Source organism: Ferrimicrobium sp. (assembly GCF_027364955.1).
Classification (GTDB): domain Bacteria; phylum Actinomycetota; class Acidimicrobiia; order Acidimicrobiales; family Acidimicrobiaceae; genus Ferrimicrobium.
Genome location: NZ_DAHXOI010000021.1, coordinates 1 through 41,338 on the forward strand (window position 1 = coordinate 1; position 41,338 = coordinate 41,338).

The window sequence follows — 41,338 nt, forward strand, 5'->3', positions numbered from 1 at the left end:
TCTACTATGCTCGAAGGCAGTCAGGAAATTACCTGATTGACAACTAACCGAGTCTCTGTAAAACCCGGGGCGGTTCAGACGACCTCGCAACAGCTATCACCATTGCGTTGGAACGATATGGTTGGCCCGAAGCGGTTCGGGGTGTCAAGGAGTTCTGCATCGAGTTTGAAGCAGCTGATGATGAGTACAGAAAGCAGATGATCGCCCCTGAACCACACAGCACGGGCAATAAGGCATTTGACGCGATGCTGGCAGGCTTAGCCGAACATCTTGCTTTCCACCATGAGTTACGTATTCCCACATGGGCGCTGGACTCAAAGCGATCAGTAGAGGACGAGTGGTGGTTTGCCACCGACTCTCCCGGCTTGCGCCCGCTGTGTTTCATGGATACGCCAGCGGCATTTGCAAGCCGGGGAGTGTTTCTTCCCCGATCGGCGCTAGCGCATGTATGAAGAAATATATTTCGATCCAGAGGAAGTTTTAGAACTTCTTCACGCACTATCTGACGGACTTCAATCACGTGGCACTAAGGCCGAACTATTCTTCGTTGGCGGCTCCGCAATGAGTTTGTGTTATTCACCACGGCGTCTAACCCGTGACCTCGATGCTATTTTCGAACCAAAAACAGTCGTCTACGAGGTGGCGAGGGATATCGCCATAGCCAGAGGTATTCCAGAGTCATGGTTGAATGATGGCGTCAAAGGATTCCTGCCGGGCAATGATCAAGATGCTAAAGTGCTGTTTGAAACTGAATGGTTAACCGTTCGTGTTGCATCGCCTAGGTACATGTTTCTCCTGAAGGCGTTCGCCAGCAGGCTGGGAGCGGACGAGGATGACTTAAGGGTTCTATGGCCACTTACCGGATTTAAGGACGTTCCGGAGGCTCTCGAAGCACTTGAGAAGGCGTACCCCCATGTAGAGCTACCGCCACGTGCAAAGCTCCTACTATAGGAGTTATTCAGTCCTCCAAATCCTCGCTTCCCAGCACCATGATTGGTTTCCTGTCACTAGCACACTGAAAGTGCACTTCGTTCTAGTTTCATAGAGCACAGTGTTATAAGGGGCACTTTGCGGTTCAAAGCCCGATCGTAGCACCACCCTGTGCAGCCGCAGCGACGGCATAATAATTCTCGTAGACCCGCTGCGCTTGGAGTTGTGCCTCATCCGGATCGATCGGCCCCTCCGTGAAGCGTCCTGGCGACAGAGAGATTACATACGGGGAAGGATCCTCGCTCAGACTCTCCAGCACAAGATCAGCGATACCTGCTGAACCAGACACCCCATGCGCATTACACCCCGCAGCCATCACATAACCGTGTAGCCCTGGAACTCGACCGATCACAAAACGTCCGTCTGGCGTGAAGGCCGGAAAGCCACCGACCGTACTGCGTACACCGGCCTCACTCACCCCAGCAAACAGAGTCGTGAGTGAGCTAGCGAATTCACCCATCACCTCCCAATCCGCCTCGGGGTTCATCCGAGATCCCCCATCTACCCCGTTGGGGCTCATACTCAAAGCCTGGGCCTCCCAACCGCCACAGAGCAGCCCATCGAGTTCCGGACGAATATAGATCCGCTCGTCAGGAACCCTGAGAACCGGAACGCCAGCTTCATAACCTGTGGTCGAGCCGGTGATGAAGTACTCATGTCGTACAGGAACGATCGGCAGCTCGAGTCCGACCATACGCGCCACCCAACCCGCCCATGGGCCTGCCGCGTTGATGACCAGCTCAGTCGCGAACTCGCCATCCGGAGTGATGACTGAGCACACAGCTCCGTCACGCACGCCAAAACCCATGACCTCACAGTTGGTCACGAACCGGACACCGAGTTGGCGTGCACCCGCCACATAGCTCATCGCCAATGAATTCGGTTGCAGGTAGCCATCCGTTGGACACCACAGCGCGGCCAACACCACCTCGGGTTTTGCCAAGGGTATCATCTCCGAGACCTCGCCAACGCTTAGTCGGTGTACCTCTAAGCCAGCAACACTGGCCACCCGAGCCATCTGATCGAACTCTACGACCCTCTCGGGCGTCAGGGCGAGCCGTAGGCTGCCACTCTGCACCCAGTCCGGGGTCACTCCAGTCTTCTCCTCAAGACTCTGGAACATCGCCACCGACGCCATCGCGATCTTGGTACGTTCGACATTGGTTCTCACCTGTCCCACCAGGCCTGCAGCTCGACTCGAGGTCTCACCGCAGATCTGCGAACGCTCTAGCACCTGGATATCCCGGTATCCGGCTTGAGCAAAGGCGTAAGCAACGGCGCATCCGATGATCCCGCCACCGACAATAGTGAGGGCGCTATCCCTGGCCAGTTCCAACTCCTATTCCCCTTCTCCAAGAGATTCGACCGAGGAGGAAGTGATAGCCACACTCGCCGTCATCAACAGACCCGCCTAGTCAACCATCTCGCTGCTCGATTCGGCACGGTGATCGGCAACGATTCCATGGGCCTCGTACTTACGCTTTTGCACGGTCTGATAGTAGAGATAACCCAGGACCACGACGACACCGATGACGATGACTCCACCCCATGCATCGACACCAGGGCCGTAGATGGCGGTACGGGGCCAGATAAGGTTGATGCTCATCAGCACTCCATAGAAGAACGCTACCCCATTGACGACCGGGCCCCACTTACCCATCGAGAAGAGACCGTCCTTGTCCTTCTGGTTCATTCCGCGCTTGCCCCGTTTGAACAACAGTGAGCCGGTGACCATGAAGTAGGCGACGTAGACAAAGATAATAGCGACGCTCGTCACGATCGTAAAGATCTGTGGCTTGCCAATATTGACTATCAGAATCAGTGCTGCCACCACACCGGAAATAATGGAAGGCACGATTGGCGAGTTCACCTTCTTCGAGACCCTCGAGAGTACGTTGCCAAAGGGGAGATTATTGTCTCTGGCCATCGAGAAGGTGAGGCGGATGGTGGCCGTTTGGATAGCGAGGGTACAGACAAAGATCGCCACCGCCACGTCTGCCAGCATGATCTTGCCAAGGGTGGTGCCGAGAGCGGCCTCGATGATGTAGGGGAGGCCACCGATACCCAACTTGGCTGGGTTCAGCGTTGGAGAAGCCATGATTGCGAACAGAAGGAGAAGCGCTCCGCCCAGCCCCGAGGCGGCCAGGGCCGTCAGAATCGCCTTTGGACCCTTGCGACGAGGATCCTTTGTCTCCTCGGCTAACGTGCAGGCGGTATCAAATCCATACATGACATAGGCCGGCATGATCACCGCAAGCAGGAGGGCAACACTGCCTCCAAAGATTGAGTAGCCAGGGATGCCGGGGCCAGTCCCTTCTGCATGCAAGACGACGGCTGGGCCTCTCTGAAAGTGGAAAGCCAGAAGCACCACAAAGACCGCTACACCAACCAGTTCGGCGACGACGCCGATGTTGTTGACGATCGACATAATCTGGACACCGGACATATTCAACAGTGTGGTGATCACCAGAACGACAACCCCAAGAAACACGGCGTTCTGGGTCGTGTTCTTGAAGACCTCGAAGCCTGACCAGATCGATGGGAGGACGATCTGCTCGGCGATCGCCACCGCAGCGACCGTCACCACGTCGCCAACGAGCATCACCCAACCGGTCATCCAGGAGGCGATCGCCCCGTTGAGCTGCTTTGACCATTGATAGACCGAACCCGCGATGGGATAACGCGAGGCGAGTTCAGCAAAACAGAAGGCCACCGCCATCTGGCCCACCCAGACGAGCAGCCACATCCAGAACATCCTCGGACCACCGAACGCGTAGCCAAACCCGAACAGCTCGAACATACCGGTGAGAACGGAGATGTAGCTGTACCCTGCCGCAAAGGACGAGAACGTTCCCAGACTCCGGTGTAGATGCTGTTTATAGCCAAAGGACGCCAAATCGTGAGAATCGGCGATGTGTTGTTGATCGGTCATACGGATTATCCCCCTACTCCTACGAACACCTCTGAAGGACCAAGAAGGAAAGGTACCCCCGTTCACCTCACGCTGATCCCCTAGGTGTTGCTCGCTCCATACGCGATGCCACCGATCGTAGCACGAAAACTTATATGGTAAAGACCATTTATGTTAAATCTTTCTCACTTCAGGCTTCATTGTGTAAGTACTCCGACACTAGCTGCGAATTCTCTTCATCTGAGGGTCGACGAGAGGCGCCTCGACGATAAGCGCACCGATCCACTCGCCGAAGATGAAGACCTCGCAGGCCTTCCCTGGCTCCGCCAACTCGACTGGGACATAACCATAGGCGATCGACTTGCCGACGCTATAGCCTACTCCACCTGAGGTCACCCTCCCGATGATAGCTCCCGACATTCGAATCGGTTCATTGCCCAGTGCAACCGACCTCGAGTCCTCGAGCACCAGGCAGACAAGGCGCCGAGAGGACTCCCTCTTGGCGAGTCCCTCGGACCCAAAAAATCCCCCAGGTTTGTCGAGACGGAGGCAAAACTCGAGTCCAGCCTCGATTGGGTCATCATCAGGAGTCACGTCAGAGCCCCATACACGGTAGGCCTTTTCGAGGCGCAGCGAATCGATGGCGCGATAACCCCCCACCATCATTGCATGAGGCTCGCCCGCTTCGACAAGCGTCTCGAAGAGGCTCATCCCATACTCGCTAGTGCAGTACAGCTCCCAGCCCAGCTCACCAACGAAGGTAACCCGTAACGCAAGGACCGGCACATGACCAACGGTGATCTCCTGTGCTCGTAGGTAGGGAAATCCGGCATTCGAAAGGTCAGCATCAGTCAACGGTGCGAGGATCTCCCGCGACTTCGGACCCCAGAGCGCGTAACAGGCGTAGCTACCGGTGACGTCGGTGAGCCTGACACTGCCATCGTCTGGCAGATGGCTTCGCAACCAACTAAAGTCGTGATTCCCGAACGCCGTACCCGTGATCAGGAGAAAGCTTTCACTGGTGAGTTGGGTGATGGTCAGATCCGCCTCAATGCCTCCGTGGGAGTTGAGCAGCTGGGTGTAGGTGATGCGACCAGGCCCCCTGGCCACATCGTTATCGGCGAGGTAATTGAGATACCGCGCAGCACCAGGTCCATCGATGCGTAACTTCGAGAAGGAGGACTCGTCAAAGAGGGTCGCGCTCTCCCTCGTTCCAAGGTGTTCACGAGAGATCGCCGTCGACCAGTTCATGCCAGCCCAACCCTTCGGACGAAGATGCTCAAGGGCGGGATCCTCGTTCGTGGAGTAGTAGTTCACCCGCTCCCAACCAGACTTCTCGCCAAAGACCGCTCCATGCTCTCGATGCCATGAGTAGGCAGGCGAGCGCTTCAGACCCCTCGCTGAGGTGCGCTCGTGGTTGGGATAACGGATGTCATAGTAGGTTTCGTAGTTCTCCCTCGTTCTTGCCAGCGTGTAGTCATAGGATCGCCAGTGACGACCAAACCGTCGAATGTCCATCTCCCATAGGTCAAGACTCGGTTCGCCATCGACGATCCATTCCGCCATCACCTTCCCGATGCCTCCCGCACCGGCGATTCCATGGGCACAGAAGCCCGCCGCAACGAAGAATCCACCGACCTCGGTCTCGCCAAGACAGAACTCATTATCAGGGGTAAAGCCCTCTGGGCCGTTGATGAGCTTTCGAATCTGGAGCTCGGACATGATCGGGACACGCTTAGCTGAATTGGTGGTGATCTCCTCGAATCGATCCCAATCCTCGTCCAAGAGGCGGCCATTGAAGTCACCCGGGATCGAATCGCGCAGGTGCTCATCCAAGAAGGCGGCCCTGGAGTGGCGTTCGTAACCGCCCATGACCAGTCCTCTTGCATCCTCACGGAAATAGACCAGAAGATCGGGGTCTCGCAACGTGGGTAGTCTCACTCGATCATCCTCGGACCGGAATCCGGTCGTCACGAGATACTGGTGCGAGAACGGAATCACGGGTATCCTCACCCCCGCCATCCGCCCTATCTCCGCGGCATACATCCCCGCCGCGTTGACCACCTTGTCCGCCCGGATCACCCCACGATCCGTCTCGACCCCTCGCACCCTTCCCTCCTCGACCAACAGACCTGTTACTCGGGTCTTGGTGTGGATCTGGACTCCGTTCCCTCGTGCAACCCGTGCGAGGGACTGCGTCAACTGCGAAGGGTCAAGGTATCCATCCGTGGGAAGAAAGGTGGCTCCAATCACTCCGTCGCTCGACATGAGGGGAAAGAGCCGGTTCGCCTCAGCGACCGAGATCTCCTCGAGGGGGAGTCCAAAGGTCTGTGCCCAGCCCACCTGACGCTGGAGCTCCTCCTGTCGCTCCTTGGTACAGGCGAGTCGAATACCACCACTCTCGACCCAGCCGGGATCCGTCTCCGGGTCCTTGGCCAGTTCACGGTAGAGCTGGGCCGAGTACATCATCATTTTGGTCAATGTCACCGAGCCTCGTAGCTGACCTACCAACCCTGCCGAGTGAAAGGTCGACCCATTGGTCAGCTCATCACGATCGACGAGCACCACATCTGTCATGCCTAGCTGCGCAAGATGATAGGCGATGCTAGCACCACCAACACCGCCACCGATGATCACAACCCTCGCCGACTCAGGCAAATCCTGCATCTCTCTTCCCTTCTGACTCAGTCAAACACACTTCTCAAGATCATCGATGAGCCATCCTCCCGCCACGAGCGAGAGTTGGTCCATCGAGTGTTGGTAAAGGCCCCTTGCGGCCTCGACCTGATTCAGACCCACTTTGACGGTCCACATTCCGAGGGCCTGCGCAGCCGTGAGCCCCGCCACCGAGTCCTCAAAAACCACCACCCGGCTCGGATCGTCAACCCCGAGGGCGACCAAGGCGATCTCGAACCCCTCGGGATCAGGCTTGCCACGTACGACGTCGTCACCACAGACGACGGTGTGGAAAAGGTGTTCCAATCCCGCACCCATGAGGGCAGCATCAACCTCCTCGTGGACGGCCCCGCTGACAAGAACTATCGGCACCAACTCCCCGATTCGCTTGACAAAAGCGATCGCATCGGGAGTAATGCGAGGGGAGCGGCGAACCTCTTGGCAGTAGCGCTCTACCTTCGCCGCCAGAAGTGATTCGAAGGTCGCTTCCCTGTCGTCGATCACATTCGCCCGTTGCATCAATCGCTCGACAATCTCGGGGTCTGAGAGTCCAACAAGCTCCTCGAAGTACCAGTCTCGCGTGATCGACAGGCAAAGTTGCTCCTCGGCTAGAGCTACAAACAGATCTGCAAGGAGCGGTTCATCCTCTGAGAGTGTCCCGTTGAAATCAAAGACCACCGCCTCCACTGGAGCGCCTAGCAGCACCGAACCCCCCTTGGCATAATGTCTAGACCATTCTAGGCGATCTCTTGGAGGTTGTCAATCAACCTGCGCACCCGGGAGTCTCAACTGGTTCATGCGCGAGACACCCATTGGAGAAGTTTCGAGAACTCCTCCGATTCGAACTCCTCCACCACTCGCTCGTACTTCTCCAGGCCCCACTCGATGAAATCAAACTCTAGCTCCCCCGCACCGTCCTGGATGGAGGCCCAAAGCGTCCATCCATACTTGGCCGCCATTGCCCAGAGACGGGCACGGGCAACCTTGACCTCGTCCTCGACCATCCAGTAGGAGGAGCAGAGCTGAGCGAGCTGCGCCTCGGTGAGATCGGATTCGCTCGCGATATTACCCAGCTCAAAGCTCGCCTCGTTATTGCCGGAGTACTCGTAGTCGATGATACGGATTATCCCCCCTGACTCAATAAAGTTCTCCGCTAAAAGATCGTTGTTACACGGCACCAACGGCTCCGGTGCCACCAATAATGCCTCTTGCAACTTGGTAAAGGCGGGGGCATAACGCAGATAGCCCTTTGGCAACCAGTAGTGATGCTCTTTGACGATATGGAGATATCGGGCCTGGATATCGAACATGTTAAACCTCGACACAAAGGGTCGCGTGCAATGAAGACGGCGTAAACTCTGCGCGATACCCTCCAGGTAGACCCCGCTCTGGATGTCTGCTTTAGAGAGCGTCTTTCCCTCAAGATAGCCAATCACGAGGATGGAGGGCTCTTCACGATGGGCGAGGACTGGAGCACCAACACCAGCTTCAGCTGCGCAGATCGAGTTCGCTCGCTCATTCGCTCGATCGATGGCAAGCAATCCAGCGTTCTTGGCTCCAACGCGCACGACCACCTTGCCCTGCGTTCCGGCGACTAGATAGTTGACATTGGTGAGCCCACCGGAGAGAATCTCCAAACTCATGAACTGACCGACTGAGGCCTGGACCTCAGTCATGTCGAGAACTCGGCGAATCTCATCTGGTACTTCGTTGTTGCAATCTCGATCCATTTTCCCCCGAAATTTTGATAAGATGGATGCACATGGGAACGAACCTAACCGACTTTCCGACGCTCAAACAGGAGTCATCGGTTCCTCCCTACCAACAGATCGAACTCCTGCTCCTTGAGGCTATCTCGAGCGGACAGCTTAAGGGCGGCGACCGTCTGCCAGCCGAGCGAGAGCTCGCCCTGCACTTTGGTGTCTCTCGCATGACGCTCAGGCATGCTCTGGTTCGCCTTGAGAACAGAGGCCTGGTTGTCAAGGTAATCGGCAGGAGCGGAGGAACTTTTGTTCAGGGTCCAAAGATCGCCTGCGATCTGAGTAGAATCGCTGGCTTCACCGAGCAGCTGAAAAACAATGGCCTGCGCCCTGGAGCTCGGGTGCTCGCTGCGGTGGAGCAGCCAGCCGACGACGAACTTGCGAAAACCCTTGAGATCGCCCCTAATACGGGCTGCTACCGCATCGATCGACTCCGCCTTGCGGATGAAAAGCCGGTGGCGATCGAGCAGTCCTGGTTTCCAGCCGAGCGATTTCCGGGCCTTATCGAACACGACCTTCGCGGCTCGCTCTACCTTATTCTTGAAGAGACCTACGGTGAGCGGCCCACCCGTGCTCTCGAGACTCTTGAGTCGGTCCGCCTGAGCAGAGCCCAAGCGGAGCTGCTTGGACTGAGAGGTGCACAACCCGGGCTCCAGATCGAACGGATCGCCTATTCGCTCGGTGGACGGGTTGTCGAGTATGCGCGTGATATCTTTCGAGGAGATCGTACGAAGGTCACACTCTGGAGTGGCTTGGACTCCAACCTCTAAGCAAGTGACTGGCTCATCCAGAACTGGCTCTCTAGAGACTGGCTCTCTAGAGAGGAGTGACGTAGGCTGCATGGACTCCACCATCCACAATAAAGGCCGTAGCGGTGATAAAGGATGCCTCGTCTGAGGCGAGGAAACAGACGGCGTTGGCGATCTCCTCGGGTTCGGCGAAGCGACCTGTGGGAACGTGAATGAGACGACGAGCGGCGCGCTCTGGGTCTTTGGCAAAGAGTTCCTGGAGCAACGGTGTATTCACCGGTCCAGGACACAGCGAATTGACTCTGACTCCACTGCGAGCAAACTGTACACCCAGTTCTCTCGACATCGTGAGAACTCCACCCTTTGAGGCGGTATAGGAGATCTGGGAGGTCGCCGCACCGACAAGGGCCACGAAGGAGGCAGTGTTGATAACCGATCCTCCTCCATGCGCAAGCAGGGTCTCGATGCCATACTTCGAGCACAGGTAGACACTGGTGAGATTGACGTCCTGGACACGACGCCACGCTTGCAGATCCGTCTCAAGGATCGAGTCGTCCTCAGGAGGCGAGATCCCGGCGTTGTTAAAACATACATCCAACGTGCCAAAATGGGCGACCGTTGTCTCGTACATCGCCTTCACCTCCTCCTCAGAGGTAACGTCGGCGCGAATGAAGAGACCGCCGATCTCCGACGCGATCGCGGCGCCCTTTTCCTCATCCAAGTCAACCACCACGACTTTGGCACCCTCAACAGCAAACTTTCGAGCGCTCGCCGCTCCAATTCCACTCGCCGCTCCGGTGATCACCGCGACCTTGTTCTCCAAACGTAACATTCTCTCCCTATCCCCTCTCTTCCTCGATAGCTATGAAGACATTTTTTAGCTCAGTGAAGGCATCCAGTGCATCTGGACCGAGCTCCCTTCCGATCCCTGATCCCTTAAACCCACCAAAGGGCGTCGAGTACCGTACTGACGAATTGGAGTTCACGGAGAGGTTCCCGCTGTCGAGCTGGCGAACGACCCGAAACGCCCTTGACAGATCTCTCGTCCAGACGGATCCGGAGAGTCCATAGATCGAGTCGTTCGCGATTTGGAGCGCCTCAGCCTCACTGTCGAAGGGGACGATGGAGACGACCGGTCCAAAGATCTCCTCGCGACAAGAGGGTGCGGTGGTGTCAGCTCCCGAGAGAACGGTTGGAGCAAAGTAATAACCCTTCGCAGGGACGTTCGGCATCTGGTAAATAACCTCAGCATCGGCGACATACCCCTGCACGCGGGCGAGTTGCTCCGCCGAGATCAGCGGCCCCATCTGTGTGCGATCATCGAGCGGATCACCAACGACGATCGACGCGGTCGCCTCAAGAAAGATGGGCAGAAAATCGTCATAGATCGCTCGATCAACGAGCAATCTCGATCGCGCACAGCAATCCTGTCCGGCGTTGTCAAAGACGGCGAAGGGAGCCGCCTGGGCCGCAGCCTCCACGTCGGCGTCACCGAAGATGATATTGGCGCTTTTGCCGCCCAGTTCAAGCGTCACTCGCTTCATCTGATCGGCACAACCCGCCATGATCTGCTTGCCCACTCGCGTCGACCCCGTGAAGCAGACCTTCTTCACGAGCTCGTTGGTCACCAGCCGCCAACCTGCGCGATCCCCACGTCCCGGCGCTACCTGAAAAACACCTTCGGGGAATCCAACGGCTAGGGCCAGGCGCTCCAGGATGAGCGCGCTCAATGGAGTAGCCTCGGCCGGTTTGAGAACTACGGTATTGCCGGCGGCGAGTGCCGGGGCGAATCCCCACGAAGCGATCAGCATCGGGAAATTCCATGGCACGATCACGCCAACCACACCCAACGGCTCGCGAAACGTGACATCGATTCCTCCAGCGACCGGAATCTGGCGGCCAAAGTGTCGCTCTGGAAACCCAGCAAAATACTCGATCACATCCGCGACGCCGAGCGCCTCACCTCTGGCCGAGGTGATCGGGTGGCCAGCTGATCGCATCTCAGCCTCAGCCAGCTCCTCGCTGTGATCGCGAACCTCGCTCGCAAAAGCGAGCAGAAGCTGTCTCCGATCATGTGGTGTGATCGCCCGCCAGCTTGAATAACTATGGTGGGCTCGGTGGATGAGTTCATCAACCTCTTCGATATCAAGGAACTGCACCGTCGCGCAGACGCTCAAGTCGGCTGGGTTGATGATGTCCTGCGTGGTGCTCATAATCTCTCAAAACTCCTCTGTAACTCCCAATCGGTCACCGCACGCCCGAATGCGTCGAGTTCGACCTGGGCCATGTTGGTGTAGTGCTCAACAACCGCATCGGAGAACGCCGAACGAGCAATGGTTGATCGTGCAAAGAGCTCCATCGCCTCACCAAGACTGGTGGGCATTCGCTCCACATCCGCCACATAGGCGTTCCCTTGCATCGGCGGATCGAGTTCAAGCTCGTTGTCGATTCCATAGAGTACTCCCGCCACCATCGCGCCGATAGCCAGATACGAGTTGACGTCCCCACCTGGCACTCGATTCTCGACCCGCAGCGATTGACCATGACCAACGACACGGAGGGCGCAGGTCCGATTGTCCATTCCCCACGCGATCGCCGTTGGGGCGAAGGATCCCTCGACATAGCGCTTGTAGCTATTGATATTTGGTGCATAGAGCAGTGCAAAATCGCGCATCGTCGCCGACAAACCAGCGATGGCGTGTTCAAACAGAGCCGATGCCCCATGGATTCGTTTGCCATCATCACCTGCGAAGAGTGAACGACCCTCATCATCGGTGGCCGACAGATGGATGTGACACGAGTTGCCCTCACGCTCATTGAACTTGGCCATGAACGACAGACTCATCCCCTCCTGGGCAGCGATCTCCTTCGCACCCAACTTGTAGAGAGCATGTTCATCGGCTTTGGCAAGCGCCTCCGAATAACGGAAAGCGATCTCATGCTGGCCATAGTTGCACTCGCCCTTGACGGACTCCACCACCATGCCAGCAGCCTTCATCTGCCTCCGTATTCGACCAAGAATCGGTTCGACTCGTGATGTCCCGAGTATCGAGTAGTCCACGTTGTATTGGTTTGCCGGGGTAAGACCATGATAGGACTGCGAACGGGCATCCTCAAAACTCTCCTGAAACAGGAGAAACTCAAGCTCGGTACCCACCTGCAGCAACAGACCATGTTCCTGCGCACGAGCCAACTGGGCTTTTAGGATGTTACGAGGACCCTCAACAACGCTCGACCCATCGATCCAGGATAGATCTGCATGACAGAACACCGTCTTGTCGATCCAATGAGTGGGAACGAGTGTGGAGAGATCAGGAGTGAGGACAAAGTCGCCGTACCCCTTTTCCCAGGAGGTGATCTGGTAACCAGGTACGGTATTCATATCCACATCGACACCCAGCAAATAGCTACACCCTTCGGTACCAGCCCGTATGGTCTCATCGAGAAAGAAGTCTGCGTCCAAACGTTTCCCCTGGAGGCGACCCTGCATGTCGGTGATAGCGACGACTACCGTATCGATCTCGCCCAAATCGACGAGGCGTTTGAGATCCTCTAGGTGCATGTCCTCTCCCTTGTCACCATGACCACCTACTCGTTGGGTAGGGCGAAAGCGCTTGGAAGGAGCGAAACCCCCTTTTGTCCGTGAACGATGTACGCTTCGATGCTCACCGCCACCACCCCCTCTAAATGATCTAGACCATAGATTACCCTGTCACGCCTCTACTCGTCAAGCTGCAATATGAAATCATTGATACATTTGGGACCTGGATCATCACTTACTCAAGGCTCACCGTCAACCAGGGTCAAAAGAACGATCCTGACTCGATCGACCAACATTGCGGCAGCGTCAAACCAAATGATCGTTCGGCCAGACGGTACTGCGGTTCGCGCCCACCTTCAATAGCGAACGACTCGACGTGTCAACGCAACTTCTCCGTCGAGGAGGCGTTCTCCACCTTCGTCAGGGTCCAGCGAACCCACAGCTCCAGCGCAGCACGATCCCTCGTATCATTCGGACTCCTTTACTGCTCTTGTTACCATTTCCCAACAAAGACGGCTCAGCAGAGGAGCCTCAGCAAAGGGGAGCTGTTTTGGCTACCTGAAGGACGCAGATGGGAGTCGATGTCGATCACCATGGTAGGAACTCGTTCCTCGCTTGAGCATTGATGACGTTGACGAGCGGCCAACCCACCAAGACCGCTCTCCTTTCTCACCCAGCTTTGACGCTGCGCGCTGACTATATCGCCTCGTTGCATCCACCACCATCGGTGGGTCGACACGACCACACCAAACCCATACAGCTTCGAGCAGCCCGTGACGCCAAATGGTTAGCGCTCTAACCAGTGGGCAGCACCCGACGACTGACGAACAGAGAGTCCTGTGACTCCACAGCACCTTGCAAGAGTCCCGAGCGGGCGGCTTCGTGATCGCCACAATTTTTCAGAGATAGCGCGAACTCGAAACATTGAGACCCCTAGGAGTTTGACGACACAGCATAGAGTCATCGACTCGTGCGGTTAGCGCAAGCGAAGTCGGTCCCTTTCAGGACATCGACGCTACGATCTGGCTGCGCTACGCACAGCAGTGATTGATCTTGAAGTGCTCTATCAGCAGATTGACATCGTGGAAGTCTCCGACAGTTTGGTCAGGCGTGCCGGGGCCTTGGCCGAGATCCATTCCCTACGGGGTTGCGATGCTGTGCACTTAGGGCTGACGCAAAAACAACTTCCCGTTTTTGGGGATCTGGTCACCTGGGGCTAATGGTGTAGTTGCGGTTGGGCTGAGTGTCGTGAGGACGGAGCGATAGATCCTTCATCTCCTTGTCGCTGACCTTGACACCTGTTGGGTAGTTGATCTGGACAAGATGGGCGTCGACCCGGAGCCCGGTCTTGGTTCGGGTGGTGCTGATGTAGTTAAGGACGGTCTCGTAGTCGGTTAGCGGCCTACCCGCCCAGTTCTTGCTTATCTCACTGAATGCCCTATGTTCAATGGGGTTCCACCGCGAGGCGCCGCTCGGGTAGTGGCTAACAGTGACGGTGAGGCTATAGGGGTCGCAGACGCGGTGTTGAAGGCCATATTTCCAGGCTCTACATCGTGCACCGTTGCTGTGCCCCGGAGTCGGCCAATACGAGCAGCTCAGTGGCCTCCGGATAGCGACGGCGACCGTGGCAGACCCACCACCTGGCCAGGTTGTCGACAGCGAAGTCAGGAGTGTCGTGGGTTGCGCCAACCGAGACGCAGGCTTCATTCGCGTCGATGTCGTAGACACCGTAGGGCAGTGCGACGCCTGTGGCGTCAGAGAGAAAGTCGTGGTCGAGCACTGCTACGGGTTCCCTTACCCAGGTAGTCCCGGCGTTCTTGAACTCACCAACCAGTTCTCGGTGCTTGGCATCTATGCTCACAACTGGCAGTCCAGCTTGGCTAAAGTTCTCGCGCATGGCTGCGATGTAGGCGAACTGGACGTCGCGGCCAGGGTCCTTTTGGCGGTTGAGCTTCTTTGCGTTCACTCTGAGCCTATAGCCGAGTTCCTTCAAGAGCTTGGCGACGGTGTTGGGGCAGACCTCGATGCCACCAGAGGCGAGCTCGTCTGCGACCTTCTCGGTGGTACGCCTGGTCCACAAGATGCCACTCACCGGGTCGCCGGCGGTGTCATGTTTCATCAAAGTGTGGATCGCCTCGATTATCTCGGGGATGCTTTTTTTGCCGAAGGCCGCCCTCCACCGGCCCGTCGCACCCGCCCCGGAGAGATGTCACCAGAGAGCAGCTCTTGGCGACCCCGAGCTACGGCACCTGGGTCGATGCCCAGGAGTTCTGCGACCTGGGTGTCTCCACCATGTCCGACTTTCATAGCCTCAAGGCCAGCGTAAAGGCGCCGCTGTTGTTCGTCTAAGAGGCTAGAAAACCCTACGATCGCAGCTTTTAGCTCGTCTGGCACGACACGCAAGCCTGCACCGAGCCCAAGGGCTCCCGCCTTGGCATCGTAGATGGCCCGAGCCTGGAGCTGGGCCCTACGTGTGGGGACATCTGTGGATAGGTAGATAAAGCGCCCGGCGACCTTCTCCCGTGTGAGGCGTCCCTCTCGCACCAACAATACCAGGGCGTCCTTGGTGCCCACCTGCAGTACAGCCTCGGCCTCTGTGACGTCATAGCCGGCCTCTGCGGCCCCCACGAGCTCTTCGAGTGTAGCGACGAGCGTGCCGAAACGGCTAAAGAAGACCTGACGGAATGACCACAGTCCAAGTGCGTCGAAGTGAGCGAGCTCGTCCAGGGTGTAGTAGCGCCCGCGGTGCGAATAACTCGTATGGTATCCGAGTCCAGCCAGTTTTCGGAACACCGTGACATCGGCAGCTGACCCGAGAGCCTCCTTCAACTCGTCCATGGTGGCGATCTTGCGTTGTTGCAAAAGGCGTCTCAGGTCGTCGGCGTGGTACCGCTCTGGCCTCATTCTGATAGAGTTCCGCTTCGCATAGCTGAACCCTTTCATAACCTAACCATACTTGTCAATAACCACTCCAACATTACCCGCAAGAAACTCCCTGGTATACTGGGATTTCAATCATTTGCCGAGTTCAGCACCACTCCCAACGTTTCGATAATGATGATAGACATGCACTCAGTACCTGGAAGTTATTCTTGCGTCGACCCTTAGCTGCTGGGGAGATGCTCGGCGGACAAGACACGTTGTGTTCGTAGCTGGTGACGGGCAGTTGTACGAGGCAGCCAAGAGCCTCGGATTAGCCGCCGCCCGCACGTAAAGTCAACAACTACTCGAAGCGATATGGCCTGGTTCATGATACTCCATCCGTCGTAAGAGTGAGAGTCTCCAGTTAACCCGGAGTGATCCGGTCTTGTGACTCAGCATTCGCTTTACCAGGCAAAGTTTTCTGGTGCCTCGCGAGTTGTTCGTGCTTGCTGGCTTACAAACTAGAACCTCAGGACGGTTTGGGGTGTTAGGCATGTCTTAGATAGTCAACCTCAAACTCATGTAACAATTTGGCGGACCTTTTCGCCAAAAGCGCTGGCAGTGATGGGTGGCGCAGAATGCATACCTGGGTCACAGGTTCTCAAGCTCCAGACGCAGGGTCTCTACCGTCCACGTCGGAAGTCCGCATCCGAGAAAGTCACCGTTGCGAGTAAGGATGCCAGCATCCATGGTCATGGCTAGCGCCACAGGTGCCCAATCCTTTGGATCTTGTGGCACTCGCCGAAGTGCAAGTTCCTTTTTCTCCTCGTAGGCAGAAGAAGGAATGATTTCAATGGTGCGGCTGGTGAAGAGTTCATCAACGTCGCTTAACAGCAGGTCGACTTGTGCTTGGCTCAAATGACCATGCTCCACAATCTTCTTGGCCCGTTTCGGTAGTTCGTGTTGAGTCTCTTCCCATTGGTCTTGAGCGATGACGCTGCGTAACTCCGGATGGCGGAACAAATCGCGTCCTCGTTTGCGGAGCAGCTCCGCAGCGAGCACGCTCGTATCGACCACCACAATCATTCAGGCAACTGTCGCCGGAGGTCGAACAGCTGCGCCAGCTCCTCTTCGGACATACCCGTGTCTTCGAGGACCTTCTCTACTGTGACGCCCAACTTGGCAATAGCACGACGCACTTCGTCTTGATCACGTTCGAGCGGGATATAAAACCCAATCACCTGACCGTGCTTGTTCACGGCAACCGGATCGGAGCCGGAAAGGTAGGTGCTTGCATTGTTGCGAAATTCACGAACGCCGACGCTTTTGAGTTTGCCCATTGTGTCTCCTTTGTGTACACAGTATAGCGCTTTATGGGCTGACCGTCAATGGCCCGGTCTGATTCGATGTGCTGATGCCCAACTAAGTGGGATGGTACCGCATGACCGGCGCCGCCAAAGCTCTATCCCATAACGTTGGCCCGGCCGACATTGCCAGCCTCAGGCAGCTGTGGGGCTACTTTGGGAAGCGGTAGCCGGCTGTCGGTTCGAGGGCCGGCCGTTGGCGGCGGCGTGGTCGAGAGTGCCCCGCCTTGATAACCCGGTGGCGTCGGGCTAGCTGGCGACGACGGTGTTGCGTGAGCACCGCGGTGACGTTCATGTCCTAGCCGCGGTGGCCCCCGGGCTGTGAGGGCTCGATGCCACGCTCACCCTTGTGGCTACCGGGACCATCACCCGGGAGATCATACAGCCGAGGCACGGGTGGCGCGACGACGTTTGAGAACAATCGCGGCGCCGACTCCAGGCCAGAGGCATCCTCGATAGGCACGGTCGGCTCACCAAAGCGGGCGGCATGCTGCGCCATGAGATCGAGGACCTCACCGATCGTCTGGCGGCCGCACCAGTCGAAAGCCTCGGGGAGACCGGCGTGGAGCGCGCGATCGCCCTGTCCGAGAGCCTAAATGGCCTGTACAGGGCCGAGCTCATCAAGGCAGTAGGGGTTCAAGACGACGAGATCGCCGTCGAATGGGAGACCTATAAATGTGTGGAGTGGTACAACACCATCACACGGGCCTTGGGCTCATGACGCCCACTGATGTTCACGAAGGCTACGCCGAGGTGATCACCGAACGAAGAGCCGAGGTGTTACGTGACGCCTATGAAACCCACCCCGAGCGCTTTGTGAGAAAGATTCCAACCCCACCCACCCTCAATACCGAGGTCTGGATCAACCGGCCAACTCCAGGAGGAGATGAAAGAGGGTCCCTAGGCGGCCGGAAGTTAACGTTTTGCCTACTGAACTGATGAGTACCTCGTACATTTCTTAGAGACTTTCCGCAACTGGACAGGTTCTGGGAGTAAATCGGATTTTGCCAGATCTCGCCGCTCATCAAGGTCTCCTAACTCTGACCAGTCTTTGCTTATATGCGCTCGAATCGTTGAGAGGTCGGAAAGCTGACCGAGCTTGGACAGCGTCTGCTTGGTCTCAACCCTTGGAAATCGATACATCGGAAGGATTTGGGCAAAATCCGAATACCGCCGAAACCTATGAATGGTAACGAAACTTGGATCAGATAGATCTGTTGCTAGGAGCGCGCTCGTTAGCTGTGCTCGGCTGCAGGTCGCCCATGAATCGAGGGTCAGGTCCATTCCGAGCTGGTCTATTCTGGCACTCTTCAGGAAGTGTCGATGGGTACGTAGCGGATATTTTGCGCGAAAAGCCCTGAACTTGGTTGTCCGCCATGCGAGAGCCTGGTCAATTCGGGATTGCTCTACTGAGTTCTCCGCCATCCATCCCGTCACAATATCCAGATTACGCATATCCCCAAGAGCATGAACAACCTGCGAGACCCTCTTTATGTCTGGTCTTGTAGCACTCAGCCGAACGATGAGCGATAACCGTCGAAGCGATGCTCTCGCTTGGTGAACCGACTCAGGCCCGTCTCCTCTGTAGAGAGCGCTGATCTCATCCAGATAACTCTCCTTCAAAGCAGCCACAACTAGGCCGAGAGGCTGGGCGGCCGGCGAAGTTGTCATTGAGGCGTCGATCACCGCTGGTCCTTGAGTTCTTAGCCCACAACTAGCCAACAACGACTCGGCGAGCCCAGGTTTCGGCGCAACTACCACAAAGGAACTCGACGACATGGAATGTGTATGATCCTGACTAACCAATGAGTAGTCGTACCCATGTTGTCCAAAACTCATGTTTGTTAGCCACGACCCGTCTTATCCATGAGTCACCATCACGGTGGCTCCACGGGCTACAAAACGGAGAGGAAGGCGGCCCTGCAAAGCTTTGGTCAGGCGATCCTGACTCTACCTCCTAAGAGCTCTAAAGAGTACACCTGGCGAGAACCCGCCTTGGAGCTACATGGAACCGCATAGACCCGCTATTGGTACCAGCAGTGATCAAGACAACAGCGGTTCCACAACCAGCCGAGACGCTTGGCCTTTCGCAGATATTCCTGATAAACAGGCCTGAATTTTCCGTCCCGCGGGACAGCAAAATGACGACCAATCGACACGATCCCGACCTTCGAGGCACCGATCTTTTTCAGTCGTGCTGCCATACTCTGTGCATTTGCACCGGTCGTCCAGGTGTCATCGAGAACAAGGATCGATTCACCGCTCAGCCGGTGCCCCAGACTCCGAAAACGATCTATCCTCGGCATCCGACCCTGATTTGCAGTTGGGTCCATCTCTAGTAGGAGCATGAACCGGTCCCGTGTCAGTCCAATAAGCTCTTCAGCTAAATGTTGCCAAGGATGAATGCCAAGCCGCTCTCTCGTTGTTGGCACAATGGTCACAAGATCGAACCGTTCGACGCCTGCCTCCTCGGCAACGCAGCGCTCGTGTATCGTTAGCCAACGCCACATGAGTGCGGCCAGCCCAAGTGTCATACGCTCTCGCGAACGTGCCAAATTGGTTTTTATAGCCCGCAAGTTCATAAGCCAACTGCTCTCCCTTGACTGCCAACGCAATCGAAGCTACCACATTTGCACGCTCAGGTAGGTGTGCCTCTGCTTGGCGACATTGGAAACACTTTGAATAGTTCATTGCTACCGCGGTGTGACAGACCTCACAAACGCCAGATCCTCTCGGCAAGATCTGCACCAAAAAATTCTCGTACGGCCCACTCAGTTCGCGAACGGTAGCCATTACTCAGTCCCAGACAAGCTCATCATGGTCGGTACTCAGCTTTTCCAGTTCGGGCAAGAGGTCATCGATTCCAGCCACCACCGTCACCCCCGACCTTGTCGCATACTCCTGTGCCCAATCATGAACCAACAAACTGCGCAGAAGAAAAACAGGGCGACCGTGCTCAAGCGCCAGCCGCGCCTGCATGCGTGCACCACTCTTCCATGCCGCCTCGACAACCACCGTGGCCGCTGCGTAGCCACTCATGACCGCGTTGCGCATGGGAAAGGAGTACTTCGCAGGAGGTGCATCTGGTAGGAACTGAGAAAGAAGCAATCCTTCCCGAGCAATCCTCTCTTGCAACCCCGCGTTCTGGGCCGGATACGATCGGCACAAACCCGTCCCGATGACAGCGACCGTCCTGCCTGCGACGTCCAGCGAGCCCGTGAGTGCTTCGGTATCGATTCCAGCGGCGAGCCCGCTGATCACCGGGACTCCACAGCGAGCAAGTTCTCTACCAAGTTCGAATGCCCGCGCAGCCCCTTCACGCGAGGGATGGCGGGTTCCAACAACAGCAACCCCACGGGCATCATCAACGGAGAACACTCCGCGATACATCAACAACGGAGGTCGCTGGTGGATTTCGCGCAGTTGTTCAGGATAGTCTGCGTCGAGCAACGACACCAAGGAGAGTCCTTCACGGTCCCACTCCTCAACGGTCGCCAACGCCTCGTGCAATCTCTGCTCGTGCACTGTTTCGGAGGCAAACAGCGATGGTTGCTCAACTGAAGTACGCAGGACTTCGATAGCGCTCTGGGTAGCCTCAATGGCATCAGCGATGGCTCTCCAGTCGGCACGTGCGCTCGTCAACAGCGCCACCAGTGCCGCATGCTCCTGCATGAGTAATGATGGCATCACAGCATCGTCTACTAGCTCCGTCATGAACTGATCGCCATGACTCGTCATCCTACGCGCTCGCTCCGACAACACTAGACCTACAGCAGCGATCACTAGCCCCACCCATAGCGCATGGCGTCCTTTGCTTCCGGCTTCGAAGACTAACTCCACGCGAATGAGGGTGTGGCCCGCAATTAGGGGCATTGCAATGACGAGTATTGCGCAGTTACGAGGCCCTCGTGAAACCAAGTGACAGGACCATAACCCGAGATCTCACGTGGCAACCGACACCTCCGATGTGGAGAGACTAGGTCGTATCTGGCAACGAAAGTTCGATGAGCGCCCAAACCGCGCCACCTTCAGGCTTTCTCGCTTTGGGCCGCCTTGCCCGCAGCGGCGAACTGGGACTTGGAGATTATCCGAGGACTGCCTTGAACAAGCTGGTCGTATAGCTCTCCTCACGGATACCTGACCCAACCTAGCTAAAGCCAGTAGCGACTACAGCTCCCGCGCGCCATCCATAGTCGACACAAATCCTGGAGATCTAAGCGAGATCGACCAACGAGTTCTAAGCTCGACCCATGCACCTTGAACAGATCCGACCATTCTCGACCGACCGGCTGCGCCTTCGCGGTCTGACTCCCCAAGACCAGGAGGCGCTTTATGCGTATCGCTTGCTCGCCTCGGTCTGCCTCTTCGTCCCCTTCGAGCCGATGACCAGGGCTGAGATCGCTGAACGCCTCGTCACACGATGGGCTAACCAATCCCTCAAACACGATGGCGATGGCGTCTTGATCGGCATTGAAGAGATCGCCTCGGGAGCACTCATCGGTGATATCAGCTTGCAGATCACCAGCCTTCACGACGGCAACGGCGAGATCGGTTGGGTCCTCAATCCAGCGTTTGGAGGCAAAGGTCTCGCCACCGAGGCCGCCCATTCCGTTCTCCATCTCGCCTTTGGCGAGATGGGTATCCGCCGGGTGATCGCCAGAGTCGATACGAGAAACACGGCTTCCATCCGTCTCTGCGAGACGCTCGGGATGCGCCAGGAGGCTCATCTCGTCGAGAACGAACTCTTCAAGGGCGTCTACACCGATGAACTCAACTTCGCGATCCTCGACCGTGAGTTCGCTAGAACCCACGAACCTAATCCTATCAACAGTTGTGGCTCCCACTCGGGGTGATCCCATGGCTCATAATGGGCAACCAAGCCATCGCTCATTAAGAGCACGGGCCCCCTTACGCAGCCAAGCTGAGGCACAGTACCGTTGTCGTACGGAGGAGACTTCCTAAGACGCGAGGTCGCTTAGCCCTCTTCGTCAGCACCGATTCCGATAACCAGACCATCAGCCTTCATCGCCGGAGAGGAGGTCAAAAAGACCGCCACACCCTCGACTGGGCTCTGGATCTCCTCGACGACCTCACCGAAGAGATCGCTGACCGTACCAATCACCTGGCCCGCATGGAGATCCTCCCCGACAGCGACTGTCGGCGCCCACCATCCCTCGTGCTTGGATCGCAGCCAGACAAACCGGTGAAAATGACGAACCTCGAGGTCTGGTTCGATCGCCTCGGTGGGCTCGTACATGCCAAGGTAGGCGACGGTGCGCGCCAAACCCCGCAGGTGATGCTCGATCGCCTCGCTCTCGACCAGACCTCGCCCACCGGATTCGGCGATGATCGAGGGGATTCCGAGACCGCCAGCGATCTGTGAAGTCGCTCCAGTCACCGCTGGGTCGAGCATCGGCTGATGAATAGAGAAGGGAAACCCATAGGCCTCTGCGAGGAGTCGGGATGCATCTTGTACCGGCGAGTCATCGTAGATGGTGAAGCGAAAGAGATCCTCGACCATATCCCCCGCGTGGAGATCGATGAAGAAATCCGATCCCTTGATCAGCTCCTCCGTCACGAAGTAGGCCAACGCATCCGAATAGGTGCCCTCAGGATCACCAGGGAAGCAACGATTCAGGTTCTTCTGATCCCGCGGTGAGACAAAGGGACTCCGGTCATAGAAGGCATCGAGGTTCAGGGTTGGTACCGCTCGAATCCGACCGCCAAGACGGGATGGCTCAAGCGTACGCAGGAAGGTCCGAACCGCCTGTTGGGAGGTGTACTCACAGCCATGGACACCAGCCACCAGCGTCAACGTCGGTCCATCGTTGGCACCATGAATCTCAAAATAGGGGATCTGCAGATGAGAGATCGGGGCGAGATCGCTATGGAGAAAGCGCTGTTGCACGCGCTATCTTCCCTGTGCCTGACGGGTGAGATAACACACACCGACAAAGGAACGGTAGAGCGCGAGTGGATCGGAACCGGTGATCGTGCAGGATCGCAGATCAGCCCGCTCAACGCCGGTGATCCAACTAGCTAACTCCGCCTGGTCAGAGGTCTGGAAGGACATCGTGATCGTCGCGGGGAGGTCAATCGCGGGAAGGTCAATCGACTTGGCGGCCTCCACCGCTCGCTCTGCGGCCTCACTGAGGCGCTTGTGCGCAAGATGGGGATGCAGATTCGATGCAGCATACCTGGTGATCGACTCCTTCACCTGCACCATGATCGCCTGTTTCATGAGTGGCTCGGCCTGGAGGGCAGTCGCTCGATCACCGCTGATCAGGCCGATGGGAACACGTTGGCCGAGTGCGACGAGCGCGTTGACGCCACTCTCACCGACCTCGATATCGTTGACCCGAAGCTCCGTAAAGACTGACGGGCTATAGCTATGGGACATGACCGAAGGAACACCGGAGATGCTGCCGTGGTAGCCGATGAAGAAAATGACGTCGAACTCACTGGTGAGACCCTCCATCATGTACCCCGGCTTGTGGGCTCCCGAGATGTAGGTCGCATCGCCATGGAGCAACCTGGGGTCGAGATTTTGCATCCGGTAATGGGCGTCGTTGACGACAAACTCCGTTGCTCCCGCCATGAGCGCTCCGTCGATCGCCGCATTGATCTCGGCAAGGGTGAGCTCTTGACCCATCGCAACGGCGGGGCCATTGCCAGTGCACTGATCCCAATCGACGATCCCCGAGATCCCCTCCATGTCAAAGCTGATATAGACCTTCATCGTTGGTGCTCCTTTGTTACTCTCTTGCTTGGCTTCTCTCTCATTCGAACGGGCCCCCATTGGTCACAAGATGGCGACGTGCTGGGTTCGTAATCGGCGGTTAACGCCAGCGTACGGCGCACCTATCCCTCCATGGGAACATAGGTGCGCGGCACAAGTTTGGTACTATCCCAATCAGCCTCTCGAATCGCATACATCGCCTCCGCCTTGGTCGAGACCGCAGCGTGACGTCCATCCGCAGCGAGGATAACGATGTGCATGATGAAATTGTTCGACGAGTCGACGAGGCTGTCGAGGTCACGGATAGCCGTGATCCCTGCCTCCTCAGGGCTCATGCCCTCCCCAAGATAGCGAACGACCATGCGGGCAGTCGACGCTCGAAGTGAGAGTTCCCCAAATCCGGTACAGGCGGCTGCCCCGTAGCGCGAATCACAGTAGTTACCTGCTCCGATCACTGGGGAATCCCCAGCCCGACCAGGCCACTTCCACGCCCAACCACTGGTCGAGACGGCCGAGGCCATCGAACCATCATCGGCGAGGTACAGAAAGTTCACCGTGCCAGCTGCCTTCTCCGGATCGGTGGTCAGTGCCATCACCCGCGTCAGCGGATCCGCTGCTTGGCCAGGATCCAGTTGATCGACCGCATGCTGCCAGGTCGCGCGTGCCGAGTCGGTGAGCAGTTGGGCACCCTCAGCACCGACCTCGTGGGCAAACTTCGCCGCACCCTCCCCGACCAGCAGGACATGGGGGGAACGCTCCATCACCGCTCGGGCGACGGAGATGGGATGTCGATATCCCATCAACCCTGCGACACAGCCAGCTCGCCGAGTGTTGCCGTCCATGATCGAAGCATCGAGCTCGACGACCCCTTCTAGGTTAGGGAGTCCGCCGGTGCCAACGCTATGGTCATCGAGGTTGTCCTCCACGAACCATGCCGCTCGCTCCACCGCAGTGACCGGGTCGAGTCCACCCTCAAGGTCAGCCCAAACGCCATCAATCCCGATAGCGCCGTTGGCGCTCGCAATCATCAACACTGATTCTTCGATCCTTTCGCTACAACCAGACGCCTCTAGGCCACGATGACCCAGAGGCGTCGAGTCACTTACTCACCTCAAACTTTACCCAACCCTACTTCGTAAAGTACCAATCCTCTGGAGTGATGTACTCGTAGGGGCTCTGGGGTGTCGCACCGTGGAGGTTTGATGCGATCTCCGAGAGTTGGACGTCAGTATCTGGCTGGTAGATCACCGGCAACTGCTTGGCCATGTAGTTCTGATAGGCATCAAGGGCCGCCTGGGCCTGGGTCCCGGAGGAGGTCAGTGTGGCCGCAATCAGGGTGTTCGCTTCGTTAGAGCTATAACTCCCATCGTTGGAACTCGCCCCGGCAGCAAACAGCGTCTCGCCCGATGGGTAATAGTCAGGTGAATAGCTCCAACCACCTCCCCAGTTGGCCATCTCCCACGAACATGCCGCTTGGCTCGGGGTACAGGCCGCCGAGTAACTGATCACACCGGCAAAGGGAGCCTCGCTGAGGTTGATCTTGACTCCGGCTTGTAGCGCTGCAGACTGGAAGGCGGTCATCTCCTCGGTGGCTGAATTCAGGCCCGAGATGTACTTGAGGTTAAAGTTCATCGTCTGTCCACTCTTGATGCCGGTGCCGCACTCGTTCGCTCCACTCCCTGAGGTGACGCACGTCATGACGCCGTTCACCATCTTCCAGCCGTGCGAAGTCAACAGCTTCTTCGCATTGGTCGGAGAGTAAGGATACTGGACCGTCGTTGAGACAGCGTCATCAAAGGGATTCGGTGGTACCGTTGGCACTGGCGAGTAGGACGGTGTCCCATAACCCTTCAAGAAGGTCGTCACCCACTGTGATTGATCGACAAGTTCCTGGAGCGCCTGGCGCACGTAGAGCTGTTTGAAGATCGGTCCAACCGTGGGGTTGTTGTAGTTGATCGGCATGTAGTTGAAGCCAAAGATCTGCCATGGGGCAAAGCTATAGCCCTCGCTAGCAACTCGCGACTTCTGCGGAAGGTCAGACACCGGCAGGTAGCCGTAGCTGATGCTTTTACCCGAGCTCAACACGTTAAACTCCGACGAGTCAGAGGTGAAGGGCAACTCAACAAACTCCGACAGGGTCGGCTTCGGTGATCCCGAATACTTCGTGTTAGGGACAAAGACTGCCTTGCCCTCAGTCGTAAAACTCGTCAACCTCCACGGACCATCGACCACTTGCCAAAGCGGATTGGTCGCATACGTCGACAAAGAAGTCGACGCTGTGTTTAAGAACTTGTAGACCGCCTGTGCCCCAGCGGTGGTCAAGTCTGGTGCATTGGGGTCGGTGGCACTTGGTGTTGGTGCCGAGGCCGAGGTCTTGTCCCAGGCCAGCGGTAACGGGACGAGCTGGGAGAGTTCATTGTAGGTAAACCAGCTCGGGCTGTAGGCCTTGTTGAGCTGCATGACAAAGGTGAGCGGTCCGGTCGCCTTATACGAGACGACGTTATCTGGAAAATAGCCAGGGACGTAGTCGAACCATTGGGTCTTGTTGGCCTCCAACAAGTTCATCCAAAACACGAGGTCGCGCGCGTCGACAGTCTCTCCGTTGGACCACTTCCAGCCCTTCAGTTGAATAGTGACCGTCTTATCGCCGTTCGAGTAGACCGGTGCATCGGCAAGCGACTGCGAGTAGTTGATCTCAGCTTTGCCGTTCTTACCGAAGAAGTACAAGTTCCTAAACATCAGATTATCGAACTCATAGAGGTTCACGTTCGACTCATTCGCCCCATTCATGAGCGGAAAGATATACGTCGGTGGTGACAGCGGCTGTTCAGCGAAGTAGGCGACCCCACCTTGAACCTTGGTGGTCGATGACGAGGTCGATGACGACGAAGACGATGCGGTCGAGCCACAGGCAGCGAGCAGCATGACGCTCGCTGCAGAGATTGCCGCAAACTTGATCCAACTAGAACGCATTACCCGGTTCCCCCTTTTGCTAGGCACCCCGCCCAGTGTTTCCAATACTAGCGGCATCTGGGCGATGTTGTAATCATCTTTACATTTTGAATTGACAAATTTACTTTCCTTTCATAAACTGGAAACAGGAATCTCACACCTTTGGGAGTCAAGACCGTTCAGTAAAGACCGGTCGAAGAATCGACATGACAAGTTAACGCTTGCCGCCAGGTACCTGTGTCTACCCGCCAAGGAAGCACTCGTGCCTTTGTGCAGCTGTTTGCGGGTAAGCGATGGCTACCCAAAAGTCCAGAATCCAGAGAGGAGCAGGTCCATGCAGATGACGATTGTGGGAGCTGGAGCCATCGGAGGAATGATCGGGGCACATATGGCCGCCGCCGGTCATGACATCACCCTGTGCGATGTTGATCATGCGCACATCGATGCCATCCGATCGCACGGACTCACCATCGAGGGTCCCATCGCGAGCTTCACCGTCCATCCCAAGGCGATCTATGCCGAAGAGCTCGATGGTCTCCATGACTGCATCGCCCTGGCCGTCAAGAGCCACCACACCGCAACCGCTAGCGCACTCGTCGCCGAGCACCTCAGCCCAGATGGAGTCCTCCTGACCGTGCAGAATGGTCTGACCCTCGATACGGTTGCCCAATGTGTCGACCGCTCACAGATCGTCACCGCCTTCATCAACATTGGTGCAGATGTCATGGAACCAGGGCTCATCCGACAGGGCAACATCGCCGCCTTCTACGTCGGAGAGCCCTTTACCAACGAGGTGACCGATCGTGTACGTCGTCTCGTCGAGGCACTCCCGTATGCAAAAAGTACCGACAACATCATGGGTTACCTCTGGGGGAAAGAGGCCTATGGGGCGATGCTCTGGGCGGGTGCCGTCTCCGATCTCTCCATCGCCCAGTCGCTCTCCGATCCTCGTTACCACGACCTCATGATCGCCATCGCGCGTGAGGTGCTTGATCAGGCACCGGTCAAGCCAGAGGGTTTTGATGGCTTTGAACCCATGGATCTCGAGGGTTCCCTCGTACGGCTCGCCGCATTCAACGCCAAGAGCGCCAAGTCACACAGCGGCATCTATCGCGATCTCATGGTGCGTCGACGACCAACCGAGGTAACCGAGTTGCTGAACGACCTTACGGGACCACTCACCACCCACGTCGGCCGAATCATCCAGGCCATCGAGCGTGGCGAGCGAACGTGCGAGGTGGCCAACCTCGACCTCGTCAACGCCTACTATCGAGCTCATCGTTTCGCCGAACCTCTCCACGCGATTGTCCACTACCTTGATGCCCCACGACGGGCGGAGTCAGGACCTCTCCACGGCTACCAGATCGGCGTCAAGGATCTCATCGCTGTCGCTGGCACTCCTCTTGGCAATGGAAATCCTATCGATATGAGCGGCCCCCCCTCCAAGGTGGAGGCACCGGTGATCACCAAGCTTCGCGAGGCCGGTGCCGATATCTTCGCTACCACCTCCCTCCTCGAATATGCCTTAGGCTCTCCCCATCCGGATCTGCCAGACGCTCGCAATCCGGTTGCCCCCGCGCTCACCGCTGGAGGTTCAAGCGGCGGCTCCGCGGTCATCGTCGCGGTCGGAGCTGCCCAAATCGCGCTCGGTACCGATAGCGGTGGCTCGGTACGGATTCCCGCCCATTACTGCGGCGTGGTCGGCTTCAAGCCAACCTATCAGCGTCTCTCGCTACGTGGCGTTACTCCGCTGTCACCGACCCTTGACCACCTTGGCATCCTCACCCGAGACGTCGCCACCGCCAGCCGGTGTTATCAGATCCTCACCGACGCCAACGAGGCAACGTCAGCATACCCACGACCTCGTCTTGGCTTTGTCGCTGGACAGCTCGATGACGATCTTCTCGATGAAACCGTGGCGAACGCATTACATCGCGTACTCGCTCTGCTGGGTGAGGCCGGGTACGAGCTCGACGAAGTGAACCCTGAGCCCTTCGAAGAACTCGATCGCTGTTTCGAGACCATCATCTCCTACGAGGCGTATCAGATTCATGCCCCCCAGCTCCTGGCCGATCACGCACACTTTGGGAAAGAGACCGCGAGGGTACTCGCCCTCGGAGGTGACATCACACCAGCACACTACGAGCATGCGCTTCAAGAGCGAACAGCGGGAATCGAAGCACTCATTGCCGCCTCGAACGGTATCGACATGCTGATCGGCCCGACCGCCCCAATGGTGGCCCCAGGCCAGAACCCGTCGATCGACACTCCAGAGGGATACCTTGAGGGAGTGATGACCCGTGCGTATAACCTGACTGGGCAACCAGCCATCTCGATCCCGATACCAGGTTCACGCCTTCCTGTCGGCCTACAACTCGGTACTGCCTTCGGGGAGGATCTTGCACTGCTTCACTGGGCAGCCGAAATCGAAGAACTCCTCCAACGAGCGTAACCGAGAGCCTCTTGCACGGCTTTGCCCGCAAAGAGTGCAACAGCTCTTCACCTGCAACGAGAGGCAGGCGTCATCTGCGACGCTGTATCTCATGGTCTGCGACGCTGGGTCTCATGGTCTACGAAGGTCTGAGGTGCTGTGCACCCATGCTTCTACCACTGAGGCTGCCACACCGAGTGGAATCGCTCCTTGGCCGAGTATCACACCGTGGAAGTCCCGAATATCAAAGTCACTACGCAACCGTCGCTCGGCCTCCTTTCGAAGGCGTCCGATCTCTCGACGTCCCACCAAGTACGCGGTGGCCTGCCCTGGCCAGCCGATATAGCGATCGATCTCATTGGTGATGTTGGCCATATTGGTGGCGCTATTTTCCCACATGAACTCGATAGCTCGTTGCCTGGACCATCCATAATAGTGCATACCGGTGTCGACGACACACCGACTGGCACGCAACGCCTCAAAAGACAACATGCCAAGACGGGCGAGATCACCACTGTAGAGCCCCATCTCGTCGGCGAGGCGCTCGGCGTAGAGCCCCCATCCTTCGACAAAGGCGCTCACCTCTGCGTCAAGGTAACGCCGAAACGCCGGCAACTCAGTGAGCGTCTGCGCGGTAGCGATCTGGAGATGATGCCCCGGCACACTCTCATGGAAGGCCAAGGCTTCGTACTCATAACGGAAACGTTCAGTAGGAACCGTCGTCAAGACACAGTGAGCGCCGGGGCGAGTACCGTCGTCTGAGGGACCTCGATAATACGCAAGGGCGGCGTTCTCTGCCTCGGCCGTCGAGATCTCTTCCACGACGCAGCGAGCAATCGGCCGGTCTGGGAACCATTGCGACTGCGCTTGTTCGGCCGTCGCCAAGGCCCTCGTCACCACCTCGATGATCTGGGAACTATTCTCAAACCGTAGGCTCTGGTCTCCTCGCAACCGATCGAAAAGACTTCGTCGATCGCTGATGCCAAAGACACGGTTGCCCACCTCGGCCCACTCCTCATCAAGTCGGGCAAGCGTCTCAAGCCCCAAACGATGAATCTCTTCGGGGGTCATTGCCGTCGTGGTATGGCGAAGGAGCGCCCGGGTATAGAGTTCCTGCCCGTCACCGAGCACACAAAGACCTACCTCCTCATCGCCGCGGGCATGCGCCGTCGGATCGCCAGCAAGATAGTCACGAACCGCAGCAATCGCCGGCCGGATTTCTCGATGGACGAGGTCGCGAATCCGTTCGCGTTCACCCTCAAAGCCAGCGGGTAGCGCTACATTGATGAACAAGTCATGGGCATCATCGAGCCCAAGATGGCCGTCGAGCTGGGCTATCGCTTGGTGGACACCGGCTGCAGTGGAGAAGTGTCGTTGCCTATCCGCCTCCTGGTAGCGGTCACGGATCGTCAAAAAAAGTGCCGGCAGTTGGCGCAGTCGCTCGAGATAGCTTTCGACCCCCGATGCGTCAGCGAGCACAGCAGTTGGGACGGTCTGAAAGATCCTCGCCTGTGGGGATACGTACCCGCCAGCCGAGATATTCCGGGCCCAGAGCTCGTCTTCGAGTTCCGTGACGGCGCCATAAGCAAGAGCGTCCATCACCTCGAGGTTGATTCGTTCTGTGAAGGCCAGCCCTTCGCCGCTGGTCTCGGCGTCACCGAGGAGTGTCTCGATGCGGCTCTGGATGGCACGATATCCTTGAGCCGTCGCGTGCTCACCCTCGGGTGTCAGATCGGGTAGCTCACCATCGAAGGCATGGAGGCCGAGTTCCGTCGCCGTTAGCGGGTCACGGCTGTGCTTGTGCGCAAAGAAGTCATCGTTCAAGCTGACGAGCTCTTGGTGGATGTTGTCGGTCATGGATCCTCCTCGATGCTCACCCTAGGCGACAAATGAAGATCAACCACCAGGAAACATCATTTCTGTATTATTACGTTCAACAAACAACCGCTCTCGCAAGTCAATCGGTTGCACCCTTGCCCAGGTACGTTGCCATCTACCGTAGCACCAGCCGTGCCAGCGACCTCCACACCGGTAATGCACAAGGGCCCGGAGGCATCAGCGACGACTCCCAAGCTAGCCATGGCATCGCAAGATCCCAGGTAAGCCGTCCTTCAAAACAGTGCACTCCCACCATCGATCGAAAGGGTTTGACCCGTGATCCAGCTGGCGTGTTCAGACACGAAGAAGGAGACGCCATGGGCGATATCCGTTGCTTGACCCAATCGTCGGAGCGCAATACCCTCGACCAATCGCCGCTGACCCTCCTCCCCGTAGGACTCCCACTGCGCGATCGTGGTGGGGTTGGAGAGGACAAAACCCGGTGCAATAGCGTTGACCGTGATGGAGTAGGGACCGAGTTCATGGGCCATCTGCCGGGTGAAGCTGATCTGGGCGGCCTTGGAACTAGCGTAGGCTTGAATTCCCGTCAGCGAGACACTCCTCCCTGCCCCCGAGGAGATCGTGACGATCCTTCCCCAGCCGCGATGCTTCATTCCCCCAACGACCGCACGTACACAGTGGAAGGTGCCAGTCAAGTTGACGTCGATGATCGCCTGCCAATCGGCGTCAGTCACCGCCTCAAGCGGCTGGTGGACCTGACCAAGTACACCGCCGGCACTGTTGACCAGGATGTCGATGGGAGGAGCGGCGGCGACAAATCGCTCGACAGACGCTGCGTCCGTGACATCCATCTCATCACGATCCGTTCTCAGCACCTCAAGTCCATCTGCCTCCAGTTGGTCCGCAATCGCACGCCCGATTCCCTGGGCGGTGCCGGTCACTAGAGCGACCGGCTTTGCTGGTCGAGACATCTACTCCTCCTTCACTTCCATCAATTAACCCCCGTAGCTAGCACCCTAGCCACGGTTTGGATGGCCGACAGTCGTCTCGGCCGGTTGCGATCGCCCCCAGCGCCAGCGGCGAGAACAGTAGGTACCTCGAGGGGGTGCGCGATGACCCCACACATGCGTGCTACTCGACCGTCTTCGCTGCACCTTATCCTGCCGTCGGAGGCCCCACGAGCACCCTTTGCCTGCCACGCGTCCGGTACGAGGTATCGCCGAGGCGTTCGAGCACCTACGACGTCAACTACGCGCGGTAGACCGCACTTCGATCAAGGTACCCACGGTCGATAGCGACGACGACCGCCTGCGTCCTTGTGCTCACACCGAGTTTTGTAAAGATACGGGAAAAATAGGTCTTCACCGTTGGCTCGCCGATACCCAACGCACCCCCGATGACGGTGTTGGTGGCGCCGGAGGCAGCCAGTCGAAGTACCTCCAACTCGCGCTGGGTCAGGAGTGCGTCATGGTGTAAGTCACGAGAGATTCGCATGCTGAGCGCAGTGGCATAGTAGGTCTGTCCGCGTGCGACGCGACGGATAGCGTCAAAGAGGATCGACTCCTCCACGTCCTTCAAGAGATAGCCCTTGGCACCCGCCGCCAACGCCGAACGGACAAGTGCTGGCTCATCATAGGTAGTCAGCACCAGCGCGTTCGCTTGGGTCCGATCACGCACCCAAGCGACAAGGCTCGAACCGTCTCCGTCCTGGAGTTTGAGATCACAACACACGACATCGGGTTGCGTTGCAGTGACCACCTGTTTGGCCTGGCTCACGCCTGAGGCTTCGCCGACGATCGAGCAGTCTGGCGCCTTGGCCAAGATACCGAGCAATCCACGGCGAACGATCGTGTGGTCATCCACGATGACGACTTTGATCATCGTGGCAACCTGACCTTAATACGGGTCCCCGCCTCGGGGCGACTCTCGAGAGAGAAGTCACCAAAGACTTGCTCCACTCTGCGACGCATCAGCTCTAGTCCAAAGTGCTCATCACAGTCGGTACGCGCGGTATCGAAACCAACCCCATCATCCTCGACCACCACGATCAGCGAACCCTCCTCCTCAATAAAATCGAGATGCGCAGTCCGTGCTCGCGAATGACGAATGATGTTGTTGCCCACTTCACGAAGGATCAGTGTCATGCATTCGGTCGTCGTCGAGTCAAGCAAGAACTCAGTCGACGGAAAGTGCTCAACGATCAAGGTCACCCCGCTGGACTGGAGCTTGTCCTTCAAGAGCTCGACCTCGTCAGCGACCGAGGCGAGGGTGGTCGCCGGCAGCTGCCCCTCACGAATCACCGCACGCGCTGCTTCGAGCGCGGTTTGTGCCGCCTCCGCAATGAGTTCAGCGTCGATGGCACCATCCTTGGCCCCTCGCGCGAGCAACAGAATGCCAATGAGTTGTTGGGCAATCGTCTCATGGATGCGTGCCGCCAACCGCTCACGCTCATTGTTCTCGCCGATCTGGCGGTAGAGCTCGGAGAGCCTACTCTGAGTGATCCGCAACTCGTCCAGACTTTGCGATAGATTGGCCTGTTGGTCCAATAGTCGAGAGATGAAGACGGCGACGAAGGAGCCAGCAAGGAAGGTCGGCACGAACCAGTCGGCGATCACCACATAGGGGACCGAAGGTTGGGCCAAGAAGTGAGAGAGGACGCCCACCATCGCCTCGATCGCCGCAACGCTCGGTAGCGAGAGCTGCAGAGGTAGCGCAGCATAGACAAGTGCCGAGACCGGCATCAGCAGATAGCCAGCGTTGGGATTGAGCGACGAGCCAATGGCGAGCAGAAGAACCTGTGAACCAATGAGGACACCGAGCCGACCCTTTGAACGGTGCAGCTGATCAAACACGGGTCGACCGATCGCAAACCAGCCAACGGCCGTCACCAACTCCACGATCACCGCACCAACCTCGCGGAGTGAAGAGGCCGAGGGGTAGACCAAAGTCATGGCAACTGCTGCGAGCAACGAGCCCAAGAACAACAGGCTCCAAACCTGTAAACCGCCGCCGAGAATCGTGCGTCGCTGTTCATTGCGATCGAAGCGTGCCATACCTGACTTGATGCTAGTTGTTTTCGACAGATTAACTACAGTCGGCGATAGAGCGCAACGACAACACCGCCCGGGCTCGAGCTCATCCCTGCACGAGAACGCGATTTTCAGAACGCAACGGCGCACCTTTTACCGACAGCATACTCACCGACAGCGTACGTCGAGGCAGTCCATCAGATGGCCCGCATCGCATCCACTCCCTCGACCAATGATTATCCGTTGGGTAGCGCTCCCGTCGACAGGAGCTTAGCAAAGCTCTGGAAAAGATCGGTGGTGGCCTCGCGGACCGCTGGGACAATATCGCCAAGGGAGAGAAAACCATGGACGAGCGTCTCGTAGTCGCGCACGCTGACCCGAACACCTCCCGCGCGAAGATGCTCGCCATACTGGACACCAAAGTCCCGAAGTGGATCGAATCCTGCGAGTGCAATGATGGCAGGTCCAACACCAGTGGGGTCTTCAAGGACCGGTCGAGCACGCCAGTCCTCGAGCGCATGCGCATCCTGATAGTACTGTTCGCCGAACCAGATGACCTCCTGTCGCTCCAGAAAGTAACCCGTCGCAAACCTATGCATCGACGGCGTCTCCGCGTTGATATCAGTGGCAGGATAGGCAAGCAACTGTCCCGCAAGGTCGATCTTGCGGTTCCGCGCCTCAAGCGCGACGACCGCCGCCAGATTACCTCCGGCCGAATCACCGGCGACAGCCAGGCGGTGAACATCCAAATCGAGGCCGTCGCTCAGCACCTCTTGCGCCCACGCCAACGCGTTCAACGCGTCCTCAGCTGCGGCCGGGAACGGGTGTTCTGGGGCGAGGCGATAACCAACTGAGGCAACGACGCTTTTGGTCAATGTGGCAAATCGTCGCACAAGCCGATCGTAGGAGGCAATACTTCCAAGAACGAACCCCCCTCCATGGAAGAACAACGTCAGCACCTCCCCAGCCTCAGGAGGGACATAGATGCGGATCGGCAGCTGACCAACCGTGACATCGCGAACGCTCTTCATCTCGTCGGCGATCGTGAAGGCCAAGGGGGCCATCGCCTCTCCGAGCGCCCGAGCCTCTCCGAGCTCCATCTCGTAGGTCGGTTTCGAGCCACCGTCACGCAGACTCTGCAGTAGTTGTCCCAGTATTGGATCTAGCGCCATCATCTATTCCTCACTGTGTGTTCAGGGTTGCTGGTATCTGTTCTTCGATGCTCTACTTCTCAAAGCAGAACCGGCCTCGACTGGGAGCGGAACCCAGCGGGGCCACTCCACGCCACCGTGTCCCACATCGTGGGTAGTTGCAAACTATCTCTCTTATCGTTATTATCGAGCTGGCTCATCATCACATGGGACTCGGTAGTGCCATCTTGTCAAGGTTTACCAAGGCTTGTCAAGGCTTGCCGCGGTATAGACAACCTGCCGGGGTTGGGTAACGGTCTCGACAGAGGCTCACGTACACCCCGATACATTAACGTGCTCGGCCAGTGCATCACGAGTAGAACCGGTGGTAGGCCCCCGACCCGACTAGAAGTCAGTGAGCGGCAACACCATCTGGGGCTTTGCGATGATATGATCCTCCCTCAATGGGCGAACGGCGGTCCCGATCGAGAAGAACTCGGTCGTATGCCCACCCCACTGATGCGGGAGTGAGAGCAACTTAACCCCGACGATGCCCTCAGCGTGCACCGCCTCCGCCTCCGCCTGCATACGGCTCATCGCGAGCTCGCGGGCGTCGTAGAGCGCTTCGGTATAGACCGGAATCTCTGTGTTCTGACCAAAATTACCCATCGACTTCAGCATGCCTTGATGCGCGATGTGATAGACACAGGTACCCATGACCATGCCCAGCGGTGCATATCCAGACTGGAGCAGCGTCCAGAAATCCTGACCGCTCAGATCAGAGGTGAAGGGACGACCATTACTCTGCCAATTGATGGAGGTGTCATCGGCCTTCACCGCGGTACCAACTGCAATGAATTCAGCGATGTCGTTGCCGAACTCTTTGAACTCGACGTCCAATCGCACACCGACGATGCCATCGGCACCCAGAACTTCGGCCTCGGACTGCATGCGCTCCATGGCAAGCTCGCGAGCATGGTACATCGCTGAGGTCAGCTTGTCGAGCTCTTGATTGCTGCTCCAACGACCCACCTGGATACCCACATGGTAAATGGATGAACCAAAGACCAGGCCCAAGGGTCGAAACCCAGCTTCACGCACGAGCAGGAACTCGTTCACGGACAGATCTGAGGTAAACAGAGAAGTAGCCTGACCCGGCCTCATCTCCTGCAAACGTCGAATTGCGTCCTCTGGTACGCCTAGCTGTTGTGGATCGAGGGTCTCTTCAGCCATGTCGTTATGCTCCTGTCTTTCTTGACTTCAGATAGATAATAGGAAGTGGCTCCATGCGCGTCTCTGATCTCCCCGATTGTGCAATCGTGGTTCCCACGACCCGCACCTCGCTGAGATGGTCCGAGTGTCCCTGACCGAGTTCGTTGCGGAAAATATTCGAGTCGAGTGAGTCGATGATCACACCAACCTCAGCGTTTGGTTTGAGGTGGCGCCGAAGACTTTGTCGTGCAGAGGAGCGAGCCGAGTTCGCCAAGTCGCTAAAACCAGTCAACTCCGCATTGGGCGCGAACATCGAACCTTGGTTCAAGGTGTTGTAATCGTCGTGACGCACCGCCACCGTGACCTCAACGATCAGCCGGACCGGCATCCAACCATGATGGAGCAACTTGGAGACATCCTGGCCATCGAGATGGGTCGTAAAGATGTCGCGACCATGATGATCTTTGACCACCGTCGACCGGACCGCAGTACCCATCGCCATAAATTCGATCGCACCACCCTCGAAGCGCCGCTGGGTCAGTTGCACTCCGACAACACCGTGCGCGTGCACCGCGCTGGATTCGGTGAGCATCCGGTTCATCGCGACCGTCCATCCACGGTTTATCACATCGACATAGGGCTCATAGCCCCCGTAGAACTGTTGACCTCCACCCATGCGGACACCCGACATGCCGGAGTTCATCCCGAACGGTGCTCCATATCCTTGGTTATAGACCCCACATGATGGCATCACCGCTCCGTAGGTGCTCAAAACCACGCTACCCATGACCTCACTCACCGGGCGATAACCAACGGATTCGATTCCGGTGTTTGACGTTATCGACAGGAGCGAGGATCGCAGTGATGAGGCAGCCGCTGACTCGACACGGCGCTGCGCGGCTGGCGGTAAACCCTTGCCATCCCAATCTGCCACGTTGTTCGGACCTCCCCTACTCTAGGGTTACCTTATCACACAACGCAGGCGTAGAACCAACGATGTTTCAGCAAACGGTCAGGTTCACCATCACCCGCTGCCGTCACCCCCCGTTGACCCGGAGTCTCTGAGCAGATAGGTTGCGATCGAGTAGCCTCGACTCGCGAGCGGACCGTGCGTCGCAAGCCGGGTGGAGTGGAGGCGCCAACCAAGACGCTCATACCAAGAGGCCACGTCTCGGGACTCTGGCAGCAGCACCCGTAGCATTGGGAGTAGTCCATGCGCATGTGACCGTGCGACCCCTAGAGCCAACAACGAGCGCCCAATGCCCGTTCCTTGCGCATCCGGAACGACAAAGAGACGAAAGATCTCACCGACTGAGCTACCGTCATCGAGCAGCGAGCGCTTGAGTCCGATGTGGCCTTGCACCACTGTCTCGTCGGTGGCCACCCAAGCTCCGAGGAAACCCTCTCCCGTCAGCCACTCCGAGGGATCGGTTGGCCAGACGACAGGATAACCAACGGCCGCGTGCACCACCGACAGCGCCTCGACGCACTGCGGTAGGTGATCTTGGCTACGAGGAACGATCAGGCGTGTCATCAACAATCATGTTAACCGCACATCGTGCCGGCTCCAGAGAGCTTCGATGGCCCGACGTCCCATCGAGGTCTACCCACGGCACGGCGAGGGCGCCGGAGCCAGAATCTTCCCCCTCCGTTGTGCCACAGAGTCAGGCCCCAGAGGAACGACAGCAGCGACATCGGGCTATCGACCCGAGCCACTAGCTTGCGCCATCATCGATCGCCTAACCCAGCATCGATCTCCTAACCCAGCGACCTCGTCACTCATGGACCTTTAGCGTCCCCTGGCACACTAGAATATCGGCGTGCTATCCTCGCCTCAAACGGGCAAAAGACTCTGGCGCTTCTTCGCCCAACTCACCCCCCTCGAACAGGACTCGTTGCTCTATCTGGCCTCTGCAATTTTTGCCGTCGGTCAACTCCTCATCTCTACGCATGCTGATTATCGACAGTGGGCGGCGTTAGCCGTCATTCCCTATGCCCTCGTCGGACTCATCGCGCTTCTCTTATCCCGCCACAAGAGAGCACAAGAGAGTCGGTTCACTCGTCGCGGTCTCGTCGTCTCACTCTTTCTCCTCTGTCTCGTAGTGCCGTTGAGTATCTCGATCGCGCAACGCGTCAACAATGTGCCAGGGATTCACGCACAGGACGAGGTGGCGGTCATCGAACGCTGCGGCGACCGCGTTGTCCACAACCAGAACTGCTACCTGAACGCGCCAAACACGGTCGGCACCGGCGCACAAAACCTCTCCAAGAAGACCGACGCTACCGCCTTTGTACCGTATTTGCCTGGGATGATTATCTTTGGTGTTCCCAATGGACTCACGATTCCCAAAGCCTTGCGCGATGCCAGGGTGAGCCTTACACTCTTTACCTTGGTGATTACCGTCGTCGCACTCGCGCTGAGCCGGCTCTCAGCTGATGATCGCGTTCGCCTCTTCCAGTTCGTCATCATCCTCCCGACGGGTGCACTGCCACTTGTCACCGGCGGTGACGATCTACCGATTGTCGCTCTCTTGCTCCTCGCCCTCGTTCTGAGCTACCGCCGACAACCGGTACTCGCAGGCATAGCCAGCGCGGTCGCAGCTGCGATCAAACTCACGGCATGGCCGCTCGCTTTCGCTTTGATCTTCGTCCAACCGCCCAACAGCAATCGACACGTGCGCTTTCGTTACGGGGGGGCACTGGTCGCGATTCTGGCACCCATCATCGCCATCGCAAGCCTCATCAACCCAAGGGCCTTTTTCGTCAACGAGATTCTCTTCCCGCTTGGACTGACCAAGATCAAATCACCAGCAGAGTCGCCGCTCATCGGCCAGAAACTGGTCGGTATCTTCGGCAGTCAGCTCCACACTCTCGTCATCCTCGCCCTCGTCCTGGTCGGCGGCGAACTGGCGCTTTTACTGTATCGACGTCTTCGTCCACGATCACCCTCGGCGATGACCGCCTACGTCGCACTCGTCTTCTTTATCGCCATCATGCTCGCACCTGCTACCCGTTTTGGTTATCTCCTCTACCCCGCCAATATGGTGGTGTGGGCGATCATCTTCCACAAGTTCGATCTCCGTCTCAGGGCCCGTAACTCGCAGGTCGAGACGCTCGACGCGGGCCTCGCCAGCCCCACAACTTAACAGAATTTCGGTTGATAGACCGGCTCGAGTAATCCACTACGCAAACTCATGACCTCCGAGGCGGTCAGCCCATGCGAACGTAACAGTTCTTCAACCGAACCGTAATACTCTCGGATTCCGGCCAAGAGCTGCAGCATGGTATCAACTTGGCTACGGCGCTCGGCTGATACCTCCACCTCGCGCATCGCCGCTCCCACGTGATGAAGAAAGTTGGTGAATGCCTCTTGGGTCAACGCATAGTCACTCGCGATCCACGCATCCGGAACCCCAAGTAACGAGAGTAGGAGAGCGATCACCACACCGGTGCGATCCTTACCTGCATGGCAATGAATGAAGACCGGATGATGTCTTGGGTCAGCGACGAAGGAGATGACCTCAACCAGCTCCTCCGTGTTGTAGCTCACATAGTGACGATAGAGCGCGACCAGATCATCGGTGTCAAGAGGGTCCATTAAACGCGAGGCTTGTCGCAACGGTACGTGCAGGATCACCTGCACTAAATCAGCCAACGGGCCAGATCCAAAGTGTGCGACCTCTTCCGGTCGACGAAGGTCAACGATGCTGTGAATATTGAGTGGAGCGAGTATCGCCAGATCGTCAGCGGTTAAACGGTGCGGAGAGTCCCCGCGTAGCAGCACGCCGCTTCGCAGCACGCTCCCGAGTTTCGAGGGATACCCACCGAGATCGCGAACATTCCACGCTCCCTCCAGTGGTAGCCACCGAACTCGCGCGATCAAGGGAGCGTCACCAGGTACGCTCTCGTCTGGGTGACTCTCTTCCACCACCACAGCATGCCGGGGTTGGGTGAACACCAGTGAAACCCCACACAGCCACCCGGTTAATTCTTCGGATATGGATCGCCCTGATACCGATGCGCTAGCGATCCCTACCGCTGTCTCCAGTACGTTTCGGGCGCACCCTCGTGTCACACAGCGTAGGAGAAGTGCATACTCGTGGTCGCTTTCGAATCATCCAAGGTCCAGCCATTCCCTTGGAGTGGTCTGCCTCAGGTGTCTGGTGCCGTGCGCTCCTACGGCACTACTGTCATATTTGTACTACCGCCATCCATTTGCGATGGGCAAAGAGAGGAGTTTTGTGACAGTCCAGCGTCGAGGGATCATCACACATTGGGGCGCTACCGTTTCGTTCCACCTAGAGCGCCGACGAGATCGTCACTTCGCTGCGCAACCACTTAGAACCGATTGTTCTAGAAAGCAATGCTGACCCGGGTCACTGGCACTGGATAGTCGAGTTGATGCTTGATCGGTACGGTCGGAACCTGCGGAATGCAACGGCCCATCCATTGCTAGGATCTCGAACTGGTGCACCAGTCACGACAACCGTTGCCGCTGTCTACCAAGATCCAAGGAGAAAATCGTGATGTCAACCACATCAACTGCCAGGTTCCATCGAATGACCATCGAGTCACCGCTCGGACCCATCACCCTTGTTGGAGATGAGGAGCACCTCCACGCCATCCATCTCATCGAACCAACCTCCTTAGAGGCCCTCTCGGCAAGCCCTTCGCGACCACTTTCACAGGCTGTTGAGCAGCTCGGTGCCTACTTCTCCGGGGCCTCAACAGACTTTGATCTCGACCTCCTGGCTCGAGGCACGAGCTTCCAACACCAAGTGTGGGATGCGTTAGGCACGATCCCCTTTGGGACAACGACAAACTATGGATCGATCGCAGCCACGATCGGTCGTCCGCGTGCGGTTCGGGCGGTTGGGCTCGCCATCGGTGCGAATCCCTTACCGATCGTGGTGCCGTGCCATCGCGTGATCGGAGCCGACGGATCGCTCACCGGTTATGCCAGTGGGCTGGCGCACAAACGCTTTCTGCTCGACCATGAACAGCGGGTCCTGCACGACCACCGATCACCCCTTGAGCGACCAGCACACTGACAGTTAGCGATTTCATGGTAGTCCGTTCCATCGCCTCGCAAGACCACTAAGCGGCTTGCTCCGGGGCACCTGCAATGCCCGGAACCGCTCCGTCTATCGGCA

38 protein-coding genes are annotated in these 41,338 nt (G+C 57.5%); 9 read left to right on the forward strand and 29 right to left on the reverse strand.

The window, feature by feature from the left end; translation table 11 throughout:
• Window positions 1-107 precede the first annotated feature (107 nt).
• On the forward strand, window positions 108-452 hold the full coding sequence (locus M7Q83_RS11210; protein WP_298338665.1) for a hypothetical protein: 345 nt from the start codon (window positions 108-110) through the stop codon (window positions 450-452).
• A complete protein-coding gene (locus M7Q83_RS11215) occupies window positions 445-951 on the forward strand; it encodes a DUF6036 family nucleotidyltransferase (RefSeq protein WP_298338668.1) in 507 nt (168 codons plus the stop codon). The genes M7Q83_RS11210 and M7Q83_RS11215 overlap by 8 nt, the downstream gene beginning before the upstream one ends.
• A 124-nt stretch (window positions 952-1,075) precedes the next feature.
• On the opposite strand, the gene M7Q83_RS11220 is transcribed toward M7Q83_RS11215, so the two are convergent.
• From M7Q83_RS11220 to M7Q83_RS11240, 5 genes are all read right to left on the reverse strand, one after another.
• Window positions 1,076-2,326, reverse strand: a complete 1,251-nt coding sequence (locus tag M7Q83_RS11220; RefSeq protein ID WP_298338673.1) for an FAD-dependent oxidoreductase — start codon at window positions 2,324-2,326, stop codon at window positions 1,076-1,078.
• A gap of 75 nt (window positions 2,327-2,401) precedes the next feature.
• Window positions 2,402-3,922 carry an amino acid permease gene (locus tag M7Q83_RS11225; RefSeq protein ID WP_298338676.1) on the reverse strand — a complete coding sequence of 507 codons (1,521 nt, stop codon included), beginning with the start codon at window positions 3,920-3,922 and terminating at the stop codon, window positions 2,402-2,404.
• A gap of 198 nt (window positions 3,923-4,120) precedes the next feature.
• Window positions 4,121-6,568 carry an FAD-dependent oxidoreductase gene (locus M7Q83_RS11230; RefSeq protein ID WP_298338679.1) on the reverse strand — a complete coding sequence of 816 codons (2,448 nt, stop codon included), beginning with the start codon at window positions 6,566-6,568 and terminating at the stop codon, window positions 4,121-4,123.
• 21 nt (window positions 6,569-6,589) lie between these two features.
• Window positions 6,590-7,282 (reverse strand): HAD family phosphatase, encoded by a 693-nt coding sequence (locus M7Q83_RS11235; protein ID WP_298338681.1) that lies wholly within the window; start codon window positions 7,280-7,282, stop codon window positions 6,590-6,592.
• Window positions 7,283-7,371: 89 nt separating this feature from the next.
• The gene (locus tag M7Q83_RS11240; protein WP_298338684.1) at window positions 7,372-8,307 is read right to left on the reverse strand and encodes a choline kinase family protein; all 936 of its coding nucleotides are present in this window, start codon (window positions 8,305-8,307) and stop codon (window positions 7,372-7,374) included.
• Between the two features lie 32 nt (window positions 8,308-8,339).
• On the opposite strand from M7Q83_RS11240, the gene M7Q83_RS11245 reads away from it, so the two are divergent.
• Window positions 8,340-9,107, forward strand: coding sequence for a GntR family transcriptional regulator (locus M7Q83_RS11245; protein WP_298338687.1), 768 nt, complete (start codon window positions 8,340-8,342; stop codon window positions 9,105-9,107).
• Between the two features lie 46 nt (window positions 9,108-9,153).
• Here the strand turns inward: M7Q83_RS11245 and M7Q83_RS11250 are convergent, their stop codons facing one another.
• From M7Q83_RS11250 to M7Q83_RS11260, 3 genes are read right to left on the reverse strand one after another with little or no spacing between them, the layout of a single operon-like run.
• Complete coding sequence (locus M7Q83_RS11250) at window positions 9,154-9,918, reverse strand: 3-oxoacyl-ACP reductase (RefSeq protein WP_298338690.1); 765 nt, start codon at window positions 9,916-9,918, stop codon at window positions 9,154-9,156.
• Between the two features lie 7 nt (window positions 9,919-9,925).
• On the reverse strand, window positions 9,926-11,299 hold the full coding sequence (locus M7Q83_RS11255; RefSeq protein ID WP_298338693.1) for an aldehyde dehydrogenase family protein: 1,374 nt from the start codon (window positions 11,297-11,299) through the stop codon (window positions 9,926-9,928).
• The gene (locus M7Q83_RS11260; protein WP_298338696.1) at window positions 11,296-12,648 is read right to left on the reverse strand and encodes a glutamine synthetase family protein; all 1,353 of its coding nucleotides are present in this window, start codon (window positions 12,646-12,648) and stop codon (window positions 11,296-11,298) included. The genes M7Q83_RS11255 and M7Q83_RS11260 overlap by 4 nt, the downstream gene beginning before the upstream one ends.
• A 1,022-nt stretch (window positions 12,649-13,670) precedes the next feature.
• Here M7Q83_RS11260 and M7Q83_RS11265 point away from each other — a divergent pair.
• Window positions 13,671-13,847, forward strand: a complete 177-nt coding sequence (locus M7Q83_RS11265) for a hypothetical protein (RefSeq protein ID WP_298338699.1) — start codon at window positions 13,671-13,673, stop codon at window positions 13,845-13,847.
• On the opposite strand, the gene M7Q83_RS14325 is transcribed toward M7Q83_RS11265, so the two are convergent.
• From M7Q83_RS14325 to M7Q83_RS11285, 5 genes are all read right to left on the reverse strand, one after another.
• Window positions 13,834-14,286 (reverse strand): hypothetical protein, encoded by a 453-nt coding sequence (locus M7Q83_RS14325; protein WP_366526407.1) that lies wholly within the window; start codon window positions 14,284-14,286, stop codon window positions 13,834-13,836. The two genes, M7Q83_RS11265 and M7Q83_RS14325, sit on opposite strands and share 14 nt — an antisense overlap.
• Window positions 14,174-14,746, reverse strand: coding sequence for an ISAzo13 family transposase (locus tag M7Q83_RS11270; RefSeq protein ID WP_298338702.1), 573 nt, complete (start codon window positions 14,744-14,746; stop codon window positions 14,174-14,176). The genes M7Q83_RS14325 and M7Q83_RS11270 overlap by 113 nt, the downstream gene beginning before the upstream one ends.
• A 20-nt stretch (window positions 14,747-14,766) precedes the next feature.
• Complete coding sequence (locus tag M7Q83_RS11275) at window positions 14,767-15,531, reverse strand: hypothetical protein (RefSeq protein ID WP_298338705.1); 765 nt, start codon at window positions 15,529-15,531, stop codon at window positions 14,767-14,769.
• A gap of 609 nt (window positions 15,532-16,140) precedes the next feature.
• Window positions 16,141-16,575, reverse strand: coding sequence for a PIN domain-containing protein (locus M7Q83_RS11280; RefSeq protein ID WP_298338708.1), 435 nt, complete (start codon window positions 16,573-16,575; stop codon window positions 16,141-16,143).
• Entirely contained in the window at window positions 16,572-16,829 is a 258-nt protein-coding gene (locus M7Q83_RS11285) for a hypothetical protein (RefSeq protein ID WP_035391934.1), read from the reverse strand. Before M7Q83_RS11285 ends, M7Q83_RS11280 begins: the two co-directional genes overlap by 4 nt.
• 511 nt (window positions 16,830-17,340) lie before the next feature.
• Here M7Q83_RS11285 and M7Q83_RS11290 point away from each other — a divergent pair.
• Window positions 17,341-17,574 (forward strand): hypothetical protein, encoded by a 234-nt coding sequence (locus tag M7Q83_RS11290; RefSeq protein ID WP_298338723.1) that lies wholly within the window; start codon window positions 17,341-17,343, stop codon window positions 17,572-17,574.
• 206 nt (window positions 17,575-17,780) lie between these two features.
• Here M7Q83_RS11290 and M7Q83_RS14330 read toward each other — a convergent pair whose 3' ends face one another.
• From M7Q83_RS14330 to M7Q83_RS11300, 3 genes are all read right to left on the reverse strand, one after another.
• Window positions 17,781-18,692, reverse strand: a complete 912-nt coding sequence (locus tag M7Q83_RS14330) for a CHAD domain-containing protein (protein WP_366526406.1) — start codon at window positions 18,690-18,692, stop codon at window positions 17,781-17,783.
• A 185-nt stretch (window positions 18,693-18,877) separates the two neighbouring features.
• Window positions 18,878-19,435: a phosphoribosyltransferase gene (locus tag M7Q83_RS11295; protein ID WP_298338726.1), complete on the reverse strand. Its 558-nt coding sequence runs from the start codon at window positions 19,433-19,435 to the stop codon at window positions 18,878-18,880.
• Between the two features lie 214 nt (window positions 19,436-19,649).
• Window positions 19,650-20,567 carry a DNA-processing protein DprA gene (locus M7Q83_RS11300; protein ID WP_298338729.1) on the reverse strand — a complete coding sequence of 306 codons (918 nt, stop codon included), beginning with the start codon at window positions 20,565-20,567 and terminating at the stop codon, window positions 19,650-19,652.
• Window positions 20,568-21,103: 536 nt separating this feature from the next.
• Between M7Q83_RS11300 and M7Q83_RS11305 the strand changes: the two genes are divergently transcribed.
• The gene (locus M7Q83_RS11305) at window positions 21,104-21,706 is read left to right on the forward strand and encodes a GNAT family protein (RefSeq protein WP_298338732.1); all 603 of its coding nucleotides are present in this window, start codon (window positions 21,104-21,106) and stop codon (window positions 21,704-21,706) included.
• Window positions 21,707-21,828: 122 nt separating this feature from the next.
• Here M7Q83_RS11305 and M7Q83_RS11310 read toward each other — a convergent pair whose 3' ends face one another.
• The 4 genes from M7Q83_RS11310 to M7Q83_RS11325 form a co-directional block, all read right to left on the reverse strand.
• Window positions 21,829-22,761: a succinylglutamate desuccinylase/aspartoacylase family protein gene (locus M7Q83_RS11310; protein WP_298338735.1), complete on the reverse strand. Its 933-nt coding sequence runs from the start codon at window positions 22,759-22,761 to the stop codon at window positions 21,829-21,831.
• Window positions 22,762-22,764: 3 nt separating this feature from the next.
• Window positions 22,765-23,592, reverse strand: a complete 828-nt coding sequence (locus M7Q83_RS11315) for a M55 family metallopeptidase (RefSeq protein WP_298338738.1) — start codon at window positions 23,590-23,592, stop codon at window positions 22,765-22,767.
• A 122-nt stretch (window positions 23,593-23,714) separates the two neighbouring features.
• Window positions 23,715-24,620 carry an isoaspartyl peptidase/L-asparaginase gene (locus M7Q83_RS11320; protein ID WP_298338741.1) on the reverse strand — a complete coding sequence of 302 codons (906 nt, stop codon included), beginning with the start codon at window positions 24,618-24,620 and terminating at the stop codon, window positions 23,715-23,717.
• A gap of 100 nt (window positions 24,621-24,720) precedes the next feature.
• A complete protein-coding gene (locus M7Q83_RS11325; protein WP_298338744.1) occupies window positions 24,721-26,565 on the reverse strand; it encodes an ABC transporter substrate-binding protein in 1,845 nt (614 codons plus the stop codon).
• A gap of 313 nt (window positions 26,566-26,878) precedes the next feature.
• On the opposite strand from M7Q83_RS11325, the gene M7Q83_RS11330 reads away from it, so the two are divergent.
• A complete protein-coding gene (locus tag M7Q83_RS11330) occupies window positions 26,879-28,996 on the forward strand; it encodes an amidase family protein (RefSeq protein WP_298338747.1) in 2,118 nt (705 codons plus the stop codon).
• A gap of 111 nt (window positions 28,997-29,107) precedes the next feature.
• Here M7Q83_RS11330 and M7Q83_RS11335 read toward each other — a convergent pair whose 3' ends face one another.
• From M7Q83_RS11335 to M7Q83_RS11370, 8 genes are all read right to left on the reverse strand, one after another.
• Complete coding sequence (locus M7Q83_RS11335) at window positions 29,108-30,832, reverse strand: DUF885 family protein (RefSeq protein WP_298338750.1); 1,725 nt, start codon at window positions 30,830-30,832, stop codon at window positions 29,108-29,110.
• A gap of 254 nt (window positions 30,833-31,086) precedes the next feature.
• Window positions 31,087-31,785, reverse strand: a complete 699-nt coding sequence (locus M7Q83_RS11340; protein ID WP_298338754.1) for an SDR family NAD(P)-dependent oxidoreductase — start codon at window positions 31,783-31,785, stop codon at window positions 31,087-31,089.
• A gap of 277 nt (window positions 31,786-32,062) precedes the next feature.
• Entirely contained in the window at window positions 32,063-32,695 is a 633-nt protein-coding gene (locus M7Q83_RS11345; RefSeq protein ID WP_298338757.1) for a response regulator transcription factor, read from the reverse strand.
• Complete coding sequence (locus tag M7Q83_RS11350; protein ID WP_298338760.1) at window positions 32,692-33,867, reverse strand: ATP-binding protein; 1,176 nt, start codon at window positions 33,865-33,867, stop codon at window positions 32,692-32,694. Before M7Q83_RS11350 ends, M7Q83_RS11345 begins: the two co-directional genes overlap by 4 nt.
• A gap of 212 nt (window positions 33,868-34,079) precedes the next feature.
• Window positions 34,080-35,015 (reverse strand): alpha/beta hydrolase, encoded by a 936-nt coding sequence (locus tag M7Q83_RS11355; RefSeq protein WP_298338763.1) that lies wholly within the window; start codon window positions 35,013-35,015, stop codon window positions 34,080-34,082.
• Window positions 35,016-35,378: 363 nt separating this feature from the next.
• Complete coding sequence (locus M7Q83_RS11360; RefSeq protein ID WP_298338766.1) at window positions 35,379-36,206, reverse strand: heavy metal-binding domain-containing protein; 828 nt, start codon at window positions 36,204-36,206, stop codon at window positions 35,379-35,381.
• Between the two features lie 4 nt (window positions 36,207-36,210).
• Window positions 36,211-37,119 (reverse strand): heavy metal-binding domain-containing protein, encoded by a 909-nt coding sequence (locus M7Q83_RS11365; protein WP_298338770.1) that lies wholly within the window; start codon window positions 37,117-37,119, stop codon window positions 36,211-36,213.
• A gap of 90 nt (window positions 37,120-37,209) precedes the next feature.
• Entirely contained in the window at window positions 37,210-37,719 is a 510-nt protein-coding gene (locus tag M7Q83_RS11370) for a GNAT family N-acetyltransferase (RefSeq protein ID WP_298338774.1), read from the reverse strand.
• A 286-nt stretch (window positions 37,720-38,005) separates the two neighbouring features.
• On the opposite strand from M7Q83_RS11370, the gene M7Q83_RS11375 reads away from it, so the two are divergent.
• Window positions 38,006-39,331 (forward strand): glycosyltransferase 87 family protein, encoded by a 1,326-nt coding sequence (locus M7Q83_RS11375; protein WP_298338778.1) that lies wholly within the window; start codon window positions 38,006-38,008, stop codon window positions 39,329-39,331.
• Here M7Q83_RS11375 and M7Q83_RS11380 read toward each other — a convergent pair.
• Window positions 39,328-40,143 (reverse strand): tyrosine-protein phosphatase, encoded by an 816-nt coding sequence (locus M7Q83_RS11380; RefSeq protein WP_298338781.1) that lies wholly within the window; start codon window positions 40,141-40,143, stop codon window positions 39,328-39,330. The genes M7Q83_RS11375 and M7Q83_RS11380 overlap by 4 nt on opposite strands.
• 601 nt (window positions 40,144-40,744) lie before the next feature.
• On the opposite strand from M7Q83_RS11380, the gene M7Q83_RS11385 reads away from it, so the two are divergent.
• Complete coding sequence (locus M7Q83_RS11385; protein ID WP_298338784.1) at window positions 40,745-41,236, forward strand: methylated-DNA--[protein]-cysteine S-methyltransferase; 492 nt, start codon at window positions 40,745-40,747, stop codon at window positions 41,234-41,236.
• The last annotated feature ends 102 nt before the right edge of the window (window positions 41,237-41,338 follow it).

Excerpts from the sequence above, each read along its gene's own strand:
- M7Q83_RS11215 (WP_298338668.1), top strand. The coding sequence starts at position 445 with ATGTATGAAGAAATATATTTCGATCCAGAGGAAGTTTTAGAACTTCTT.
- M7Q83_RS11225 (WP_298338676.1), bottom strand. The coding sequence starts at position 3,922 with ATGACCGATCAACAACACATCGCCGATTCTCACGATTTGGCGTCCTTT.
- M7Q83_RS11230 (WP_298338679.1), bottom strand. The coding sequence starts at position 6,568 with ATGCAGGATTTGCCTGAGTCGGCGAGGGTTGTGATCATCGGTGGCGGT.
- M7Q83_RS11240 (WP_298338684.1), bottom strand. The coding sequence starts at position 8,307 with ATGGATCGAGATTGCAACAACGAAGTACCAGATGAGATTCGCCGAGTT.
- M7Q83_RS11245 (WP_298338687.1), top strand. The coding sequence starts at position 8,340 with ATGGGAACGAACCTAACCGACTTTCCGACGCTCAAACAGGAGTCATCG.
- M7Q83_RS11250 (WP_298338690.1), bottom strand. The coding sequence starts at position 9,918 with ATGTTACGTTTGGAGAACAAGGTCGCGGTGATCACCGGAGCGGCGAGT.
- M7Q83_RS11255 (WP_298338693.1), bottom strand. The coding sequence starts at position 11,299 with ATGAGCACCACGCAGGACATCATCAACCCAGCCGACTTGAGCGTCTGC.
- M7Q83_RS11260 (WP_298338696.1), bottom strand. The coding sequence starts at position 12,648 with ATGCACCTAGAGGATCTCAAACGCCTCGTCGATTTGGGCGAGATCGAT.
- M7Q83_RS11270 (WP_298338702.1), bottom strand. The coding sequence starts at position 14,746 with ATGAAACATGACACCGCCGGCGACCCGGTGAGTGGCATCTTGTGGACC.
- M7Q83_RS11275 (WP_298338705.1), bottom strand. The coding sequence starts at position 15,531 with ATGAGGCCAGAGCGGTACCACGCCGACGACCTGAGACGCCTTTTGCAA.
- M7Q83_RS11280 (WP_298338708.1), bottom strand. The coding sequence starts at position 16,575 with ATGATTGTGGTGGTCGATACGAGCGTGCTCGCTGCGGAGCTGCTCCGC.
- M7Q83_RS11285 (WP_035391934.1), bottom strand. The coding sequence starts at position 16,829 with ATGGGCAAACTCAAAAGCGTCGGCGTTCGTGAATTTCGCAACAATGCA.
- M7Q83_RS11290 (WP_298338723.1), top strand. The coding sequence starts at position 17,341 with ATGCTGCGCCATGAGATCGAGGACCTCACCGATCGTCTGGCGGCCGCA.
- M7Q83_RS14330 (WP_366526406.1), bottom strand. The coding sequence starts at position 18,692 with ATGAGTTTTGGACAACATGGGTACGACTACTCATTGGTTAGTCAGGAT.
- M7Q83_RS11295 (WP_298338726.1), bottom strand. The coding sequence starts at position 19,435 with ATGAACTTGCGGGCTATAAAAACCAATTTGGCACGTTCGCGAGAGCGT.
- M7Q83_RS11300 (WP_298338729.1), bottom strand. The coding sequence starts at position 20,567 with ATGACGGAGCTAGTAGACGATGCTGTGATGCCATCATTACTCATGCAG.
- M7Q83_RS11305 (WP_298338732.1), top strand. The coding sequence starts at position 21,104 with ATGCACCTTGAACAGATCCGACCATTCTCGACCGACCGGCTGCGCCTT.
- M7Q83_RS11315 (WP_298338738.1), bottom strand. The coding sequence starts at position 23,592 with ATGAAGGTCTATATCAGCTTTGACATGGAGGGGATCTCGGGGATCGTC.
- M7Q83_RS11320 (WP_298338741.1), bottom strand. The coding sequence starts at position 24,620 with ATGATTGCGAGCGCCAACGGCGCTATCGGGATTGATGGCGTTTGGGCT.
- M7Q83_RS11325 (WP_298338744.1), bottom strand. The coding sequence starts at position 26,565 with ATGCGTTCTAGTTGGATCAAGTTTGCGGCAATCTCTGCAGCGAGCGTC.
- M7Q83_RS11330 (WP_298338747.1), top strand. The coding sequence starts at position 26,879 with ATGCAGATGACGATTGTGGGAGCTGGAGCCATCGGAGGAATGATCGGG.
- M7Q83_RS11335 (WP_298338750.1), bottom strand. The coding sequence starts at position 30,832 with ATGACCGACAACATCCACCAAGAGCTCGTCAGCTTGAACGATGACTTC.
- M7Q83_RS11340 (WP_298338754.1), bottom strand. The coding sequence starts at position 31,785 with ATGTCTCGACCAGCAAAGCCGGTCGCTCTAGTGACCGGCACCGCCCAG.
- M7Q83_RS11345 (WP_298338757.1), bottom strand. The coding sequence starts at position 32,695 with ATGATCAAAGTCGTCATCGTGGATGACCACACGATCGTTCGCCGTGGA.
- M7Q83_RS11350 (WP_298338760.1), bottom strand. The coding sequence starts at position 33,867 with ATGGCACGCTTCGATCGCAATGAACAGCGACGCACGATTCTCGGCGGC.
- M7Q83_RS11355 (WP_298338763.1), bottom strand. The coding sequence starts at position 35,015 with ATGGCGCTAGATCCAATACTGGGACAACTACTGCAGAGTCTGCGTGAC.
- M7Q83_RS11360 (WP_298338766.1), bottom strand. The coding sequence starts at position 36,206 with ATGGCTGAAGAGACCCTCGATCCACAACAGCTAGGCGTACCAGAGGAC.
- M7Q83_RS11370 (WP_298338774.1), bottom strand. The coding sequence starts at position 37,719 with ATGACACGCCTGATCGTTCCTCGTAGCCAAGATCACCTACCGCAGTGC.
- M7Q83_RS11385 (WP_298338784.1), top strand. The coding sequence starts at position 40,745 with ATGACCATCGAGTCACCGCTCGGACCCATCACCCTTGTTGGAGATGAG.